The organism is Dactylosporangium sp. NPDC049140 (genome assembly GCF_040648435.1).
The window spans coordinates 104,971-150,143 of record NZ_JBEZDS010000028.1 but is presented as its reverse complement, the minus strand read 5'-3'; the positions used below and the strand labels follow the sequence as shown (position 1 = coordinate 150,143).

The 45,173-nt window shown below is 71.2% G+C and carries 35 protein-coding genes; 19 read left to right on the top strand and 16 right to left on the bottom strand.

Annotation, left to right across the window (positions count from 1 at the left end; genetic code table 11):
* Positions 1-119: 119 nt before the first annotated feature.
* Complete coding sequence (locus AB0B76_RS35605) at positions 120-596, bottom strand: hypothetical protein (RefSeq protein ID WP_360383717.1); 477 nt, start codon at positions 594-596, stop codon at positions 120-122.
* 84 nt (positions 597-680) lie between these two features.
* On the opposite strand from AB0B76_RS35605, the gene AB0B76_RS35600 reads away from it, so the two are divergent.
* Together AB0B76_RS35600 and AB0B76_RS35595 are read left to right on the top strand one after the other, a co-directional pair.
* Positions 681-1,565, top strand: a complete 885-nt coding sequence (locus tag AB0B76_RS35600; protein WP_360383715.1) for a tyrosine-type recombinase/integrase — start codon at positions 681-683, stop codon at positions 1,563-1,565.
* A gap of 277 nt (positions 1,566-1,842) precedes the next feature.
* Positions 1,843-2,391 carry a hypothetical protein gene (locus AB0B76_RS35595; protein WP_360383712.1) on the top strand — a complete coding sequence of 183 codons (549 nt, stop codon included), beginning with the start codon at positions 1,843-1,845 and terminating at the stop codon, positions 2,389-2,391.
* Between the two features lie 248 nt (positions 2,392-2,639).
* On the opposite strand, the gene AB0B76_RS35590 is transcribed toward AB0B76_RS35595, so the two are convergent.
* Entirely contained in the window at positions 2,640-3,074 is a 435-nt protein-coding gene (locus tag AB0B76_RS35590) for a hypothetical protein (protein ID WP_360383709.1), read from the bottom strand.
* Between the two features lie 530 nt (positions 3,075-3,604).
* Between AB0B76_RS35590 and AB0B76_RS35585 the strand changes: the two genes are divergently transcribed.
* The gene (locus AB0B76_RS35585; RefSeq protein ID WP_360383706.1) at positions 3,605-5,806 is read left to right on the top strand and encodes a tetratricopeptide repeat protein; all 2,202 of its coding nucleotides are present in this window, start codon (positions 3,605-3,607) and stop codon (positions 5,804-5,806) included.
* Positions 5,807-6,162: 356 nt separating this feature from the next.
* Here the strand turns inward: AB0B76_RS35585 and AB0B76_RS35580 are convergent, their stop codons facing one another.
* Both AB0B76_RS35580 and fucP read right to left on the bottom strand, forming a co-directional pair.
* Positions 6,163-7,449 carry an ABC transporter substrate-binding protein gene (locus AB0B76_RS35580; RefSeq protein ID WP_360383704.1) on the bottom strand — a complete coding sequence of 429 codons (1,287 nt, stop codon included), beginning with the start codon at positions 7,447-7,449 and terminating at the stop codon, positions 6,163-6,165.
* Positions 7,446-8,819: an L-fucose:H+ symporter permease gene (fucP, locus tag AB0B76_RS35575; protein WP_360383701.1), complete on the bottom strand. Its 1,374-nt coding sequence runs from the start codon at positions 8,817-8,819 to the stop codon at positions 7,446-7,448. Before fucP ends, AB0B76_RS35580 begins: the two co-directional genes overlap by 4 nt.
* 462 nt (positions 8,820-9,281) lie before the next feature.
* On the opposite strand from fucP, the gene AB0B76_RS35570 reads away from it, so the two are divergent.
* The gene (locus AB0B76_RS35570) at positions 9,282-9,569 is read left to right on the top strand and encodes a hypothetical protein (protein ID WP_360383698.1); all 288 of its coding nucleotides are present in this window, start codon (positions 9,282-9,284) and stop codon (positions 9,567-9,569) included.
* Between the two features lie 197 nt (positions 9,570-9,766).
* Here AB0B76_RS35570 and AB0B76_RS35565 read toward each other — a convergent pair whose 3' ends face one another.
* Together AB0B76_RS35565 and AB0B76_RS35560 are read right to left on the bottom strand one after the other, a co-directional pair.
* The gene (locus AB0B76_RS35565) at positions 9,767-10,156 is read right to left on the bottom strand and encodes a hypothetical protein (RefSeq protein WP_360383695.1); all 390 of its coding nucleotides are present in this window, start codon (positions 10,154-10,156) and stop codon (positions 9,767-9,769) included.
* A 271-nt stretch (positions 10,157-10,427) separates the two neighbouring features.
* Positions 10,428-11,612 (bottom strand): TetR family transcriptional regulator, encoded by a 1,185-nt coding sequence (locus AB0B76_RS35560; protein WP_360383692.1) that lies wholly within the window; start codon positions 11,610-11,612, stop codon positions 10,428-10,430.
* 120 nt (positions 11,613-11,732) lie between these two features.
* Here AB0B76_RS35560 and AB0B76_RS35555 point away from each other — a divergent pair, with 120 nt between their 5' ends.
* Both AB0B76_RS35555 and AB0B76_RS35550 read left to right on the top strand, forming a co-directional pair.
* Positions 11,733-12,947, top strand: a complete 1,215-nt coding sequence (locus AB0B76_RS35555) for an acetyl-CoA C-acetyltransferase (RefSeq protein ID WP_360383689.1) — start codon at positions 11,733-11,735, stop codon at positions 12,945-12,947.
* 15 nt (positions 12,948-12,962) lie between these two features.
* Entirely contained in the window at positions 12,963-15,050 is a 2,088-nt protein-coding gene (locus AB0B76_RS35550) for a 3-hydroxyacyl-CoA dehydrogenase NAD-binding domain-containing protein (protein WP_360383686.1), read from the top strand.
* A 1-nt stretch (position 15,051) separates the two neighbouring features.
* On the opposite strand, the gene AB0B76_RS35545 is transcribed toward AB0B76_RS35550, so the two are convergent.
* Positions 15,052-16,203 carry an acyl-CoA dehydrogenase family protein gene (locus AB0B76_RS35545; RefSeq protein WP_360383683.1) on the bottom strand — a complete coding sequence of 384 codons (1,152 nt, stop codon included), beginning with the start codon at positions 16,201-16,203 and terminating at the stop codon, positions 15,052-15,054.
* Positions 16,204-16,278: 75 nt separating this feature from the next.
* On the opposite strand from AB0B76_RS35545, the gene AB0B76_RS35540 reads away from it, so the two are divergent.
* On the top strand, positions 16,279-17,700 hold the full coding sequence (locus AB0B76_RS35540; protein ID WP_360383680.1) for an aldehyde dehydrogenase family protein: 1,422 nt from the start codon (positions 16,279-16,281) through the stop codon (positions 17,698-17,700).
* Position 17,701: 1 nt separating this feature from the next.
* Here AB0B76_RS35540 and AB0B76_RS35535 read toward each other — a convergent pair whose 3' ends face one another.
* Positions 17,702-18,364 (bottom strand): GntR family transcriptional regulator, encoded by a 663-nt coding sequence (locus tag AB0B76_RS35535; RefSeq protein WP_360383678.1) that lies wholly within the window; start codon positions 18,362-18,364, stop codon positions 17,702-17,704.
* Between the two features lie 16 nt (positions 18,365-18,380).
* Here AB0B76_RS35535 and AB0B76_RS35530 point away from each other — a divergent pair, with 16 nt between their 5' ends.
* The 3 genes from AB0B76_RS35530 (at position 18,381) to AB0B76_RS35520 (ending at position 21,615) form a co-directional block, all read left to right on the top strand.
* Positions 18,381-19,169: an enoyl-CoA hydratase-related protein gene (locus AB0B76_RS35530; RefSeq protein WP_360383675.1), complete on the top strand. Its 789-nt coding sequence runs from the start codon at positions 18,381-18,383 to the stop codon at positions 19,167-19,169.
* Positions 19,166-20,317: a CaiB/BaiF CoA-transferase family protein gene (locus AB0B76_RS35525; RefSeq protein ID WP_360383673.1), complete on the top strand. Its 1,152-nt coding sequence runs from the start codon at positions 19,166-19,168 to the stop codon at positions 20,315-20,317. Before AB0B76_RS35530 ends, AB0B76_RS35525 begins: the two co-directional genes overlap by 4 nt.
* Positions 20,318-20,481: 164 nt before the next feature.
* Entirely contained in the window at positions 20,482-21,615 is a 1,134-nt protein-coding gene (locus AB0B76_RS35520; protein ID WP_360383745.1) for an acyl-CoA dehydrogenase family protein, read from the top strand.
* Here AB0B76_RS35520 and AB0B76_RS35515 read toward each other — a convergent pair.
* From AB0B76_RS35515 to AB0B76_RS35505, 3 genes are all read right to left on the bottom strand, one after another.
* The gene (locus AB0B76_RS35515) at positions 21,601-22,245 is read right to left on the bottom strand and encodes a helix-turn-helix domain-containing protein (protein WP_360383671.1); all 645 of its coding nucleotides are present in this window, start codon (positions 22,243-22,245) and stop codon (positions 21,601-21,603) included. The genes AB0B76_RS35520 and AB0B76_RS35515 overlap by 15 nt on opposite strands.
* Before the next feature lie 37 nt (positions 22,246-22,282).
* Complete coding sequence (locus tag AB0B76_RS35510) at positions 22,283-24,136, bottom strand: AMP-binding protein (RefSeq protein WP_360383668.1); 1,854 nt, start codon at positions 24,134-24,136, stop codon at positions 22,283-22,285.
* A 196-nt stretch (positions 24,137-24,332) separates the two neighbouring features.
* Complete coding sequence (locus AB0B76_RS35505) at positions 24,333-24,554, bottom strand: hypothetical protein (protein WP_360383666.1); 222 nt, start codon at positions 24,552-24,554, stop codon at positions 24,333-24,335.
* A 42-nt stretch (positions 24,555-24,596) separates the two neighbouring features.
* On the opposite strand from AB0B76_RS35505, the gene AB0B76_RS35500 reads away from it, so the two are divergent.
* Positions 24,597-26,117, top strand: a complete 1,521-nt coding sequence (locus AB0B76_RS35500; protein WP_360383663.1) for a PucR family transcriptional regulator ligand-binding domain-containing protein — start codon at positions 24,597-24,599, stop codon at positions 26,115-26,117.
* A gap of 19 nt (positions 26,118-26,136) precedes the next feature.
* Here AB0B76_RS35500 and AB0B76_RS35495 read toward each other — a convergent pair whose 3' ends face one another.
* The 3 genes from AB0B76_RS35495 to AB0B76_RS35485 all read right to left on the bottom strand — a co-directional run bounded on the left by AB0B76_RS35495 (position 26,137) and on the right by AB0B76_RS35485 (position 31,387).
* Entirely contained in the window at positions 26,137-30,225 is a 4,089-nt protein-coding gene (locus AB0B76_RS35495; protein ID WP_360383661.1) for a hypothetical protein, read from the bottom strand.
* Positions 30,226-30,309: 84 nt separating this feature from the next.
* The gene (locus AB0B76_RS35490; RefSeq protein WP_360383658.1) at positions 30,310-31,278 is read right to left on the bottom strand and encodes a hypothetical protein; all 969 of its coding nucleotides are present in this window, start codon (positions 31,276-31,278) and stop codon (positions 30,310-30,312) included.
* Complete coding sequence (locus tag AB0B76_RS35485) at positions 31,262-31,387, bottom strand: hypothetical protein (protein ID WP_360383656.1); 126 nt, start codon at positions 31,385-31,387, stop codon at positions 31,262-31,264. Before AB0B76_RS35485 ends, AB0B76_RS35490 begins: the two co-directional genes overlap by 17 nt.
* Here AB0B76_RS35485 and AB0B76_RS35480 point away from each other — a divergent pair.
* The 7 genes from AB0B76_RS35480 to AB0B76_RS35450 all read left to right on the top strand — a co-directional run bounded on the left by AB0B76_RS35480 (position 31,386) and on the right by AB0B76_RS35450 (position 39,913).
* Entirely contained in the window at positions 31,386-32,654 is a 1,269-nt protein-coding gene (locus tag AB0B76_RS35480; RefSeq protein WP_360383653.1) for an aspartate aminotransferase family protein, read from the top strand. The two genes, AB0B76_RS35485 and AB0B76_RS35480, sit on opposite strands and share 2 nt — an antisense overlap.
* Positions 32,655-33,063: 409 nt before the next feature.
* Complete coding sequence (locus AB0B76_RS35475; RefSeq protein ID WP_360383742.1) at positions 33,064-34,002, top strand: MurR/RpiR family transcriptional regulator; 939 nt, start codon at positions 33,064-33,066, stop codon at positions 34,000-34,002.
* Positions 34,003-34,040: 38 nt separating this feature from the next.
* Positions 34,041-34,793 carry an SIS domain-containing protein gene (locus AB0B76_RS35470; protein WP_360383740.1) on the top strand — a complete coding sequence of 251 codons (753 nt, stop codon included), beginning with the start codon at positions 34,041-34,043 and terminating at the stop codon, positions 34,791-34,793.
* A 22-nt stretch (positions 34,794-34,815) separates the two neighbouring features.
* The gene (ngcE, locus tag AB0B76_RS35465) at positions 34,816-36,222 is read left to right on the top strand and encodes an N-acetylglucosamine/diacetylchitobiose ABC transporter substrate-binding protein (protein ID WP_360383651.1); all 1,407 of its coding nucleotides are present in this window, start codon (positions 34,816-34,818) and stop codon (positions 36,220-36,222) included.
* 30 nt (positions 36,223-36,252) lie between these two features.
* On the top strand, positions 36,253-37,194 hold the full coding sequence (locus tag AB0B76_RS35460) for a sugar ABC transporter permease (protein ID WP_360383649.1): 942 nt from the start codon (positions 36,253-36,255) through the stop codon (positions 37,192-37,194).
* Positions 37,195-37,351: 157 nt separating this feature from the next.
* Entirely contained in the window at positions 37,352-38,158 is an 807-nt protein-coding gene (locus AB0B76_RS35455) for a carbohydrate ABC transporter permease (RefSeq protein ID WP_360383738.1), read from the top strand.
* Between the two features lie 63 nt (positions 38,159-38,221).
* Complete coding sequence (locus AB0B76_RS35450) at positions 38,222-39,913, top strand: bifunctional 3'-5' exonuclease/DNA polymerase (RefSeq protein ID WP_360383647.1); 1,692 nt, start codon at positions 38,222-38,224, stop codon at positions 39,911-39,913.
* Here the strand turns inward: AB0B76_RS35450 and AB0B76_RS35445 are convergent.
* Positions 39,895-40,392: an NUDIX domain-containing protein gene (locus tag AB0B76_RS35445; protein WP_360383644.1), complete on the bottom strand. Its 498-nt coding sequence runs from the start codon at positions 40,390-40,392 to the stop codon at positions 39,895-39,897. The two genes, AB0B76_RS35450 and AB0B76_RS35445, sit on opposite strands and share 19 nt — an antisense overlap.
* A gap of 75 nt (positions 40,393-40,467) precedes the next feature.
* Here AB0B76_RS35445 and AB0B76_RS35440 point away from each other — a divergent pair, with 75 nt between their 5' ends.
* Complete coding sequence (locus AB0B76_RS35440; RefSeq protein WP_360383735.1) at positions 40,468-41,043, top strand: nucleotidyltransferase family protein; 576 nt, start codon at positions 40,468-40,470, stop codon at positions 41,041-41,043.
* Positions 41,044-41,501: 458 nt separating this feature from the next.
* On the opposite strand, the gene AB0B76_RS35435 is transcribed toward AB0B76_RS35440, so the two are convergent.
* Positions 41,502-44,822: a hypothetical protein gene (locus AB0B76_RS35435; RefSeq protein ID WP_360383642.1), complete on the bottom strand. Its 3,321-nt coding sequence runs from the start codon at positions 44,820-44,822 to the stop codon at positions 41,502-41,504.
* Between the last annotated feature and the right edge of the window lie 351 nt (positions 44,823-45,173).

The window sequence follows — 45,173 nt, the reverse complement described above, 5'->3', positions numbered from 1 at the left end:
CGCTGTGGGCAGCCGCGATACGAGCGACCCCACCGGTCACCTCGACCAAGCCTGGCCGGGCTGCGGTCGTAGGTCTAGTCAATACGTAGCCGCGATCCGCTCGTCACGACGAGTCGTCGTCAGATGGTGTCGTTCGAGTCGGGGCTGTCGTATCGCCAGCGTGGACAGGAATCCGGGCAGTGGCCAGCCGCACGCACCTCGGCGCGAAGGGCCCCCGGTACGCGTGGATGGTGCACGACCTGGTGCAGGAAGACACTCAGCCGCTCGGCCGGCGATATCTGCCCGCCGTTGGCTTGCCAGCGCATCACCATCTCGGGGAAGTGCAAATTGTGGATGGCGCAGGCCCGAACGTGATCGTCCTCGTCCCGAGCGAGCCGTTCCAGCGCATCCCTCGGCGTGTGGACGTTCACCGCAGCCCAGTACCGGACCGGTCGAATCTCGTCGCCGGCCAACTCGCGAAGCCGATCAGGAGTCGTGGCCGGGTCACGCGCCTCGCACACACGCAGATAGCCGAGCTTGCGCTCAGCTCGCGTCCTGATCGGCCGCTCCCTCACAAGAGCATCTTCGCAAACGATCATGCCGTGGTTATCGCTCATGCTGCGGCGGGAGCTCTGGTGTTCACCGTCACTGGTGACGCACCGTAATACATGGCTGCGTTTCCTGTTCCCGACGCCCGTGTCGTGTCCTTCGGTGAGCTTGTCCTGCGTGCCGCGGTGGCGGCCTACCTCGGTCGCTACCGCGGCCTGACCCGGCAGCACAGCGAGTCCGACCTGCATGTCTTTCTGCGCTGGTGCACCGATCACGAGCTCGATCCGCTCGCCGCGGTCCGAATCGACATCGAACGGTATGTGCGCTGGCTGCAGGACGTGCGCTGCTACCAGCCGTCCACAGTCTCGCGCCGGCTGTCGATCGTGACCGGCTTCTACCGGGTCTGCGTCATCGACGGCATATTGCCGCACTCACCAGCCGACTACGTCCGCCGGCCCACCGTCCCGGTCGAGTCGCCGACCCTCGGGCTCGGGCATCTGCAGTTCGAAGCGCTGCTCACCATCGCCCGGCTGTCGGCCAACCCGAACGACTTCGCCCTCATCGCCCTGCTGGGGCTACTCGGGCTGCGGGTCTTCGAAGCCTGCGGCTCGAACATCACCGACCTCGGCGAAGAACACGGCCACCGCGTCTTGCGCGTGCGCGGCAAAGGCGGCAAGGTCGTCCTGATCCCGCTACCGCCCGCCGTGGCCCGGGCGATCGAACGCGCCGTCGGTGACCGCGTCGACGGGCCCATCCTGCGTAACCTGCTCGGCGGCCGTATGGACCGCCACGCCGCCACGCGGCGGCTCAGACACCTGGCCGCAGCGGCCGGCATATGGATGCCCAGGATGCACCCTCACATGCTCAGACATACGTTCGTCACGACCATGCTCGACGCCGGAGTCAGCCTCCGCGACGTGCAGATCGCCGCCCGCCACGCCGACCCCCGCACCACCATGCGCTACGACCGCGCCCGCAACAACCTCGACCGCCACCCCAACTACATCCTCGCCGCCTACATGGCCTCCGGAACCTGACCTTGGATTGCGACCATGCCGATGAGCGCGCATCCGATCATGGTCGCGCGCCATCACGTGCGCTGACCCCCGGAGATCGCCCCAGCTTCTCGGATCACCGGCTCACCACAAAATCGCGGACGGTTCCTGGCACGGGCAACGCTGTGGATGGGTCGCCGCAGCAGCGTGGTTGGCAGGAGCCATCTCACGGCCCTGGGGCTGGAGGCCATCGCATACCGAACGCCCGGGGGCCTGCGCCGACGTCTTAAGCCTGGCAGGCTTGCCGCGGAGGTACCCGATGAGCGACCACATCCAGCACTTGATCGACCTATCAACGAACGTCGAGGCGGCCGGTAGCGCCGCAGGCGCGCTACGGCAATGGCTGCTCGCCACGGAGGTGGTCGGCGACAGCCCGGACAGGCAGGGCCATTACGTTCCCGGCCCGCGCTGGGCAACCGCGGTGAGCGCTCCCGACGAGAACGCACCCTTCGGTACGGTGGAGATCCACGTCGGCCGGCAGCGGTACGACGCCGGGGAGGCATGGCAACCACTCGAGTGCGCAAGCTGCGGCCACAGTCCCAGCATCGACAGCGTCGAAGACATAGAAGCGGTGCTGGAGCAACTGTTCGAATTCGGCGAGGCATGGTGGGAGACCGGCGAGCCTACCGTGGCCTGCGAGGCCTGCGGGAAGGCGCGACCACTCGGTGACTGGCGCGGGGCGTCAACAGCGGTCGGAAATGTCGCGGTCAGCTTCGTGAACTGGCCCGGTCCGCTCACCGACGAGTTCGTTGACACTGTTCGTGCTCGGCTTGGTGTGCGGATGCTGGTAATGGACGAGCGGCTCTAGATCCACCGATGGGGTGTCCCTCCCGCCTCCACCAGCACCGGCGTCGAGGTTCCACAGTGAAACCCATTGCCAAGATCACGTGAGCCGCCGTTGGTGCGCGACCGCCGGCCAGTGCTCGCACCACCGGTGACTGGTTCGGCGAGGCAGAGGCTTACTGTCCTGCCGATGAGCGTGTGTTCCCTGGATAGTTACGGCAACCACCGCTGTCGCGGTCCGCGAGTGCCGGGGCTCGAGCGCTGCACCGCGCTTCAGACACCAACCCAGCAGTACAGGTGTGCGCTGTCCTCTCGGGCCTCTCGGGCCAGCCAGGCAAACTGGCCGAGCAGGTCCGCCAAGACGTCGGCGTCCTCTTGGGCGACGAGTCCGCTCAGCTGCGCCCATGACGCCGCAACCGCGATCAGTTTCTCGGCCGTCGCCCCGGCGAGTGCATCGCGCAGTTCGTCGGCGAGGAACAGGACCAAGTTGTGGTTGTCATGCAGACTCGCAACGATGCGCGGCGCATACCCCCGTTCGGAGATCGTGCGGACGCTGGCACCGGTCAGCAACGCCTCGACGTCGACGAGGTCGTGCGGGTCGAGCCCTTTCAGTTCCAGGAGCAACAGCTCGCCGTCTGGCCCGTCCTCGATCATGGCCGCGGCTTCGTCATCGGAGAAGGCGACGAAGTAGTCGTACAGCACACTCACTGATCGATCCTGTCAGACCCGCCTGAGTGCACTCGCCCGAGCTACCCGTCGAGCGAACAGGAGATCGCCAGCCATCACGATCTATCACATAACCAACGGCGCCCTCAGCATCCGGCACTGCCACCGACCGGGCGCGCGGCAGCGGCCACCAGCGCCCAATCGGATGCACGCTCATGCCGCTGCGCGCTTGATCAGGTTTCCGCTCATGCCGCGGATCCAGCGCGCCAGCCGGCCGGCGATCGTCACTCGCTGTGGCGGCGGCCCGGCACCGCCGTCAGGTATGGCGGGAGGTTGGTTGTCGGCGAGCGGGAGTGTCTGATGGCGGCGACCAATTAAAACGGTGCCTTTCCGTGACTGGACAACTACGCAATGATGTAACCATGCGGGGACGATCGGCGCGCGGGCGGAGGTCGTGGCGGGTCCGAGTCGGGTGGGGACTACTGGGCTGGGCGGTTCTCGTCGTCTGCATCGCCCTGCCGGCTTGGGCCCTGACATCCGGTGGGCTCAACGATGCGGCGGGCTGGGCCAACGTGCTCGCCCTGCCGGTTACGGGGCTGGGTATCGTGCTGGTATTCGCCGACCGCTACGAGAACCGCCTTGCGCAGCGGGCTGGCGGCCGCCCGCTGGCGCGGTCGCCGGTCGGACCACAGCAGCTTCCGCTTGCCCTCGACGGGTTCACCGGTCGCGACGACGAACTGGCGCGCCTCGATGCAATCGCGAGGACATCCGGCTTGACGGCGGAGCAGGCCGTTCCCGTTGCCGTGCTGTCGGGCACCGCTGGCGTCGGTAAGACCGCGCTGGCGGTGCATTTTGCCCACCGGACGGCCGGGCTGTTCCCGGACGGGCAGTTGTACATCAATCTGCGCGGCTTCGACCCTGGCGGCTCGGCGATGGAGCCCGACGAGGCGCTGCGCGGATTCCTCGACGCGCTTGACGTTCCGCCCGAGCGGATCCCTATCGGGCTCGACGCGCAGGCCGCCTTCTACCGCAGCATCCTCGCCGGCCGACGGGTGCTGGTGCTCCTGGACAACGCCCGTAACGTCGACCAGGTTCGTCCGTTGTTGCCCGGCACGCCGGGCTGCCTGGTTATCGTGACGAGCCGCAGTCAACTGACCGGCCTGACCGCCGCGGGAGCGCACCTGCTGACCGTCGATCTGCTGACCGTCGCGGAAGCGCGGCGGCTGCTGACCCGCCGATTCGGGGTCGAGCGCGCCGCCGCCGAGCCCGAAGCGGTCAACGCACTGGTGAACCTGTGCGCGCGGCTCCCGCTCGCCCTGGCCATCGTCGCGGCGCGGGCATCGGCCTATCCACATTTCTCACTGCGGGTGATGGCCCGGGAGCTAACCGACATCCAGGACCGTCTCGATGTGCTGACCGGCGGGGACCCGATGACGGACCTGCGCACGGTGTTCTTCTGGTCGTGCCGCACGCTCAGCCCGGAGGCGGCCCGCCTCTTCCGCAGCCTCGGCCTGCACCCGGGGCCGGAGATCTCGACGCTGGCTGCGGCCAGCCTCGCCGGGGCGTCGCCAACGGCCGTACGCGCGTCGCTTACCGAGTTGACCCGCGCGCACCTCGTGGTGGAGCACCGGCCCTCGCGGTACACCTTCCACGATCTTCTTCGCTCTTATGCCCGTGAGCAGGCGCTCAACACCGACGCCCCGAACGACCGCGACGATGCCGTTGGCCGCGCGCTCGATCACTATCTGCACGCGGCGCACGCAGCGGCCCGCCTGCTGAACCCGTTGCGTTCGCCGATCAAGCTCGCGGCGCCGCGGGTCGGTGTGGCCCTGGAGTCGCCCGACAGCCGCCGAGGGGCGCTTGACTGGTTCACGACCGAACACCATGTGCTGCTTGCAGTCGTCGACCACGCCGGCCGGGCCGGTCTCGACACTTACGCGTGGCAGCTTGCCTGGACACTTTGGACGTACCTCGAATGGCAGGGGCACTGGAACGATCTGGCCGCCGCACAGTCGATCGCGTTGCAGGCCGCCGACCGCCTCGCCGACGGGCCGACCCGCGCCTGGGCGCACCGCCTGCTCGGCCGCGCGCACACCCACCTCGACCATTTCGACGAGGCCTGCCGACATCTGGAACAGGCACTCGCCCTCTATCTGGTGGCTCAGGATGCGACCGGACAGGCACACACGCTCGTTTACCTCGCCCAGCTGCACAGCAGGCAGGACCGCGACATCCTGGCGATCGAGCACGCTTCACGTGCCCTCGCACTGTTCCGCGCCGACCAACATCTCAGCGGGCAGGCCGACGCACTCAGCGCCATCGGATGGTTCCACGCCCGCCTCGGCGACCACGACAGCGCCCTGAACGCGTGCTGGGAGGCGCTTAGGCTGTTCCAGCGCCTGCAGAACCAGAACTTCGAGGCGTACATATGGGACGGCCTCGGTTACGTGTACCACCAACTCGGCGATCACCAGCAGGCCCTGAGCTGCTATCGGCAGGCGCTGGAGTTGTTCCGCGAGCTCGGCGACCGGCACCGCGAGGCCATGGCGCTCGCCCGGCTCGGCGACACGCACCACGCCACCGGTGACACAGCCGCCGCGCGCGGCGCATGGAACGCTGCCCTGCCTACGCTTACGCACCTCGACCGTCCGCAAGCCGATCGGCTCCGCAAACTGATTCAGCCGCACTACAGTAACGAAGCCATGAACGTGACCAGTACGGGCAATAACCCGGGCCGTCCACTCGTGCAGCCGCCACATTCGTCAGGACGGTGAGACCCGTTCGAGGCGCGACGGTTCAGGAAAGGAACCCTCGAAGGCGTCAGCTCACTGCCTCCCTGATCGCCTTGCCGGACGTCGATTTCAATCTCTTGATCCGGTGCACGCACAAGTAGCCGATGAGCGGACGTCTCTGTCCGAGCACCGTCACCGTCACCGTTCGGGCGGCGGCGAGAAGGCGCTTCTCGCGGCCGAAGTCCGTGGCGCGTTTCCGGCCTAAAGGGATCACCTCACCTGATGCGCTGCAAATCCGGCGCCATCTCCGCCCGCATCGGAGACACTGCCAGAGGCCTGACTGCCGCGGCACGCAGACCGTGCTCCGCGCCCGTGAGCGACAACGCCTGACCCCTGCGTCAGCGTGGCGGGATCTTGTCCTTGGTGACCGCGTCTTCGAGATCGCGGGCGAAGGCGTCCGGATCGCGGGTGCGCACGTAGGTCGACACGGCGTCGTAGAAGCCCTCCTGGAACTGTGGGCTCATGGCCTCGCCGTGGGCGACCGAAAGCAGCACCGATGAGCCCCAGAGGCTCTTCGAGGCATCCCGCTGGTAGGCGGACAGGGACGAAATATCGATGTTCCGGAGCACCGGTACCGACCCCTTCGCCTTGCTGAACGGAATCTGGGTCGATGGCTTGCTGATGTCACTGAGGAAGGCAAGGGCGTTCTTGGCGTTCTTGGCCCTGGTCGCGGCCACGAAGACGTCGACAACCGCGAGGAAGCTGTCGCCGGTGCCGGGAAACGCCACAGCTCCGAAGTCCTTGCCCTCCTGTGCGCCGTCGGCGACCATCTCGCCATACGCTGAGTCGTTCAGGGACTCGAAGGCGCAACCACCGGTGGTGAGCTTCTTTGTCGCCGCGTCCCAGGTCAACGTGCCGGCCTCGGGATCGGCGTAGGCGAGGACGTCGCCGAAGACCCGCAGCGCCGTCCGCACCTGCGGGCTGCGCCAGTTGAGGCGGTCGCCGGCCATGTCCTGCCAGCCCTTCACCCCGATTGTGCCAAGTAGCACGTTCTCGAACAGCTCGACGGTGGTGAACGGGTCCTTGCCGCCGAGACACAAGGGGGTGGCCCCGGACGCCTTGACCTTCTGCAGGCCGTCCAGGAAGGCGGCGAGGGAGTAGCCGCTGGAGGGCAGCGTGACGCCGGCGCGGTGGAGCAGCTCGGTGTTGAACCACAGCATGTTGCTGCGATGGGCACCCGTCGGCACCCCGTACGGCTTGCCGTCGTACATGAGCGAACGCAGGATGGTCGGCTGCATCGTCGCGCGCAGGTCACCGTCGGTGAAGACTGACGCGACGTCACGAATGACGCCGCGGTCGGCATAGCCTTGCACGGACTTGCCCGCGAAGGTCTGCCAGACGTCAGGTGGGTTGCCATGCTGCAGCCGTTTGGCCAGCGCCACGACCGCCTGTGACCCGGCGCCGCCGGCGACCGCGGCGTTGACGACGTCGACATCCGGATTCGTCTGGTGCATGGCGGACAAGAGGACGTTCAGCGCGGCGGCCTCCGACCTGGAGGTCCACCACGACACGACCTCAAGCTGCCTGGTGTCCGCCGTGGCGCTCGTCGGCTTCTGCGCGCCGCAGCCGGCCACGGCGAGCGCCATGACCGCGACTGCCGCGACCGCCCGGCGCCGGCGGTTCATGCCGTGCTCCCGGTGACGGTGCTCGGCCCGGCGTCCCCGGGCAGGCCCGGCTCGGTGCTCCCGCGGACGGACCCGGGCGCGGCCCTGAGGTCGTAGAGGGCGTAGAGCCCGACGACGGCGAAGCAGGCGGCTGGGACGACAAAGGAGATCGCCGCGCTCGTCTGGTCCACGAGCTTGCCCTGTACCAGCGGCATGATCGCGCCGCCCACGATGGCCATCACGAGGCCGGCGGCGCCGAACTTGGTCGCCGGCCCGAGCCCTTCGAGGGCAACGCCGTAGATTGTCGGGAACATGAGTGACAGACAGAAGGACAGGGCGACCACGGCGAGGACCCCGGCAAGGTTGGGACTCAATATCGCGAACACGCAGAGCGCCACCGCCAGCGAGGCCAGCACGGCGAGCACCTTGGTGGCGCGCACGCGACCGATCACCCACGTCATCAGGAAGCGTGATCCGAGGAAGACGAGCAAGCTGAGCTGAAGGTAGGCGCCGCCCTTCTGCAGGCTGCCGCCCAGTGCCTGCTGTACATACTGGATCAGGAACGTCCAGGTGCACACCTGAGCCGCGACGTTCGCAAACTGGGCGATCACCCCGAAGCGGTACCGCTTGCTGCGCCACAGCACGCCGAACAGGTGGCCGGTGCCGCCGGCGTGCGGGCCGGTATCGGGGAACTCCTCGACGATCGGCGGCGCCTTCTGAATCGCGATGGTGACGGCGATGAGTAGTAGGAGGAAGGCCAGCCCCAGGTAAGGGCCCATCACGGCGCCGAGCTCGCCCGCGCGGATGGCGTGCAGCTGGGCCGGGCTCAGCGACGAGATGTCGACCGGTTCCGCGAGTTTGGGCAGGATGAGCGTCGAAGCCAGCAGGACCCCGATGTTCGTTCCCAGCGGATTGAACGCCTGGGCGAAGTTCAATCGCCGGGTCGCCGTCTCTTCCGGGCCGAGCGACATGACGTACGGGTTCGCGGAGGTCTCCAGGATCGAGCAGCCGGCGGCCATCGCAAACAGGGCCAGCAGGAACGCCTCGTACGTCATGATCTTGCTTGCCGGATAGAAGAGGAAGGCGCCCAGCGCCGCCAGCCCCAGTCCGGTGAGGATTCCCGTCTTGTAGCCGAAGCGCTGGTTGAGAAAGGCCGCCGGGAGCGCTAGCAGGAAGTATGCGCCGAAGTACGCCAACTGGACGAGCGACGCCTGGAAGGTGCTCATCTCGAAGATGCGCTTGAAGCCCGCCACCATCGGCGTGGTCAGGTCCTGCGCGATGCCCCAAGCGGTGAAACAGCCGACCAGAGCAATGAAGAGCAGTAGCATCCCGCGGCCGAGCAATGGCCGCTGCGGTCCCCGCTCGTCTTCATCCGCTAATGGCGGCGCCATGCTGACCGTCGGCACTCCTTCCGTGAATCGCGCGTACCGGCGTCTGGTCGGTGACCTGGTGCAGCGGACTCGCAGGGCGGATCGATGGAAGCCCCGTGATCGAGACGGGCGCTGTCGGTAACGTCGTCTCCGGCCGTCATCGCCCGAGCCGACCGGCGAACGCTTCCCATCCCGACGCGCCATAAACCGGATCGCCTCGGCGGAGGCGTCCAGCAGGTCGATCGGGCGAATGAAAGATCAAATCACCCACCCGCGGATGAAGCACGTTGACTTCGAGAATTCGCAGACAGTAGTCGGCCACCGGGTCGGCGGCCAGAATTCTCCGGACGATCTCGACGAGTTCGTCGCGGGTGACATCGGACGACGACGCCGGTACAGAACCCCTTCGCGATGCACAGATACGTCGGGCCGGTCCAGCTGCCCGACATCGGTAACGGCTACTTTCTCGATACGGTCGAAGGCATGGTGACGAAGGGTGACAGCCGGCACCGTGCGGATCAGATCGGCGAGCCGTTCGCCGAGAACATCGACGTGGTTGTGTTCGGCAGCAACGGCGGCGGTGACCTCTACGCGACCAGGGTCACCGCCGGCCAGGTCTTCAGGCTCCGGGGTGCCAGCTACATCAGCGGCGTCTACGACGGGACCGACAACGGCATCACATCGGTCGGCGCGGACCTAGGCGAATTCCTCGAACGGTTCCTCAGCACCGTGAACGCCTTCGCCACGAACGGCGCCATCACCGATCCCTGACCGATTCATCGACCCATCAGGCATCCCGAATGAGGACAGCGTGAGGTCCTGGATCACCGGCAGGAGCTCTTCGCCCGCGACTATCCGCTCGAAGTCCAGCTCGAACGAGCGGATCGCTTGTGGAAGTCGAGCGGTACTCGGTGGACGGCGTGGTGTTCGCCGACCTGTCCCGCGACGTACGGACGTAGCGAACCGCGTCATCCGCGGCCATCGAGCCGTCCATGCTCGGCAAAGACCTTGTGGACCTCCTCGGCCCAGAACGTGAACGGTTCCGTGAACCGGTACCCGAGGTCGCGGGCCGAGGTGAAGAACGCCGAACTGGGCTCGCGATCGCCGTACCTGACCGTCACGATGGACGTCAGCGCCGGCCCGCCGGTGGCGTACTCGTCCTCGAACACCGCTCCGAGCAGGTCGTTCATCAGCGACGACTCCGGGTCGAGGCTGATGACGTCGACCTGTGCGGCGATCTGCGCGTGCCACGTCATCGCGCGTTCGTACGCCGCGTGCAGTATCACGCCGCGGACCTGCTGCTTGGCGGTGGCCCAAGTGTCTTCGGTGAGTCCGTACTGCGCGGCGGTACGCCTCACGCATGCCATCCCAACTGAACTGCACGGAGTCGATGTCGGCGACGCCACTCCTGGACAGCTTGAGTGTGCGCTACTGAAGCCGCGTAGGGAACCTCCGTTCCGCCAGGATGACCGGTCACCGGTCGCGGTTGAACCCGTGCCGGGTCGCGGTCAGATCGCTTGGGCGAGCTCGGTGAACGCACCGGCGACGAGCCGAGCGAGCGGGGCGTCGACGGCGAGGTAGCCGTGCGCGATAATGGCCCCCCGGTGGCGACGCGGCCGCCCCGCCGCCTCAGGCGCTCAGTGCCGCCAGGGCCAGCCCCGCCGTCTGAGTCTCGTAGCCCGAGGTGCGGTCGAAGCGGCCGAGCCGCCCCACGTCCGTGACGACGTTGAGGGCGGCGTGCACGAGCACCCGCGAGTCGGCCGCCGCCAGTTCCGGGCGCACCGTCCCGGCCAGGCGCACCCACTCCTCGACGTGCAGGCGCTGCGCGCCGCGGAGCTGGTGGCGGTCCTCGTCCGGCAGGTTGTTGTTCTCGGCCAGGTAGACGGCGACCAGGTCGCTCTGGCCGAACGCGAAGGCCACGTACGCCCGCACGACCCGGCGCTGGGCGTCGGCCGGGTCGGTCGCCTCGGCGATCGCCGCTACGGTCGAGCCGGTGAGCCGGTCGGTCGCCCGGTAGTAGGCGGCCGCGAGCAGGTCGGCCTTGCTCGGGAAGTACCGGTACACGCTGGAGGCCTGGATGCCCGCGGCGCGCCCGATGTCCTCGACCGCGACGGCGTGGTAGCCGTGCCGGTGGAACAGGCGGATCGCCTCGATGAGCAGCAGTTCACGGCGCGAGGCGGGGCGGACCGGGGCGGCGGACGGGGCGGCCGGCTCCGAAGGCGAAGGGCGCGGGAGGTCCGGCGGGTCGGCGCGCAGCAGCGCCCAGGCGACCCGCGTGAGCAGGCCCTCGGTGTCGGTGGCGGCGGCGCGGTGGGTGGTCACGCTGCCGAAGGCGCTGAGGGCCGCGTTGGCCAGCAGCCCGCACTGCTCCGGGGTCAGCTCCGGCCGCAGGGCGCGCAGGGGTCCGGCGATGCGGCCGACCAGCGTGGCCAGGCTCGTGCGGAACTCGCGGCGGTGCTCGGCGGTGAGGTAGCGGCCCTCCCACTGGTACAGGCCGGCGACCCGGCGCTTGGCCACCGCGACCGTGGCGATGGCGTGCAGCTGCTCGTCGATGGTGGCCTGCGGATCGGCGGTCGCGGCCAGCAGCGCGCCGACGACGTCGCGCGTGGCGTGCACGAGGATCGCGTACTTGTTCGCGAAGTGCCGGTACACGGCCGGGCCGCTGATGCCGACGACGGCGGCGATCTCGTCGACCGAGACGCGGTGGTAGCCCCGCTCGCAGAACAGCTCGGCGCCGGCCAGCGCGATGCGGTCTTTGCGGTCTTTCGGGCGTTTCGTCGCTGTCGAACCCACCCCGCCGGCTGCTGGTCGCACCCCTACACGTTAGCGCCACCTCGCGGTAAGCCGGCGGCGACCCTGCTTGACAAGCGTTCGCGCGGTCCCGGAAAGTTAGGCGCGATTCGCGTTCGGCCGAGCAGCGAGGAGCATAGGGCCATGACGACCGAGGCGTTCATCTACGAGGCGCTGCGCACGCCGCGCGGCCGGGGAAAACCGACCGGAGCCCTGCACGGGGTGAAGCCGGTTTCGCTCATCGCCGGGCTGATCGGGGAGACGCTGGGGCGGCTGCCCGGCCTCGATCCGGCCCGGATCGACGACGTCGTGCTGGGCGTGGTGTCGCCGCTGGGCGAGCAGGGCGCCGACATCGCCAAGACGGCGGCTCTCGTCGCCGGGCTGCCCGACACCGTGGCCGGGGTACAACTCAATCGTTTCTGCGCTTCCGGCCTGGAGGCCGTGAACCTCGCCGCGCAGAAGGTCCGTTCGGGCTGGGAGGACCTCGTGCTCGCCGGCGGGGTCGAGTCGATGTCGCGGGTGCCGATGGGCTCCGACGGGGGAGCGTGGGCGCTGGACCCCGAGACCAACTACAGCACCGGCTTCGTGCCGCAGGGCATCGGCGCGGACCTCATCGCGACCCTCGACGGCCACGACCGCGAAACGGTGGACGGCTACGCCCTCCAGTCGCAGGCCCGGGCGGCCAAGGCGTGGGCGAACGGCTACTTCGCCCGTTCCGTGGTACCCGTCCGGGACCGCAACGGCCTGGTGGTGCTCGACCGCGACGAGCACATCCGCCCGGACTCGACCACCGAGGGGCTCGCCGCCCTCCCGGCCTCCTTCGCGGCCGTCGGCGAGCTGGGCGGCTTCGACGCGGTGGCGCTGCAGCGGTACCACTGGGTGGAGCGCATCAACCACGTGCACACGGCCGGCAACTCCTCCGGCATCGTCGACGGCGCCGCGCTGGTGGTCGTCGGCAGCGAGGCGGCCGGCGCCGCGGCGGGCCTGACCCCGCGGGCGCGGATCGTGGCGACCGCGGTCAGCGGGGCCGACCCCACCATCATGCTGACCGGGCCCGCGCCCGCCGCCCGCAAGGCGCTGGCCAAGGCCGGGCTCGACGTCGCCGACCTCGACCTGGTCGAGATCAACGAGGCGTTCGCCGCCGTCGTGCTGCGCTTCGTGGCCGACCTGGGCCTGAACCCGGACATCGTCAACGTCAACGGCGGCGCCATCGCGATGGGCCACCCGCTCGGGGCCACCGGGGCCATGATCCTCGGCACGCTCGTCGACGAGCTGGAGCGCCGCGGCGGACGGTACGGGCTCGCCACGCTCTGCGTCGGCGGCGGCATGGGCATCGCGACCGTCGTAGAACGACTCTGAGAGGTGGAGCCAAGCATGGTCGACCCAATCCGGTGGGAGGGCGGGGCCGACGGGATCGTGGTGCTCACCCTCGACCACCCCGGGCGTTCGGCGAACGTCATGAACGCCGAGTTCACCGCCGGCTTCGTGAGCACCGTGGACCGGCTGGAGGCGGAGCGCGACCGGATCGCCGGCGTGATCATCACCTCCGCCAAGAAGACCTTCTTCGCCGGCGGCGACCTCGAGTCCATCCTGCGGCTGGGGCCGGACGACGACGCCGACCCCCGGGTGCTCAAGAACGCGGCGCGGCGGCTGGAGACGCTCGGCCGGCCGGTGGTCGCGGCCGTCAACGGTTCGGCGCTCGGGGGCGGGCTGGAGCTGGCCCTGGCGTGCCACCACCGCATCGCGCTCGACGACCCCGCCATCGAGATCGGGTTCCCCGAGGTCACCCTCGGCCTGCTGCCCGGCTGCGGCGGCGTCGTGCGCAGCGTCCGGCTGCTGGGCATCGCCGACGCGCTCGCCGACTGGCTGCTGCGCGGGCAGCGGCACCGGCCGGCGGACGCGGTGGCCCACGGGCTCGTCGACGAGCTCGCGGCCGACCCGGCGTCCCTGATGGCCGCCGCCCGCGCCTGGATCGCGGCCCACCCGGACGCCGCGCAGCCCTACGACCGCGCGGGGTACCGGATTCCCGGCGGCGCGGCGCTCGCCGCCCAGCTGCCGGCCCTGCCGGCGACGCTGCGCAAGCAGCTCAAGGGCGCGCCCTACCCGGCCCCCCGCAACATCCTCGCCGCCGCCGTCGAGGGCGCCCAGGTCGACCTGGACACCGCCTTCGTGATCGAGGGGCGGTACTTCACCGAGCTGGCCACCGGCCGGATCGCCAAGAACATGATTCAGGCCCTCTTCTTCGACGTGCAGCAGGCCGGCGCGCGGGACCAGGACGACAGCCGTCCGCCGGTGCGACGCGTCGCCGTCGTCGGGGCCGGCATGATGGGCGCCGCCATCGCGTATGTCTGCGCGAAGGCCGGCCTGGACGTCGTGCTCAAGGACGTCACGATCGAGGCCGCGCAGAAGGGCAGGGCGTACGCCGAGGGCCGCCGTCACGACCAGGCGCTGCTGGACCGCATCACGCCGACCGCCGACGTCGCCGACCTCGCCGGCGTCGACCTCGTCATCGAGGCGGTCTTCGAGGACCCGGCGCTCAAGCGGCTGGTGTACGCCGAGATCGAGCAGGTGGCGCCGGACGCGTCAATCGCCTCGAACACCTCCACCCTGCCCATCGGGCTGCTCGCCGAGGGGGTCAGCCGGCCGGAGGACTTCATCGGGCTGCACTTCTTCTCGCCGGTCGACAAGATGCCGCTCGTCGAGGTCGTCCGCGGCGCGCGGACCGGGGACGCGGCGGTGGGGCGCGCGCTCGGCCTCGTCCGCCGCCTGCGCAAGACGCCGATCGTCGTCAACGACAGCCGCGGCTTCTTCACCAGCCGGGTCATCGGGACGTTCACCAACGAGGGCGTGGCGATGCTCGCCGAGGGCGTCCCGGCCGCCTCGATCGAGCAGGCCAGCAGCCAGGCCGGGTACCCCGCGCCGGTCCTCGCGCTGATGGACGAGCTCACGCTCACCCTGCCGCGGCGGATCCGCCAGGAGACGGCCGCGGCGGTCCTCGCCGGCGGCGGCACCTGGGCACCCCACGCCGCCGACGCCGTCATCGACCGGATGATCGATGGGCACGGACGGCCCGGGCGGTCGAGCGGCGCGGGCTTCTACGAGTACGCCGACGGGCGGCGGACCGGGCTCTGGCCGGGGCTGAAGGACGAGTTCGGCGGTACCAACCTCGGGGTGCCCTTCGACGACCTCAAGGAGCGCATGCTCTTCATCGAGGCGATCGAGTCGGTGCGGTGCCTGGAGGAGGGCGTGCTCACGTCGGTCGTGGACGCCAACGTCGGCTCGATCCTCGGCATCGGCTACCCGAGCTGGACCGGCGGCGTGCTGCAGTACATCAACCAGTACGACGGCGGGCTGCCCGGCTTCGTCGCCCGGGCCCGCGCGCTCGCCGAGCGTTACGGCGAGCGCTTCGATCCGCCGGCGCTGCTGTGCGCCAAGGCCGGCAACGGCGAACTGTTCGAGTAGGTCAGCGGAGATCGTCGCTCAGGCCGTAGGTCCGGGCGATGATCTCCCGCTGGATCTCGCTGGTGCCGCCGTACACGGTGGACACGATGGAGGAGCGGACCAGCCGCTCCATGTCGTACTCGGTCGCGTAGCCGTAGCCGCCCATCATCTGCATCGCGTCGAGGGTGACCCGGCGGGCGGTCTCGGTGGCCTTGAGCTTGGCCATGGAGCTCTCCCGGGGCAGCACGGCGCCGGGGGAGCGGTCGAGGTGGGCGGCGGTGGTGTACACCAGCAGCCGGGAGCACTCGATCTCGGTCGCGAGGTCGGCCAGGCGGTGCCGGAGCACCTGGAACGAGCCGATCGGCCGGCGGAACTGGCGCCGGTTCTTGACGTAGCCGACGACGTCGTCGAACGCGCGCTGGGCCGTGCCGAGCATGAGGCTGGCCAGGATGAGCCGCTCGATGTTGAGCCCGGCCATCAGCTGCTTCCAGCCGTGGTCGACCCGGCCGACCACGGCGTCGGCGGGCAGGACGCAGTCGGTGAAGTACAGGTCGTTGACCTCCCGGCCGCCCATGGTGTCGATGCCGGAGACGGTCAGGCCGGGCGCCGAGGCCGGGACCTGGAACATCGTCAGGCCGGCGTGGTCGCCGGCCCGCCCGGAGGTGCGCGCGACGAGCAGGATGTGCTCGGCGAGGTGCGCGTTGGAGCACCAGGTCTTCTGGCCGTTGATGACGAAGGTGTCGCCGCGGCGCTCGGCGCGGCAGCTGAGGTTGGCCACGTCGGAGCCGGCCTCGGGCTCGGACATCGCGATCGCCGCGACGCCGCCGCGGGCGACCCCGTCGATGATGAGCTTCTTCTGCTCCGGCGAGCCGAAGCGCTCGTAGGTGGCCGCGACGATGATCGACGTCGTGAAGCCGCCGATCGGGGCCATCGCCCGGGCGGTCGTCTCCAGGAAGAGGCAGAGCTCGGTGGCTCCGGCGCCGCCTCCGCCGAACTCCTCGGGCAGGGCCAGGCCCAGCCAGCCGAGGTCGGCCATCTTGCGGTACAGCGGCGGGCTGTGCGTCTCCCGCCCGCCGTCGGTGAGCTGCTGCCGCTGCTGCCGGGACCCGGCCTCGCGGCGGCAGAAGTCCTCCACCGCCGAGACCAGAGCCTGCTGTTCTGCGGTCCATTCCACGGCGTTCCTCCAGCGTGACGAGGGGATTGACAGCAAGGCTAAACTATCGAATATCAAATGTCAGGAGGTGGCTCGGTGTCGTCTTCCCTGGTTGAGCTGACCGCGGTCGAGGCCGCGGTGCTCCGGGCGCGCGAGGCCGCGCTCTGGTGGGCCGGCCTGCCGGCGGGGCATCGGCGGCGGCATCTGCTCGCGTTCAAGGCGCTCGTGGCCGGCCGCATCGGCGAGCTCGCCGAGTGCATCCGGGCCGAGACCGGCAAGCCGGTCGCCGGGGCGCAGCTCGAGGTGATGCTCGCCGTCGAGCACCTGGACTGGGCCGCCCGCAACGCCCGGCGGGTGCTGCGGCGGCGGTCGGTGCGCTCCGGGATACTGGCCTTCAACCAGGCCGCCGCGGTGGAGTACGTGCCCTACGGCGTCGTCGGCGTGATCGGGCCGTGGAACTACCCCGTCTACACGCCGATGGGGTCCATCGCGCACGCGCTGGCCGCCGGCAACGCGGTGGTGTTCAAGCCGAGCGAGTACACCCCGGGGGTCGGTGTCTGGCTCGCGACCTGCTGGGCCGAGCTGTTCCCCGACAATCCCGTGCTGCAGGTCGTCGCCGGCGACGGCACCGTCGGGGCCGCGCTCTGCCGCGCGGCCGTCGACAAGATCGCCTTCACCGGCTCGGCCGCCACGGCCCGCGCGGTCATGGCCGCCTGCGCCGAGCGCCTGACCCCGGTCGTGATCGAGGGCGGCGGCAAGGACGCCCTCATCGTGACGGCCGACGCCGACCTGGAGGCGGCCGCCCGGGCGGCGGTGTTCGGCGGCCTGGGCAACGCCGGCCAGACCTGCGCCGGCGTCGAGCGCATCTACGTCGAGCGGCCCGTGTTCGACCCGTTCGTGGCCCGGCTGGCCGAGCTGATGCGCGAGGTCGAGCCGGGGGACGGCCCGGACGCGCCCTACGGCCCGATGGGCACCCCGGCCCAGCCCGCCATCGTGCAACGGCACATCGGCGACGCGATCGAGCGGGGCGGCCGGGCGGTGGTCGGCGGCGTCGACTCGGTGCGCGCGCCGTTCGTCGAGCCGGTGCTGCTGGCCGACGTGCCCGAGGACAGCGCGGCGGTCACCGAGGAGACGTTCGGGCCGGTGATGGTGGTGAACCCGGTGGCCGACGCCGAGGAGGCGGTGCGCCGGGCCAACGCCACCGCCTACGGGCTGTCCGGCTCCATCTTCAGCCGGAGCCGCCGCCGCGGGCTGGCGCTGGCCGGCGGGCTGCGGGCCGGCGCGGTCTCGGTCAACTCGGTGCTCGGCTACGCCGGGGTGCCGGCGCTGCCCTTCGGCGGGGTCGGCGACTCGGGCTTCGGCCGGGTGCACGGCGCCGACGGGCTGCGGGAGTTCAGCCGGCCCCGCTCGGTGACCTGGCAGCGGTTCCGCGCCCCGATCGACGTGATGACGCTGCAGCCCCAGCCGTCAGCCCTGCGACTGGCCCTGAGGATGTTCGCGTGGCGTCATGGCCGGTGACTCACCCGTTCCAGATGCCGAGGCCGTCGAGGTGCTTGACCAGGCGCTCGGCGCCGTCGGTGAAGTGCCGCGCCATGACCGGCCGCACGGCCACCGGGTCGCCGGCCGCGAGCGCGGCCAGCAGCTCCTCGTGGTCGGTGACCATCGCCGCCCGCCATTGGGCGTTGCCGGCATAGAAGCGCGTCGGGGTGTACCGTGTCGCCGCCCGCAGCAGCCACGACAGCTTGCGCGCATCCGCCAGCCGGTTGATGCTGCGGTGGAACTCGAACTCGAGCTGCTCGACCCGGCCGACCTGCCGGGCCTGGGCGGCGCGGCGCAGCTTCTCGTGCTGCGCGCGCAGGTCGTCCAGCTGGGCCGGGCCGATGCCCGCCGCGACCCGCGCGGCCAGCTCGCCGGCGATGTCGCCCTGCACCGCGAAGACGTCGATGATGTCCTGGCGGGACAGCGGGGCGACGACGTGCCCCCGGCGCGGCTGGAGCTCGACCATGTCCTCGGCGCGCAGCATCAGCAGGGCCTCGCGGACCGGGGTGATGCTCAGCCCGGTCTCCTGCGCGACCTGTTCGAGCCGGATCCGCTCGCCCGCGCGCAGCTGCCCCGACATGATCCGGTCCCGCAGCAGGGCCGCCACCGTTTCGGACAGCTGAGGGTGCGACACATCCGTCATCGCTGAAGGATATCAAATGTCACATATCAGATCTGCGACGCTCGGCGGAGTGTGCACGATCCGGTTCGACCGGCCGGAGCGCCGCAACGCCATGACGCTGGACATGTTCCGGGACTACTACGCCGCGCTGCTGGCGGCCGACCGGGACCCGGCGGTCCGGGCGATCGTGGTGACCGGGGCCGGCGACTGGTTCTGCACCGGGGCCGACCCCGAGGCGCTGCCGGCCCTGCTCGACGCGCGGCACCGCGACGAACTGGTACTCCGGCTGGGCTTCGAGCCGCACCTGCCCGCGACGCTGGGCACCCCGATCATCGCGGCGGTCAACGGCGGCGCCGCCGGTCTCGGCCTCGTCCACGCCCTCTACGCCGACGTGCGGTTCCTGGCCGCGGAGTGCCACCTGGCGACCGCGTTCAGCCGGCTCGGCCTGATCGCCGAATACGGCAGCGCCTGGCTGCTCCCCCGGCTGGTGGGCGTGGGCAACGCGCTGGACCTGCTGCTGTCCGGCCGCAAGATCGACCCGGCCGAGGCGCTGCGGATCGGTCTGGTGCACCGGGTCCTCCCTCGCGAGCAGGTGCTGCCCGCGGCCCAAGCCTATGCCACCGACCTGGCCGCGAACTGCTCACCGGCGGCGATGGCGGTGATCCGGCGGCAGGTCTGGGCCGGGCTGGAGACCGGGCTGGACCGGGCGGCCGCCGACGCGAACCGGCTCATGGCCGACTCGCTGGCCGGCCCCGACTTCGGCGAGGCCGTCACCGCCCTGACCCAGGGCCGCGCGCCCCGCTTCGAGGGGCGGGCCGGGGCGTGAGCGGGCCGCTCGCCGGGGTCCGGGTGCTGGAGCTCGCCGGGATCGGGCCGGGCCCGTTCGCCGCGATGCTGCTGGCCGACCTGGGGGCGGACGTCGTCCGCGTCGACCGCCCGGGGCCGGGCTCGACCGGCGACCCGCGCCACGACCTGCTGAACCGGGGCAAGCGCTCGGTCATCGTGGACCTCAAGCACCCCGACGGGGCGGAGGTCGTCCTCGGCCTCGCCGAGCGGGCCGCGATCCTGATCGAGGGCTGGCGCCCCGGCGTCGCGGAACGCCTCGGCATCGGCCCGGAGGCAGCGCTGGCCCGCAACCCGGGCCTGGTCTACGGGCGGATGACCGGCTGGGGGCAGGACGGGCCGCTGGCCCGTGCGGCCGGCCACGACATCGGCTACATCGCCGTCGCCGGGGCCCTGCACCCGATCGGTGCGGGCGGCGGGCCGCCCCAGATCCCGCTCAACCTGGTCGGCGACTTCGGCGGCGGCTCGCTGTACCTGGTCGTCGGCTGCCTCGCCGCGCTGCTCGTGGCCCGCGACACCGGCCGCGGCCAGGTCGTCGACGCCGCCATCGTCGACGGCACGGCCCACCTGACCACGGTGTTCGCCGGCCTGCTCGCGGCCGGGGCCTGGCGGGCCGAGCGCGGCCGCAACCTGCTCGACGGCGGCGCCCCGTTCTACAGCGTGTACGAGACGGCCGACGGTGGCCACATGGCCGTGGGCGCGCTCGAGCCGCAGTTCTACGCCGAACTGCTGCGCCGGCTCGGGCTGGGCGACGCGGACCTGCCGGCTCAGCACGACGCCGCCGGATGGCCGCGGCTGCGGGCCCGGTTCGCGGAGGTCTTCGCCACACGGACGCGGGCCGAGTGGACCGGCGTATTCGAGGGCACCGACGCCTGCGTCGCCCCGGTGCTGTCGCTGGCGGAGGCCCGGGACCACCCGCACCTGGTGGCGCGCGGGACGTACGAGGACCGCGCCGGCGTCCGCCAGCCCGCCGTCGCGCCCCGGTTGTCGCGGACGCCGGGCGTGCCCGGCGCCGAGCCGCCGGTGCCCGGCGCGCACACCGAGACCGTGCTCACCGAATGGGGCTTGGGCGCGCATGTGCCGCGCTGGCTCGGCGGCGCGGCCGTCCGCTCGACCCAGGGAGCACGCTGATGCGGATCGCGACGACACTGGCCTACGCCGCCGACCCCCGGGCCGAGGCGGACGCGGTGGCCGCCTGGGAGCACGACGGCCTCGACGTGGTCCGGGTGCCGGAGGCTTACGGCTTCGACGCGCCGACCATCATGCATCATCGCCGCCGTGAAGGGGATGGCCGGATGAACCGCACGATCCTCACCGCCGACCACCACGCGTTCGCCGACCTGGTGCGGGCCTTCATCGCCAAGGAGATCGCGCCGCACCACGAGCGCTGGGAGGCCGACGGCATCGTCGACCGCGGCGTGTGGCGGGCCGCGGGGGCCGCCGGGCTGCTGGGCTTCTTCGTCGACGAGCGGTACGGCGGCGCCGGCGTGACCGACCGGCGCTTCAACGCCGTGCTCACCGAGGAGCTGGCCCGGGCCGGCGCCAGCGGCCCGGCGTTCGGCCTGCACAACGACATCATCGGGCCGTACCTCACCGACCTGACCGACGACGAGCAGCGGCGGCGGTGGCTGCCCGGGTTCTGCTCCGGCGACATCGTCACCGCGATCGCCATGTCCGAGCCGGGGGCCGGCAGCGACCTGCAGGGCATCACCACCACCGCGGTACGCGACGGCGACAGCTACGTGCTCAACGGGCAGAAGACGTTCATCAGCAACGGCATCCTGGCCGACCTCGTCATCGTCGTCGCCCGCACCGACGCCGCGGCGGGGCACCGGGGCATCAGCCTGCTGGTGGTCGAGCGGGACACGCCGGGCTTCGAGCGCGGGCGCAACCTCGACAAGATCGGCCAGAAGGCGCAGGACACGGCCGAGCTGTTCTTCTCCGACGTGCGCGTGCCGGCGGCCAACCTCCTCGGGGCCGAGGGCGAGGGTTTCGCGTACCTCATGCGGAACCTGCCCTTCGAGCGGCTCTCGATCGCCGTGGGCGCGCTGGCCGGCGCCGAGGCGGTGTTCGAGCAGACGGTCGAGTACTGCAAGCAGCGCCACGCGTTCGGCCGGCCCATCGGCACCTTCCAGCACAACCGGTTCGTGCTCGCCGAGCTGGCCACCGAGCTGCGTCTCGGCCGCGTCTTCGTCGACCAGTGCCTGGTCGGGCCGGAGCTCACCGCGCCGACGGCGGCGATGGCGAAGTGGTGGTGCACCGAGCTGCAGCACCGCACCGTCGACCGGTGCCTGCAGCTGCACGGCGGCTACGGGTACATGCGCGAGTACCCGGTGGCCCGGGCCTACCTGGACGCGCGGGTGCAGACCATCTACGGCGGCACCACGGAGATCATGAAGGAGCTGATCGGCCGGTCACTGGGCCTGTGAGCCGTACTCCAGCATCGGCACGAGGAACTGCCGGGCCACGGCGCGCAGCTGCGCGCCGTTGTCCAGGTCGATGACGTGGCTGGGGGTGACCAGGAACGAGCAGGACAGCCGGGTCATGAGCTCGGCCACCACCTCCACGTCCACCGCGCCGGAGATGTTCCCGGCGCGCTGTTCCTGTCGCAGCTGCCCGGCGACGAAGCGCTGCACCGTGGCCATGGTCCGCCCGCCGTCGCCGATCATCGACGGGACGAGGACGTCGGGCTCGGCGACCATCAGCCCCCCGATCAGCGGGTTGCCGCGGATGGCCTGCAGCGAGCTGACGAAGCCCAGCACCACCCGGTCGGCGACGGTCGCGGCCTGCTGGATGTCGACGAGGAACCGGTCGAAGTAGCGCCGTAACTCGCGCCGGACGACGTGCTCGACCAGCGCGTCCTTGGAGGCGAACCGGCGGTAGGCGGTGATGCGCGAGACGCCGGCCCGCCGGGCCACGTCCTCCATTGTGGACCGGCGGATTCCGATGCGGCAGAACTGCTCGTAGGCGGCGTCGAGCAGCCGGGTGGTGACCTCGTCGCCGTCGTCCGCGCGCTGCAGCGCATCGGTGAACGCGCGCTCCAGAAGAGACGGGGTCATGGTCAACCTCCCGTGGTACGTTGACACTGCTCTCGTATCAGAGTACCAAGGGATCGCCGCCGTAGAGCGCGTCGATGGTCTCGCCGTAGCGCGCGGTGATGATCCGGCGCCGCAGCTTCAGGGTCGGCGTCAGCTCGCCCGTCTCCGGCGTCCAGCTCGACGGCAGGACCCGGAACGTCTTGACCTGCTCGGGGCGGGAGAGCCCGGCGTTGGCGGCGTCGACGGCGGCCTGGATCTCGGCGAGCACCCGTGGGTCGGCGGCCAGTCCGGGCAGCGCGGTCTCGCCGATGCCGTTCGCCTGGGCCCACCTCGGGGCGACCTCGTCGTCCAGGACGATCAGGGCGGTGATGTACGGCCGCCGGTCGCCGACCGCGACCGCCTGGCCGATGAGCGGGTGGGCGCGCAGCCGCTGCTCGATCTGGGCCGGCGACACGTTCTTGCCGCTCGAGGTGATGATGAGCTCCTTCTTGCGGTCGGTAATGGTCAGGAAGCCGTCGGCGTCGACGGTGCCGACGTCGCCCGTGGCCAGCCAGCCCTCCGCGTCGGTGACCGCCTCGACGCCGCCGTCGGCGCGCAGGTAGCCGGAGCAGACGAGGGGCCCCCGCACGAGGATCTCGCCGTCGTCGGCGAGACGGACCTGCATCCCGGGGTTGGGCCGGCCGACCGTGCCGGTGCGGAACCGCTCCGGCGTGTTTATGGTGGCGGTACCGGTGGTCTCGGTCATGCCCCAGACCTCGAGGACGTCGAGCCCCAGCCCGGCGAGGAACCGCAGCACCGCCACCGGGATCGGGGCCGCGCCGCTGCCGGCCCAGGCCATGTTCTGCAGGCCCAGGAGCGCGCGCATCGGCCGCAGGACGGCGGCGTCGGCCCCGGCCAGCCGGGCGGCCAGCTCGCCGGGTACCGGCCGCCCGTCCGCGCGCAGCTCGAAGGCCTCCAGGGCCACGGCGGACGCGGCGTCGTAGGCGGCCCGCGTCGCCGGCTCCGCGGCGGCGAGCTGGGCCTGGACGCCGGCCGCCATCTTCTCCCAGACCCGGGGCACGCCGAAGAACGAGGCGGGCCCGACCGTGCGGAGCGCGGGGACGAGCTGGGCGGCGTCGGGGCAGATCGTCACGTGCCCGGCCCGGTAGACCGCGTTGTAGATGCCCAGCATCCGCTCGGCGATGTGGGCCAGGGGCAGGTAGGCGACCGTCGGGGCGTGGTCGGGCACGGCGACTGTCGCCTCGAGCACCACGGACTGGTAGACGACGTTGTGGTGGCTGAGCACGACGCCCTTGGGGTCGCCGGTGGTGCCGGACGTGTACAGCAGCGTCACCGGCTGTTCGGGCCGGACGGCCCGCCAGGACCGCTCGAAGGCGTCCGGGGCGGCGCGGTGCGCGGCCGCCCCGACGGCCCGGACGTGCTCCAGGGTCACGGTGGCCAGGCTGGCCTCGCCGGCGGCGGGCTCCTCGAGCAGCATGATCCGGCGCAGCTTCGGCAGGTCGGGCAGGATCGGCCGCCAGCGGGCCAGCTCGGCCCGGCCCTCCAGGACCAGGAGCTGGGCGGCGCTGTGCAGCGCGAGGTACCGCAGCTGCTCGGGGCTCAGCGTCGGGTAGACGGTGCTGGGCACCGCGCCGAGGTGGACCGCGGCCAGGTCGACCAGCCAGTGCTCGGGGCGGCTGGACATCATGATCAGCATGCGGCCGCCCGGTTGCAGCCCGATCTCGGCGAGGCCGCGGGACATGTCGGCGACCTCGTGGTGCAGCTCGGCCCAGGTGCGGGTGTCGTCGCGCCCGAGCGTGCTCAGCGCCGGGCGGTCGCCGAACTCGGTGGCGTTGCGGTGCAGCAGGGCGGGGATGGTCAGGTCGGCGGCGGCCTTGGCGCATCGATCGGCGAGGGCGTCGGCAGGATCCACGGAAGCCTCCTCGGGGTGTACCGGCACTGTAAACGACGGCTAACTTTCTGGGAAGGCGCTGCGTTGTCATCGGGGTGATCGACCCGGATGCGCCGGAACCACGGCTAACTATTGAGCGTCGTGAAAGTCCTCTTGTGACCGCCGACACAGTGTGCTCTCGCGGCTGATATAGCGATACAAACTATGTATCACCGTATCACTCGGCGCCGGCATCGACGGCGGACTGCTGACCCGGTCCATCCTCGGCGCGTTCACGCGGTTCCTGTTCGGGGACCGGATCGCGCAGTGGCCAGCTGACCGGCGGCTCGAACACCACCATCTCGACGTACACCCCGATCCGGGCCGCCGCCGGGACATCACCGACGCCGACCTCGACGGCCCTGCGCAACATCTGCCGGTGCGGCACGTAGTCCCGCATCCGCGAGACGATCCGGACGGCGGCGAAGTAGCATCCGCGCTGATGTTCCCGACCGTCCGCGAGGTGCTCGCGCTGGAGCCGGTGCGCAACGGCGCCCCGCGCATCGTGGCGGGCGAGCGCGGGCTCGACCAGGCCGTCCGCTGGGTGCACAGCTCCGAGGTGCCGGACATCGCCACGCTGCTGCGCGGCGGGGAGCTGGTGCTCACGACCGGGATCGGGCTGCCGGCGGACGAGGCCGGGCTGCGGCGGTACATCACCGATCTGGCCGAGGTGGGCGCGTGCGGGCTCGCCGTGGAGCTGGGCCGCCGCTACGCTCAGCGACTGCCCGCGGTCATGGTGCGCACCGCGGACGAGCTCGGCCTGCCGCTGGTCGAGCTGCACCGGGGCACGCCGTTCGTGGCCATCACCGAGGCCGTGCACTCGATGATCATCGACGCCCAGCTGGCCGAGCTGCGCGCCGCCGAGGAGATCCACCAGCGCTTCACGGACCTCTCCGTCGAGGGCGCCGGGCCGGCCGAGGTCGTCGCGCAGGCCGCGGCCCTGGCCGGGGCGCCGGTGGTGCTGGAGAACCTGTCCCGGCAGGTGCTCGCGTACGACGCCGCGGGCGGCTCGGCCGAGCTGCTGCTGGCCAGCTGGGAGGCGCACTCGCGGGCGATCCGGCCGGGCGGGCGCACCGGCTTCGATCCGGGCGCGGGCTGGCTGGTGACCGCGGTCGGCGCCCGCGGGCAGGACTGGGGCCGGTTGCTCATGCGGGTGGGGTCGGCGCAGGCGCGGTACGTCATCCTGATCGAGCGCGCCGCCTCCGCCCTCGCGCTCGGGCGCCTGATCGACCCCGACCCCGAGGGGCCCGGGCGCACCCTGCTCCAGGCGCTGCTCAACCGCTCGATGCCGGTCGAGGAGGTGGCGCTGCGGGCGCGGGCGCTGGGGATCCCGCTGGAGCGCCGCGCCCTGGTCGGCGTCGTGATCCGCCCGGCGCACTTCGCGGCGGTCGAGCGGGCTCTGTCGGAAATATCGGTCAAGAGCCTCGCCGGTACCCTCGACGCGAACTCCACCGGCGTGCTGATCACGCAGGCCACCGAGGACGTGCTGCGCGCCTTCGCCGGCAAGGTGCACAAGACGAACCCGGAGGCGATCGTCGCGGCCGGGGAGATCGTGGACTCGCCCCGGGAGGCCGGCCGGTCGCTGGCCGAGGCCGCGCAGGTCGCCGACGCCGTGCGCCACCCGGCCGGCGGCGTCGTCCGCCTCGCCGACGTGGGCCTGGCCGGCCTGCTGCACATGCTGCGCGACGAGCCGCGGCTGCAGACGTTCGTGGAGCGCGAGCTCGGCCCGCTGCTGGCCTACGACGCTCGCAACCCGCGCGAGCAGCTGCTGGAGGTGCTGCGGGTGTACCTCGAGTGTGGCCGCAACAAGTCCGCGGCGGCCGAGCACAGCCACCTGTCACGCCCGGCGTTCTACGAGCGGCTGGCCCGCATCGGGAAGATCCTCGGGGCCGACCTGGACTCGGTGCCGGCGTGCCTGTCGCTGCACGTGGCCCTGCTGGCCCTGGACGCGCTGCGCAGCTGAAGGCGGCTCACGCCGGTCTTCAGCACGGACCACCTACGGCGTCGTGGCGATACTGCTCCGCCAGGTCGCTCAGGTCCCAGACGCGGACGGTGCTGTCGGCGGCGCTGGTCACGAGGCCGGCATCGTCGGCGGTGAACACCATGCCGGCCACCGGCTCGCCGTGTCCCACCAGCGTCCGCAAGCGTCGCCCGCTGGCCGCGTCCCACAACGCCACGGTCCCGTCGCCGGCGGCCGTCGCGAGCAGCCGCCCGTGCTTGCTGAAGATCGCGTTGTAGTACGTTTTCGACAGCTTGTCGACGACAATTCCGGTGGGGTGGCAACGCGACTGGAGCTGGATGCTGTCCGGTGCCCGGTACGTGACGAACGACTGCCCGTCCGCCGAAAACGTCACCTGTTGTTTGAGGGCACGGATCGGGTTGATAACCGTTACCAGCGTGCGGCCGGTGACGAGGTCGCGCACCCGGATCCGGCCGTCGCGCCCCTCGTCCGCCATCAGATATCCGTTCGGCCCGTACACCGGCGTGTTGGTCGCCGAGTAACTCTCCATCTCCACGGGCTGTCGCAGCCATCTGTTCCAGAGAAAAAGCCGGTCCGGATCGGCCTGACTCTGCAGGATGGGGTTGGCGGCGGAGAACCGGGTGTTGGGCAGACGGTAATTGCCGGTGATCTCCGCCAGTTTCGCGCCGGTCCGGCCGTCGAGGAGTTGATATCGCTCCTCCGCCTCCGGCGGCCCGATCCGCGAGGGAAGGACCAGAATGGTCGATGAATCTTCACTGACGTCGACGTTGCCGGGCGAAATGTCGGCGACCTTCCTGACCTCGTCGAGATTCCAGACCTCGACCGCATCGAGACGTTGCGACTTGTACACGATCAGCATCGAGCCCTCCGCGCTGGCCTCGAATCCTGACGTCTCTTGAATCGTCGCTCCGCTGCTGTCGCGAAACGCCAGGGAGGGGGCCGGGGCGTTGTCGCCGTGCGAACAGAGTACAAGCTTCTGCGGGCCTACCAATTGGGCGTCGTTGCAGTCGAGCCGAGCGCCGCGGTCCTTCGCTGTCGTGTCGTACAACCAGAATTCTCTGGAGTTGCCGACGGATTTCGGTGCCAGTACCTTGCGGCCGTCCGCCGAGAATCGGTTGTGGAAGTCCCAGAAAATCGGCATCGGCCAACTGTCCAATGGATCTCCGGGGGTCGCGGCCGACCACAGTTGCAGCACGTTCTTGTTGTCGCGCGTCAGCACGCTGGCCAGATCCGGGCTCGGCGCCAGATCCGTGACGCCGGCCGCGCGGGTGAAGCTGAGCACGACCGCACCGCCGTACCACAGCCAGCCGCCGATGAAGCGGCCGTCGGTCTCGCGGGTCTCCACATATGCGGCGTCGCCGGTGCTGTTGAACGAAATGAAGGTGTGCTCGACCGAGGGCGACTGGATGGTGGCCAAGGGTTTCGTCGCGTGCCGATCCCGCAGGCTCCACAGGCGGACGGCGTCGTCGGACGTCTCCGGTGTCCGCGCGCCCGCCAGCACGGCCACGACGTCGCCGCCGGGTGCGAAGGCGACCCACCGGATGCCACCGGCGTTGCCGGGCAACGTGGCGATCTCGCGGCGGCCGCCGACGTCGTAGACATGCACCGTCGAGCTGCGGTTGGCGAAGGCGGCCACCAGCGCTCCGGACTTTTCGGGGTACAGCAGCGCCGCGCCCTCCCCGTATCCGGTCGTGAACCGCGCTACCGAGGCGTCCTCGGGTACCGCGAGGAGACCGGCAACGGCCGTGACGACCACGAGGGCGGTGGCGGCGGCCAGGGCCGCCCGGCCGCGGCGCCAGAGGCTGGGCGTCGCGGCGGGGTCACGATCGGCGGGGTCGCGCAGATCCTGCCGCGTGGCCAGCTGTTCCTGCAGCCAGATGTGCCGGAACTGGTACACGCCCCCGCGCTGGCGGAGGATTTCGCGCTGGCGCGCGTCGGCCAGGAAGCCCAGGAGGTCGCTCGGCAGATGGCCGCGGGCGGCCAGCCAGGTGTGGGTCAGCACGAAGCGCGGCCAGGCCCGGGTCAGCAACATGATCAGGGCGATCAGGGCCGCGGGTAACAGCACCGCGGCGCCGAACGTGATGGCGGGGTTGGGAAATCGCAGGTCGGTCAGGTCGCGGTAGCGCGCTCGGAACAGCTCCCACACGGCGACCCGGCCGGGCCAGTCCGACCAGTTCGAGGCGGTCTGGAACAGCAACGAGCCGATTCCCGAGCCGATCGCCGCGGCCGGCAGGCCGAACAGGCCGATCACCGCCACGACGGCCGTGGCCCCCCACCAGGACAGGGCGCGGTCCTGGTCCATCTGCTCCTGGGGGCCGGTGCTGGCCGAGTGGACGGGTGGGGCCTCGAGCCAGCCGTGCACCGCCAGGGCGCCCCCGACGCAGGTCGCGAGGGCGATCGCCGCGCCGGCGAACTCGGCGTATGTGTCGATGGCGTCGATGGACCAGCCGACGCCGAGTGAGATCGCCGCCGCCATGAACAGCAGGACGGGACCGGCCGGGATCGCGACGGCGGCGACCCCGATGCGGAAGCCGGACCGCAGGCGGGCACCCGTGTCCCGGGTGGCGAGCGAGAGGCGGCCCGGCGGCCGACCGGCCGCGGCGTACCACGTGACGGTCACGATGGCGCCGAACCCGGCGGAGATCATCGAGCCGTACCACATCGTGGTGTTCAACCCGATTGCCCCGGACGGATCGAACCTGGCGACCCAGGCCGAGATCACGATCAGCACGGCGGCTCCGGAGGCCACGCCGATCGCCGGTGCCCACCAGCGGGAGAGCAGGCGCTGGCTGAGCATCCACCAGGCGAGGTCGCGTTCGTGGTTGCGGTGCAGGTACACGGCCAGATACGTGAGCCACCGCCGCGCATCGGCCGCGTTCCACGTCGGGTGGTCCGGACCGTCGGGGCCGGTCGTCGGTGCGTACGCGGCGTCGACGACCTTGTCGGCGAGATGGTCCTCGACGGCGTGCCGGCTGCCGAACCGATCCCGGTCCAGGAGCTCGGCCGGGGCGTCGGGCAGCCGCTGGTACACGATCCGGGCGAACGACACCATGAGGGGAGTGGTAAGCGCGGCCGGGACCGGCGCGGTGCGGTCGCGGCGGAGTTCGGCGAAGACGGGCGCCCAGTCGGTGCCGTGGGGCCAGTCGATGCCGGCGAAGTGGGCGATCAGGTCCTCGGCGGCGACCGGGGCCACCTCCACCGTGGGGGCGCGGCGCAGCACGGGCGCGCCGCCGGTGATCAGGTCCTCGTACTCGCGGGCCCGGCACGTGAGGACGACCGGCCGATGCGATCCGGTGGCCCGGGTGACGTGCTCGACGGCCGTGCGCCGGGCGGACTCGAGGATCTCGTCGAGACCGTCGATGATCGGCAGCAGCAGGCCGTGCCGCAGGAGCCGATCCGGTACGTCCGACTGTCCCTGGTAGTAGGACCGTGCGACCGTCTGCACGATCCACTCGTCGAGCCCGCCGGCCGTCGGGTCCCAGGACGCCGCGCTGAGCAGGACCGGGACGGCCGCGCCGGGCGCGCGGTCGGCCAGCAGGCCGATGGTCAGGAGGATGGCCAGCACGCTTTTGCCCGACCCGGGCTCGCCGAGCATGACGAGGCGCCCGCTGGGAATCTTGCGGTACTCCGCCGCGATGTGGCTGGTCGCCTCATCCAGCTCGCCGTCGACCCCGCCCTGCAGCCGGAGCCGGACGGGGCCGGTGACGGGGCCGGCGATGACCTCGGCCGGGTCGTCGGTCACCGGGCGCTCGGTCGCCGACCACGTCAGCGGCAGCACGCCCGGATCGCGCAGGCGGCGGGCATGGGCCTCCTCGACCCACTGGTCGTACAGCGTCCGAGCCAGGTCGTCGGCCTGCTCGGCGGCGGCCGGCTCCGCAGCGGGCGGCTCCGCCAGCCACTTGACGATGTCGAGGACGAGCGTCCCGACTCCGGCGAGCGTGGCGATGAACCCCGACACGGCGGCGCCGCCGGTGAAGCCGTTCAGGAAGGTCCAGGCCAGCATCGCACCCGAGACCGCCAGCACCGCGGCCAGAGCCAGCCGCAGCAGGGCTCGCCATCGATGCGGTCGTTGTCGGGTCGGCGCAGTCACGGGCGTGATTATCGCCGCTGGTCACGGCGGTGTACCTCAGCGTTGCCGACCAACCGTGGTGCCGTTTGGACGATGCGATTCCAGTTACTGCATCGAGATGTGCACGTGGTTGTAGTGGTCGCCGGCGGGGGTGCCGTCGCCGCCGTAGGACTTCCAGCCGCTGCTGGGCTGCCAGATGCGTTTGTACCAGATCACGTACTTGATGCCGAGGTTCTTCGCGTTGGCCAGCGCCCACGCGGCCAGGTTGTCGCCGTAGGTCTTGTCCGCCCCGGTCGCCCTTGCGTTGACGAATGTCGATGCATTGGCGGAGAAGTCGCAGGCCTTGCCGAGCGGGTGGTCGCCACCCCCGCCGCTGCGGTAGCACGACGTGTAGTGCGTGAAGCCGGCCTTGCGGGCCTCGTTGTACATGTTCGTCGTGCGCGGGGACTGGCAGCCGCTGGTGGTGGGGTCGTCGCCCGAGCAGCCCTCCGAGGGGAACGAGCCGTCGGAGTTGCGGGCCACCGGGTTCGTGGTGACCTTGCCGCCGGACGGGGCGCTGCCCGAGCCGACGTCCGCGCCGCCGCCGGCCTTGCGCAGCGCGTCCTCGGCGGCCTTCTTGTTGGCCTCCATGATCTTCAGCTGCGCCTGCTGGTTGGCCACGGCGGCGTCGGCGTCCTTGCGCTGCTGCTCCAGCTGGCGCTGGGTCGCGGCGATCTCGCGCAGCTGCTTGTCCTCCTGCTGGAGCATGTACTCCACGGTGACCATGTTGTGCAGCATGTCGTCGGCGTCCTGGGCGCCGATGACGACGTTGACGATGCTGACCCGGTGGCCGCGGTACGCCGCGTTGGCGATCGTCCCCGCCTGTCCCTGCAGCTCGCCGAGGCGGGTCTGGGTCTTGGCCATCTGGTCGCCGATCGCGGCCTGGTCGGCCACCGACTTGTCCAGCCGGCCCTTGGCGTCGTTGTACTCGGCCGTCGCCTTGTCCAGGGCCTGACGCACAGTGAGGTTCTGGTTGCCGTCCACGTCGCCGCTGGGGGTCGGCTCGGCCGAAGCGGCGTCACCGAACGTGGTCACCAGAAACAGCGCGGTGACCAGGAGCGTGAGTAAACGTCTCGGTGCCGTCGACATCGCCGGTCAGCATATCGAAGCGTCCGGAAAACGCCAGCGCGAGAATGTACTTCATGGACGACCTACTCACCCGGCATCGGCGGGTCATGCCCGGCTGGATGCCCGTGTACTACGACGAGCCCCTCGAACTCGTCACCGGCAAGGGTTCCCGGGTCACGGACAGTAACGGAAAAACTTACCTCGACTTTTTCGGCGGGGTCCTGACCAACTCGCTCGGTTACGACCTGCCGGAGGTGCGCGAGGCGGTCGAGCGGCAGCTGCGCACCGGCGTGGTGCACACGTCCACGCTGTACCTGATCCGTCACCAGGTCGAGCTGGCGGAGAAGATCGCGAAGCTGTCGGGCATCCCGGACGCGCGGGTCTTCTTCACCAACTCCGGCACCGAGGCGAACGAGGCCGCGCTGCAGGTCGCGACGAACACCCGCGGGAGCAACAGCATCCTGGCGGTGCGCAACAGCTACCACGGCCGCACGGCGGCTACGATCGCGGTGACCGGCAACCGTGCGTGGTCGGCCTCGGCGTACAGCCCGTACAACGTGAGCTACCTGCACTCCGGCGACCGGCTGCGCGGGCTGCTGCGGGGCATGAGCGACGAGCGGTACCTCGAGGCGGCCGAGGAGGACCTCCGCGAGGTGCTCGCGACCACGACCGCGGGCCCGGTCGCGTGCCTGATCGCCGAGCCGATCCAGGGCGTCGGCGGGTTCACGCACGGCCCGGACAAGCTCATGGGCGTCTGGCAGCGGGTCCTCGACGAGCACGGCATCCTGCTGATCTCCGACGAGGTGCAGACCGGCTGGGGCCGCACCGGCGAGCATTTCTGGGGCTACCAGGCCCACGGCGTCACGCCCGACCTGCTGACCTTCGCCAAGGGCATCGGCAACGGCTTCGCCCTGGCCGGCGTGGTCGGACGGGCCGAGGTCCTCGACTCGGTGCAGGGCATCTCGTTCTCGACGTTCGGCGGCAACCCGATCGCCACGGCGGCCGGCAACGCGGTGCTCGACTACATCGTCGAGCACGACCTGCAGGCCAACGCGGCCCGCGTGGGAGCGCTCCTACTAGATGGTCTGCGCGCGGTGCAGAGCCCGATCGTGGCCGAGGTGCGCGGCAAGGGGCTCATGATCGGCATTGAGCTGACCAGCGCGGCCGCGACCGCGGCGGTCTTCGAGTCGTGCCGGCGCGACGGCCTGCTGGTCGGCAAGGGCGGCCTCTACGGCACGGTGATCCGGATGGGCCCGCCGCTGAACCTCACCGAGGACGAGGCGCGGGAAGGTCTGGTAATTCTGACCAGCGCCCTACATGAGCACGGGAGTGTTACGGGCTGAGAACGCCCAGGTCAACCGGAAGATCATCGGCCCGGCCGAACCATCCCCAACGGGGACTGGTTCGGCCTTTTCCGTGAAAACCGGCGGATTCGGACCGTACCGGCCGCGTAACAAATCGGGCGTATTTGCGGCCGGGCTCTGCCGCGGGGCCGGTTCGGGGTGATCTCCTAGGGCGAGCAGCGGAACGCCGCTCTCAAGATCGAGATGCGGCTTGAGCTGGGCTTTTAGCTCCCTTTAAGATCCACTTCGCAGGTAACAGTTTGAAAACTTCGCCCAACTCCTTGACAAGAAGGGGGCTTCAGTAAGAACTTTTACCACTAACAGTTAAGGAACCTTGCTGAAAGGAAAAGCGATGGTGTCTCGCGAGGAACTCACGACGGTGGTGCCGACCGCCGTCAGTGCCTCGCCGATGGCATCCGCACCCATCTCGCCCGCCCCGGCCGACGGGTTCGCCGCCGCCGGCAACGGTGAGAGCGTCCTGGTCCGCGTCCGCGCCGGGCTGCCCGAACTGACCGGCGCCCTGCAGCGCGTGGCCGAGCTGATCCTGGCCGACCCCGCCGCCGCGGCCCGCTCGACGATCGTCGAGCTCGCCGAGCGCAGCGGCACCTCGCCGGCGACCGTGACCCGCTTCTGCCGGGCGCTGGGCTTCGTCGGGTACGCCGAACTGCGCCTGGCCATCGCCGGCGAGACCGGCCGGGCCGCGCGCACCGGCGGCTGGACCATGGACATCGGCCGCGAGATCCAGCCGACCGACCCGCTGGAGCGCGTGCTCGGCCAGATCATGGCCGCCGACACCCAGGCGATGCACGACACCGCGTCGCTGCTGGACCTCGGCGAGATCGAGCGCGCCGCCGAGGCCATCGCCCGCGCCGACCGGGTCGACATCTACGGCGCGAGCGGCAGCGCGCTGGTCGGCGGGGAGATGCAGTTCTGCCTGCACCGCATCGGCATCGCCGCCTGGGCCTGGACCGACGTGCACAACGGCCTGGCCAGCGCGGCGCTGCTCAAGGCCGGCGACGTGGCCCTCGGCGTCTCGCACAGCGGGCAGACCCGCGAGACGATCGAGATGATCGCCGAGGCGAGCAGCCGGGGCGCGACGACGATCGCGCTGACCAGCTTCCCCCGCTCGCCGCTCGCCGAGGTCGCCGACATCGTCCTGCTCACCGCGACGCAGGCGACCACCTTCCGGCCGGACGCCCTCTCGGCCCGGCACCCGCAGCTCGTGGTGCTCGACCTGCTGTACATCGCGGTCGCCCAGCGCACCCACGAGCGCGCCCACGCAGCGTTCTCCGTCACGGCCCAGGCGGTCGCCGGCCATCGGTCGGCCTCCGGAAAGGAAGCGTCGTGACCACTCTCCAGGACGCTCGCGCGAGAAAGGGCGACGGGATGGCCGTCACCGCTCACGGTTACGTCTCCGCGATCCAGTCGGTCATCGATCGGATCGCCCTCACCCAGGCCGACAACCTCAGCAGGGCGGCCGACCACATCGCCGCCGCGCTGCGCGTCGGCGGCCTCCTCCAGGCGTTCGGCACGGGGCACTCCGAGGCGGTGGCGGTGGATTTCGCCGGCCGCGCCGGGGGCCTCGTGGCGACGAACAAGATCCTCCTGCGGGACCTCGTCGTCTACGGCGGCGAGGATCCGAAGATCCTCGAGAACGAGAAGCTGGAACGCGATCCGAGCATCGCGGCCCGGCTCTACGAGATCGCCGCGCCGCGTCCCGAGGACGTGTTCGTGATGGCCTCGCAGTCGGGGATCAACGGGGGGATCGTCGAGATGGCGCTGCTGATCAAGCAGCGCGGGCACAAATTGATCGCCATCACATCGGTCGAGCACACCGGACGGGTGTCCCCCAGGCACCCCTCGGGCCAGCGGCTCGCCGACATTGCCGACGTCGTGCTGGACAACGGCGCGCCGTACGGCGACGCACTGCTGTCGCTGGATAGCGGCGGCGCGGTCTGCCCGGTCTCTTCGGTCACCAACGCGCTCATCGCGCAGCTGGTGGTCGCCGAGGTCGTGCGACGCATCGAGGCCGCGGGCGAGGTGGCTCCCGTCTACCTGTCCGCAAACGTCCCCGGCGGGGACGAGCACAACCACACCCTCGAGTCGCGGTACGCCGGACGCGTCCGACGTACCGCCTGACCCGAACCGAGGAGACCCCCAAATGTCCAATGAACTGACTCGTCGTACCGTCCTGCGGCGCGCGGCGGCGGCGGGCCTGCTCGCCACCCCCGCCGCCGGGCTGCTCTCCGCCTGCGCCGGCTCGGACTCTTCGTCCGACAAGGGCTCGGGCGACACCGGAACCAAGTCGAACGACAACCCGTTCGGCGTCAAGGACGGCAGCACCGTCAAGGTCGTCGTCTTCGACGGTGGCCTGGGTACGGACTACGCGAAGAAGGACGTCACGATCTTCAACGCGAAGCACGCGAACGTCACGGTGAACCAGAGCGCCACCCAGAAGATCAAGACGCAGGAGCAGCCGAAGATGGCTACCACTCCGAGCGACCTGATCAACAACTCGGGTGCCGACATCATGGACACCAGCACGCTGATCAGCGAGAACGCCATCCAGTCGCTGGACGACCTGCTCGACGCCCCGACCTGGGACGGCACCGGCAAGATCCGTGACTCGCTGCTGCCGGGCACGATCAACGACGGCACGTTCAACGGCAAGTTCTACACGCTCAAGTACGCCTACACGGTGTGGGGCATGTGGTACGACGCCGCCCTGTTCGAGAAGAACAGCTGGACCGCGCCGAAGACCTGGGCCGACTTCTTCACCCTGGCCCCGAAGATCAAGGCCGCCGGCATCGCCCCGTTCGTCTACGACGGCGTGCACGGCTACTACCCGCGCTGGCACATCATGACCACGGTGTGGAACGCGGCCGGCAAGCAGGCCGTCGTCGACATCGACAACCTCAAGCCGGACGCCTGGAAGGCCGCGGGCATCCTCGAGGGCCTGCAGAACATCGAGAAGATGGTCAAGGACGGGCTGATCCTGGCCGGTTCGCAGGGCCTCAACCACACCCAGTCGCAGCAGGCGCACCTGGACGGCAAGGCCGCGTTCATCCAGCTGGGCACCTGGTACAAGAACGAGATGGCGAAGACCCTGCCGCCGGCGTTCAAGCTGACGCTGTCGAACTACTGGGACGTGGCCAGCCCGAAGGCGGCCGGCGCGGTCTACGCCGGTGCCGGCGAGGACTGGGTCGTCCCGGCCAAGGCCGAGAACGCCGCTGGCGCGAAGGAGTACCTGCGCGCGATGCTGTCCACCGAGGGCGCGGGCGCGTTCGCCTCGCTCACCAAGTCGCTGGCCTCGGTCAAGGGCTCGGGCGACAAGGTGGACGACCCGGCGCTGGCGAGCGCCAACGCCCTCATGAAGGGTGCGCCCGCGGACCTGGTCTCCTTCCGGTTCCCGGACTTCTACGCCGACTACGACAAGGAGAGCCAGAACCTCGCCGAGGACCTGATGGCCGGTCGTACCGACGCCGCCGGCTTCGTCACCAAGATGCAGGCGATCGCGGACAAGATCAGCAAGGACTCCAGCATCAAGAAGCAGACCCGCGCCAACTGACCCCGTTTCCCGGTTAGGTAGTGACTGATCATGCGGCACGGTAAAGCGCGGTTCGTGACGGGCTTCCTCGCCCTACCCGTACTGCTCTTCGCGTTCTACGTGGTGTGGCCGTTCGCCCAGGCGGTGGGGTACTCGTTCACCGACTGGGGCGGCTACTCGGACAAGCAGAACTTCGTCGGCGTGGACAACTACGTCCGGCTGTTCAAGGACGAGTTGGTACACAAGGCCTTCTGGCACAACGTGTTCTTCCTTGTCACCGTGCCGCTGTTCACGATCGCGCTGGCCTTGTTCTTCGCGTTCCTCCTCAATGTGGGCGGGCGCGGAGACAAGGCCGGCATCCGGGGCGTCTTCGGGTCCAGCGTCTACAAGGTCATCTTCTTCTTCCCGCAGGTGCTCTCCCTGGTCCTGATCGCCGTCATGTGGCAGGCGATCTACCGCACCGACGACCAGGGCCTGCTCAACGGGCTGCTCATGAAGGTCGGGCTGATCGACCCCCAGCACCCCAACCTGTTCGTCGCCGACCCCACGCCGATCCTCGGCATCCCTGCCGTGCTCTGGTGGCTCCTGCTCATCGCGGTCTGGAGCGGCGTCGGCTTCTACATGGTCCTGTTCTCGGCGGCCATGCAGGGCATCCCGAAGGACATCTACGAGGCGGCGCTGCTCGACGGCGCCGGCCGCCTGGCCACCTTCGTGCGGATCACGCTGCCCCTGCTGCGCGACAACATCTCGGTCGCCTGGGTCTACCTGGGCATCACCGCGCTGGACATGTTCGCCCTGGTGTACGTCATGACTCCCAGCCAGGGCGGCCCCGACCACGCCTCCGAGATCTTCGCTTCCGTGATTCAGTTCAATGCCTTCAACCGCGGTCAGTTCGGCTACGCGTGCGCCCTCGGTGTCGCGCTCGCGATCTTCACGATGCTGATCGCCGTCCTCCAGCTGCGGTTCACCCGCCGCGAACGAATCGAGTTCTGACATGGCTGACATGGCGGTGAACGACAGGCGGACGGCCCCCGCCGGCGGCGGCGGGCCGGGCCACGCGGTGCCGAAGAAGACCTCCACGGAGCCGTCCAAGCTCTCCGACCGGGTGTTCGGCGGCTTCTCCCACCTGTTCCTGATCGTGTGGGCCCTCATGGTGGCCTACCCGATCCTGTGGGTGGTGGTCTCGTCGTTCAAGAGCGACAAGTACATCATCAAGGAGCCCCTGTCCCTCAACCCGCACGGCCTGCAGTGGGACAACTTCTCCCGCGCGTGGACCAAGGGCGGCCTCGGCGAGTTCTTCTTCAACACCGTCATCGTCGTCGGCGGCGGCGTGGTCCTCACGATGCTGCTGGGCTCGATGGCCGCCTATGTGCTGTCCCGCTACGAGTTCCCCGGCAACCGGGCGATCTACTTCATGTTCCTGGCGGGCCTGACGCTGCCGGTGTACCTCGCGATCGTGCCGCTGTTCAAGGGCGTCTTCAACACCGGGGTGTCGTTCCCCCTGCTCGGCCTGAACTCGCGGTTCATGCTGATCCTGGTGTACGTCGCCTGGTCGCTGTCGTTCACGGTGTTCTTCATGCACTCGTTCTTCCGCACCTTGCCGACCTCGGTCGCCGAGGCGGCGCTGGTGGACGGGGCCTCGCACAGCACGCTGTTCTTCCGCGTGATGCTCCCGATGGCCCGGCCCGGCCTGATCAGCATCGGCATCTTCAACGTGCTCGGTCAGTGGAACCAGTGGTACCTGCCGACCGTGCTCATGCAGGACACGAGCGGCGCCGGCAAGACCCACGAGGTGCTCGCCCAGGGCCTGATCAGCCTGTCGGTCAACCAGGGGTACAAGTCCGACTGGTCGGGCCTGTTCGCCGGTCTGACCATGGCCATGCTGCCCGTGCTGATCGTCTACATCGTGTTCCAGCGCCAGGTGCAGGCCGGCCTGACCGGTGGCATCTCCAAGTAACCGGACCCGCGCGGCCCCGGCGCTACCACGAGTAGTACCGGGGCCGTGCGATGTAATGCCTTCATGCTCGTCGCGCTGACGCCCTCCGGCCCCGGCGGCCTTCTGCGCCCGCTGGCCGACGACGGCACGCCCATCGGCGCCGAGCAGCACGTCCAGGATCTGGCGGGGGCGGTCGCACGAGTCGAGTCACGCGACCGCCCCCGCTGGCTCTGGGCGTCCACCGCCGAGATCTACCCGCGGCTCGTGCGCGCCGGCGTCCGCGTCGAGCGCTGCCACGATCTCGAGCTCGCCGAGGCGCTCCTGCTCGGCGCGGAGGGCGCCTGGGGCCAGCCCCGAACGCTCGCCGCGGCGAGTGCCCGCCTGGCGGGACGGCCGGTGCCGCCCGACCCGCCGGCGCGGGCGGCCGAGCCCCCCGGACTGTCGCAGGACTCACTCTTCGATGCCTTCGATGCGGCGACGGTACCGCTGGAAGAGCTGACGGCGGTCTATCGGGCGCAGCGGCGCCGGGTCGAGTCGCTGCCGGAGCTCGAGTCCGCGCACCCCCTCGCCCCCCGGGCCGGCGGCATGCGCACCCTGATCGCCGCGGAGTCCGCCGGCGCCCTGGTCGCCGTCGAGATGGGCCTGGCCGGCCTGCCCTGGCGCGCCGACGTCCACGACGCCCTCCTGCGCGAGCTGCTCGGGCCGCCCTCGCCGGTCGGTGGCCCGCCCGCGCGCCTGGCCGAGCTCGGCGCCCGGCTCAACGAGGCCCTGGGCCAGCGCGTGCACCCGGAGTCGCCGGCCGAGCTGCTGCGCGCCTTCGCCCGCGTCGGCATCATGCTGCGCAGCACCCGCAAGTGGGAGCTCGAGCACGTCGACCATCCGGCCGTGCCGATCCTGCTGGAGTACAAGGAGCTGTTCCGGCTCTGGACCGCCCACGGCTGGAGCTGGCTCGAGCAGTGGGTGACCGGCGGCCGGTTCCGCGCCGAGTACATCCCCGGCGGCGTCGTCTCCGGCCGCTGGGCGACCCGCGGCGGCGGCGCCCTGCAGATCCCGAAGGTCGTGCGCCGGGCCGTCGTCGCCGACCCCGGCTGGGTGTTCGTTGTCGCCGACGCCGGCCAGCTCGAGCCGCGGGTGCTCGCCGCCGTCTCCGGCGACAAGCGCCTGGCCCGCGCGGGCGCGGCCGGGGACCTCTACGCGGCCCTCGCGACCGAGGCGTTCGACGGCGACCGCGCCCGGGCCAAGGTCGCGCTGCTCGGCGCGATGTACGGCCAGACCGGCGGCAGCGCCGCGCCCGCCCTCGCCGCCCTGCGCCGCTTCTACCCGGACGCCTGGGACCTCGTCGAGGAGGCGGCCCGCACCGGCGAGGCCGGGGGACTGGTGCGCACCTGGCTCGGGCGCACCTGCCCGCCGGCGTCGGTGAGCTGGCGCGAGGGGTTCGACGAGCCCGGGGCCGAGGTGGAGAGCCGCGGCGGGGCCAGGGGCCGGGCCCGCGGCCGGTTCACCCGCAACTTCGTCATCCAGGGCACGGCCGCCGAGTGGGCGCTCGTCCTGCTGGCCCGCCTCCGCGCGGCCCTGACCGGCGGCGGCCGCCGCGCGGAGCTCGTGTTCTTCCAGCACGACGAGGTCATCGTGCACTGCCCGCGCGAGGAGGCCGAGGGGGTCGCGGCCGCCGTGCACGCCGCGGGCGACGAGGCCCGGCAGCTGCTCTTCGGCGACACGGCCGTGCGGTTCCCGCTGGACGTGTCGATCGTCGAGGCCTACTTCGACGCGAAGTAGGCGGCCAGCATGTCCGTGTGGGTCGGGAAGCACAGCTCCCGCGGCCCGACGGCGATCTCGAACCCGAGCGACTCCTCCGTCCGGATCGACGCGGGCAGTTCGGTCAGAGGACGCGGCGGCAGTACCCCGAACACGATGAGATTCCCGCTGGTCACACTCTGCACATCGAACAGCCGGACGTCGCCCGCATCCGCCCGGATCGTCGTCTCCTCGAGCAGCTCCCGGACCGCCGCCTCCTGCCACGACTCGCCGACCTCGATGAACCCGCCGGGCAGCGCGAGCTCACCGCGCTTCGGCTCGATGTCGCGGCGCACCACGACGATGCCGCGCCCCTCGTCGGTGTCGACGGGCAGCAACGTCACCGCCACCGGCAGCGGATTGCGCCAGGTGGTCTCGCCGCACGCGGCACAGACCCGTGGCCAGGGCGCCCCTTGCTCATAGGCGGCGCCGCAGTACGAACAGTGATCATGGAGGGCCATGAGCATGCAGCCTACCGAGCGGGTACTAATCTGGTCCGAGTCGGTGCTGTAGACCGTCGGACGTAGGAGAGCCCGCTGAGCGCGATAGTCGGACTCGTACTCGCCGCAGGTGGTGGCCGCCGGTACGGCGGACCCAAGGCCCTCGTGCGCCACGAGGATGGCCGCCTGCTGGTCGAACGCGCCGTCGCCACCTTACGCGACGGCGGTTGCACACGTGTGTGGGTCGTCCTCGGCGCCGAGGCCGACCGCGTCCGCGCCGAGGCCTCGCTGGGCGACGCCACGCTGGTGGACAACTCGACGTGGAAGAGCGGCATGGGCTCGTCCCTGCGCGTGGGGCTGGCGGCCCTCGCGGACACCGACGCCTCGGCGGTCGTGGTACTGCTCGTGGACACGCCGGGCATCGGCCCGGAGGCGGTGGCCCGGCTACTGGCCGCGACGCCGCCCGGCGCGGCCGCCCTGCTGACCGCGACGTACAAGGGCAAACGGGGCCATCCGGTGATCCTGGGCCGCGACCATTGGCCGGGCGTGACAACCTTGGCGACGGCGGACGTGGGCGCGCGGGCCTATCTGGTGGCGCACACGGACCAGGTCCAGGGCGTGCCGTGCGAGGACATCGCCGACGACACCGACTTGGACGTCCCCCCGGAGTAACCGCCCAGCCCGGCGAGGTCGCCTGGTGTGTGCGCCACACACGGTCGTGCGGTTGCCCGGTGTCGCTTTGCGCGTTCTGGTTGCGGTGCCGCGCGCGGTCGTGCGGTTGCCGGTGTCGCTTTGCGCGTTCCCGTTGGCCCAGTGCCGGCGCATGGTTGTGCGGTTGCCCGGTGTCGCTTTGCGCGTTCCGGTTGCGGTGCCGCGCGCGGTTGTGCGGTTGCCGGTGTCGCTTTGCGCGTTCTGGTTGCGGTGCCGCGCGCGGTTGTGCGGTTGCCGGTGTCGCTTTGCGCGTTCTGGTTGCGGTGCCACGCGGTCGTGCGATTGCCTTCCGCTGCCGTGCAGGGTCGTGCGGTCAGCGGTGACGGTTTGTGGTCGGCCGCCGGCCGGCCGCGCGCAATCGTGCGGTGAGCGATGGCAGTTCATGTAGCCCGGCTGCAGTGCCATGCGCGGTCGAACGGTCAGCGGTGACGGTTCGCGTGCGCCCACAGCGCCGCCCAGCCGGCCGGCTCGAGCCACGCGGCCGGCATCAGCAGCCCGTGCTCGGCAACGCACTCCCAGAACACCTCGCGGTCCGCCCCCAGCTCCACCGCATCCGGCCAGGCCGCGACCCAGGGCCCGCCATCGTCGTTCAGCGCCGAGGCGGGAAACCCGGGCACGGTGACCCGGCGCGCCCCCGCCACCGGCACCCCGGGCCCCGACCACGACGTCACCGCGAGCGCGCACGCACACAGCATCGACGCATCGAGCCCCTCCGGCCGCCGCCCGGACAGCGCAGGGTTACCGGCCCGCAACAGCACGCCCATCGCCCGCCGGACGCGCCGCGCCACGAGTTCGGTGGTCCGGGCTTCGGCGATGCCGGGAGCCTTCGCCACCGTACGCAGCGATCCCGTCAACGGCTCGTCCAACGCCAACGGCGCCAGCTCCGCCACCCCGTGCCCGGCCCGCGCCGTCCCGTGTCCAGCCAGCTCCGCCATCCCGTGCCCGGCCGGCGCCGTCCCCGGTCCGTCCAGTGTCGTCCCGTGTCCAGCCTGCGCCGTTTCCAGCCCGTCCAGTGTCGTCCCGTGTCCAGCCTGCGCCGTTTCCAGCCCGTCCAGTGTCGTCCCGTGTCCAGCCTGCGCCGTTTCCAGCCCGTCCAGCGTCGCCCCGTGCCCGGCGTGCGCGGCCCCGTGTCCAGCCTGCGCCGTTTCCAGCCCGTCCAGCGTCCTTCCGTGCCCGGCCGGCGTCGCCCCCGGTCCGTCCAGCGCCGTCCCGTGCCCGGTGTGCGTCGTTCCGTGTCCGTCCTGCTTCGCCCCGTACGCGGCCAGCGCCCTGCTGAGTGGCCGCGCACCACCGGCCCGCCACACCTGCCCGGCGGTGAGGACACCGGCCTCGAGCGCTGCGGCCACGGTACGGGTCAGGGCGGCCGCCGACACCCTCCGTAGCGCCGTCATCGCCGCCAGGTCCTCGCCGGCCGGGCCGTCCAGCCGCGCCAGCAGTTGCAGCGCCTCTTGCATTGGCGGAGTGCGCAGGGCCTCGGTCGCGCGGGCGCCCAGAGCCGGGCCGTGCTCGGCCGCGATCCGCGCCGCCGGGGTCCGGCTGCGCCGCCCGCGGGCCGGGTCCTGCGCGTGGCGGCCGCGGGTCGGCTCTTGAACGTGGAGCCTGCGGGCCTCCTCCTGAAGGTGGCGTCCGCGGGCCTCCTCCTGAAGGTGGCGTCCGCGGGCCTCCTCCTGGGCGTACAGTCCGCGGGCCTCTTCCTCGGCGTGGCGGCCGCGGACGTGCACCTGGAAGTGGCCGGGTGCCGGGAGTTCCGGATCGACCGCGGTCGGGTGGGCCGGGTCCGGGGGCGGCGGCAGCGTGGCCACCCAGGCACGGAAGCGGTCGGCCAACTCCGGCTCCGGGTCGTGGTTGAACCGCGCCCGCAGCTCATCGATCCGCCATCCGCGTGCGCTCGGGCGCAGGTCGGCGTTGAGCAGGAGGCGGCCGTCGGCGGCGCGTACGGCGAGCAGGAAGGCGCGCCCGGCCAGAGCGGCCTCGGTGTACGACGGGCCGCCGATGCAGTTTCCCATGTACGCGCCCCACTCCGCCGTCCGCCGCGGCGTGTGCGCGATCTCGATCTGCTCGTCGCCGCCCGGCAGCGTGGCGCCGTCCGCGGCCAGGACGGCCGCGGGGACGACGAAGGAGCCGGTCAGCGCCTCGGTCACGGCCGCCTCGGCCCGCAGCGCGGCGATCAGGCCGCTCCAGGTGCGCGCCCGCCTCGCCGCGGCCGCCACCGGTGTTCCCGGCCGCAGCCCGGCCAGCCCCGCGAGCTGCGCCGTCCCGCCGGCGACGAGCGCGATCGAGTCCCAGCGCGGCTCGAGCGGCGATGCCTCCGGGCGCTCGAGGATGATATCCGGGGCCCGGCCGTACTCCACCGCCGCCGCCGCCTCCCCCTCCAGCTGGGCCAGCGCGTCGCCCAGCTCGGCCAGCCACAGCAGGTCGCCGATCGTCTCCCGCACCGGCTCGCCGCGGGCCAGGAGCTGTCCGAGGCTGATGCCGTCGATGCCCTGCAGGAGCCGCGGCTGCCACCACTGCGCGAGCCGCTCCGGCGAGAACAGCCCGACCTTGTCCCGCCAGTCGCTCATGGACCCGGCGGCCCATCGCGCGGCGATCTTGTGCACGTGCTCGTCGTCCGTTTCTGTCAGTTCGTACATCAGGATGGCGGCGTTTTCGAGTGCCAGCCGGCCGTACGCGCGGGCGTTGGCGATCACGCTGGGCAAGGAGTCGGGGCGCGGCCGGCGGCGGTCGAGGTCGCGCAGGATCGCGCCCGGGCGCGCGGGAAGGCCCGTGAGCCCCGGTACCGGCCGCACCGCGAGCTGCGCCGCGGGCTGGTCCAGCAGCGCTCCGGCCGCGGCGATCTCGTGGCGGTGCCGCTCCAGCGCCGCGGCCGGGCCTTGGTCGGCGACCGACACGGCCAGTCGCACGAGCACGGTGGCGCCGAGGCAGTCGTGCAGGGTGACGGTGGTGCGGCGGTGGCGGTACCACTGCGGCATCTTCCATCGCGCGGCGTCGGCCAGGGTCGGCTCCCGGCGCACCGAGCGGCGGACGGCCTCGACGATCGCGTCGTCGTCGTAACGCGCGAACCGGCGGCGCAGGTCGTCGAGCCGGTCGGTGCGGGCCTGGGTCGCCCGCCGCCGGTCGTGGCGCCGCTCCGCCTCCTGGTGTGCGCAGACCTCGTCCCAGAGGCTGCGCAGCAGCACGGCCCGCCGCGGCCCGGGTACCGCCTCGAGCACCTGCCGCAGCTGCTCGCCGACCACGGAGGGCAGCCCGTCGGGGAAGGGGTCGACGCCGTCCGCGGACAGGGCGTCGAGCAGCGCCACCAGCTGTTCCGGCCCGAGTACCTCCGCGGCCGCCACCGCGAACCGCAGCGCCGCCCACCGGCCGTCGGCCACCGCCGCGGTCGCGGCCGCCCCGAGCGGCTTCGTCGCCTCGATGCCGAACAGTGCCACGGACACCGCGGCGGGCGCCCCGAGCGGCGCGGCGCCGACGGCCCGCAGCGCGGCGAGCACACCGTCGCGGCGGTTGCCGGCCCCGCCCTCGATGCGCGCCGAGCGGAACCCGGCCCCGAGCTCGACCCCGGCGTCGGCGGCCACGACGCCGCCCTGTTCGACGAGCCGCTCGAGCCGTTCGAGGGCCGCGCCCACCCGCCGCTCGTCGGCGTCGGCCGGCCCGACCGCGACGGCCCGCCCGGGAGCCTCCGGCGCCATCGACCAAACACGCTCGCCGGCGCCCGGAACCACCCCTGCGGTGAGGCGCGTCGTCACGCACTCATCATGGCGCCGCCCAGGCACGGCACGCAGCGCATTTTCCCGCCGACGGGACGCGCACGTTCAGACGCGAACGGACGGTGCGGTCGGCGATACGTGCACGTCCGGACAGGAACGAACGGCCCAGTTGGCGACGCGTGCACGTTCCGACGGGGAGCGGACGGCGCGGGCGAGCGATGCGTGCACGTTCGGCCAGGAACGAACGGCGCAGCGCAGTTGGCGACGCGTGCACATTCCGACGGGGCGTGGGCGGTGCGGGTGAGCGATGTGTGCGCGTTCGGGTCGGATCTGGATGGGAGTGGGCGGCGCGGTTGGCGGTGCGTGCACGTTTGGACGGACTGGACGGTG

Bases quoted from the DNA above. Each gene is read 5' to 3' on its own strand.
- AB0B76_RS35605 (WP_360383717.1), bottom strand. From the start codon at position 596: ATGAGCGATAACCACGGCATGATCGTTTGCGAAGATGCTCTTGTGAGG.
- AB0B76_RS35595 (WP_360383712.1), top strand. From the start codon at position 1,843: ATGAGCGACCACATCCAGCACTTGATCGACCTATCAACGAACGTCGAG.
- AB0B76_RS35580 (WP_360383704.1), bottom strand. From the start codon at position 7,449: ATGAACCGCCGGCGCCGGGCGGTCGCGGCAGTCGCGGTCATGGCGCTC.
- fucP (WP_360383701.1), bottom strand. From the start codon at position 8,819: ATGGCGCCGCCATTAGCGGATGAAGACGAGCGGGGACCGCAGCGGCCA.
- AB0B76_RS35570 (WP_360383698.1), top strand. From the start codon at position 9,282: ATGGTGACGAAGGGTGACAGCCGGCACCGTGCGGATCAGATCGGCGAG.
- AB0B76_RS35555 (WP_360383689.1), top strand. From the start codon at position 11,733: ATGACGACCGAGGCGTTCATCTACGAGGCGCTGCGCACGCCGCGCGGC.
- AB0B76_RS35550 (WP_360383686.1), top strand. From the start codon at position 12,963: ATGGTCGACCCAATCCGGTGGGAGGGCGGGGCCGACGGGATCGTGGTG.
- AB0B76_RS35535 (WP_360383678.1), bottom strand. From the start codon at position 18,364: ATGACGGATGTGTCGCACCCTCAGCTGTCCGAAACGGTGGCGGCCCTG.
- AB0B76_RS35530 (WP_360383675.1), top strand. From the start codon at position 18,381: ATGTCACATATCAGATCTGCGACGCTCGGCGGAGTGTGCACGATCCGG.
- AB0B76_RS35520 (WP_360383745.1), top strand. From the start codon at position 20,482: ATGAACCGCACGATCCTCACCGCCGACCACCACGCGTTCGCCGACCTG.
- AB0B76_RS35515 (WP_360383671.1), bottom strand. From the start codon at position 22,245: ATGACCCCGTCTCTTCTGGAGCGCGCGTTCACCGATGCGCTGCAGCGC.
- AB0B76_RS35505 (WP_360383666.1), bottom strand. From the start codon at position 24,554: ATGCGGGACTACGTGCCGCACCGGCAGATGTTGCGCAGGGCCGTCGAG.
- AB0B76_RS35500 (WP_360383663.1), top strand. From the start codon at position 24,597: ATGTTCCCGACCGTCCGCGAGGTGCTCGCGCTGGAGCCGGTGCGCAAC.
- AB0B76_RS35480 (WP_360383653.1), top strand. From the start codon at position 31,386: ATGGACGACCTACTCACCCGGCATCGGCGGGTCATGCCCGGCTGGATG.
- AB0B76_RS35485 (WP_360383656.1), bottom strand. From the start codon at position 31,387: ATGAAGTACATTCTCGCGCTGGCGTTTTCCGGACGCTTCGATATGCTG.
- AB0B76_RS35475 (WP_360383742.1), top strand. From the start codon at position 33,064: ATGGCATCCGCACCCATCTCGCCCGCCCCGGCCGACGGGTTCGCCGCC.
- AB0B76_RS35470 (WP_360383740.1), top strand. From the start codon at position 34,041: ATGGCCGTCACCGCTCACGGTTACGTCTCCGCGATCCAGTCGGTCATC.
- ngcE (WP_360383651.1), top strand. From the start codon at position 34,816: ATGTCCAATGAACTGACTCGTCGTACCGTCCTGCGGCGCGCGGCGGCG.
- AB0B76_RS35460 (WP_360383649.1), top strand. From the start codon at position 36,253: ATGCGGCACGGTAAAGCGCGGTTCGTGACGGGCTTCCTCGCCCTACCC.
- AB0B76_RS35455 (WP_360383738.1), top strand. From the start codon at position 37,352: ATGGTGGCCTACCCGATCCTGTGGGTGGTGGTCTCGTCGTTCAAGAGC.
- AB0B76_RS35450 (WP_360383647.1), top strand. From the start codon at position 38,222: ATGCTCGTCGCGCTGACGCCCTCCGGCCCCGGCGGCCTTCTGCGCCCG.
- AB0B76_RS35445 (WP_360383644.1), bottom strand. From the start codon at position 40,392: ATGGCCCTCCATGATCACTGTTCGTACTGCGGCGCCGCCTATGAGCAA.